Source organism: Streptomyces glaucus, from assembly GCF_039533365.1.
Lineage (GTDB): Bacteria > Actinomycetota > Actinomycetes > Streptomycetales > Streptomycetaceae > Streptomyces > Streptomyces glaucus.
The window spans coordinates 12,438-66,581 of the sequence record NZ_BAAATK010000035.1 but is presented as its reverse complement, the minus strand read 5'-3'; the positions used below and the strand labels follow the sequence as shown (position 1 = coordinate 66,581).

Genomic DNA, 54,144 nt, shown 5'->3' with positions numbered 1-54,144 from the left:
TGCCCGGGTTCTGGGTGAGTTCGCGCCGCGCCACCCGTACCTTGTTGCGCAGTTCCTGCACCCGGCGCGGCACCCGCAGGGCCCACATGCGGTCGCGGAAGTGCCGCTTGATCTCGCCGGTGATGGTCGGCACGGCGTAGCTCTCGAAGGCGCCCCGCTCCGGGTCGAAGCGGTCGATGGCCTTCACCAGGCCGAGGGCCGCCACCTGGCGCAGGTCCTCGACGGACTCTCCGCGGTCGCGGAACCGGCCGGCGATCCGATGGGCCATGGGCAGCCAGGCCGTGACGAGTTCGTCGCGCACGGCGTCACGTTCGGGCCCCTCCTCCAGGGTCGCCAGCTTGGCGAAGAGGGCCGCGGTGTCGGGTGCGTCCTCGTGACGTCGGCGGGCGGACGGGGTCGGCGTCTCGGACGTGCCGGAATCTGTCGGCGTTTCGATCAGCATGCGGAATCGCTCCTGAACGGTCGTTTCAGGGACTACCGCGGGAAGGTCGCTGTCCGGTGCACCGAAAGGGGCCCGGAGCAGCCGTACCGCTCCCGCTGGGCGCGCCTCCGGTCCGAAGCACGAAACTGCGTCTGCCCTGGCCCTCGGGGAGCAAACTCCGCTTTCGCGAAATCCGTCAGGACAGGGGCACTACGACCGTGATGCACTTGCCGCCCGACGGCAAGTCCGACACCCTGACGTCACGCGCGAGCCGGCACACGATGGGCCAGCCGCGTCCGCCGACCCGCCGGCGCCCCTGCGGATCGGTCGGCGGCACCACCACGGGCAGTTCGTCGCTGCGGTCGCTCACCGAGACGCGCAGGCCCGGGCCGACGAGGTCGACCTGGAAGTCCGTGACGCCGCCGCCGTGCAGCATCGCGTTGGTGGTCAGCTCCGAGGCGACGAGCAGGGCGTCCGACAGGGCGTCGGCGTCACAGGAGGTGTGGGTGGCCCGGCAGCGTTCGGCGACCGCGCGTTCCACCGCCTGGCGCGCCTCGGCGGGCTTGCACGGTCGCGGCTGCCGGGCCCGGTCGGCACTGGTCCGTCCGGTGGCGAGGTCCGTCGTGTGCTTGTCGCACATCCGTCAGCTCCCTGGGTGCAGAAGTGATGCGGATCCGTGCCGCGTCCGCGGCGGTCTCGTGCTCGCCTTCGTCCGCCGGGGCACGGTGGGGGCCGCCGTCGCAAAGCGGATTTCGCGGGTCCCTTCTTCCGGCTCACCTCTCCCCGGGGGGCCAAACCTCCCGCCCTTCCCGCGGCGCGGGTCGTCGGACGCGGCGGTGTGGATATGCGCAGTGCATGACCGATGTGGTGGACTCCGACGAACTGCTGCGGCGGATGCGGCGCGCCAGGGACCGTGCGATGCGGGAGGAGCGGGCGTGGCGGGCACGCGGCGAGGAACTGAGGCGGACGGATCCGGACGCGGCCCGCGAGGCCGCGGTGCGCACGACGGCGTACGAGGTGGTCCTGCGGGTGCTGGACGAGGTCCTGACCCCGGGACGGCACCCGGACGCCGACGGAACCTGACGGGCCGGGCCGCGGGCGAGAGGAAGCTCGCGGGCGGTGCCGAGCGGGAACCGCCGGGGAGGCGCCGTGGCCCGGGCCACCGGGCCACAGGATCACCGGGGCCGGGCCGGGCCGCCGGGGCCGGGCCGCCGGGGCCGGGCCGCCGGGGCCGGGCCGATCGGCCGGGTGGCCGATCGGCGTTGATTGGCGGGGCCGGGGCCGGGCATCCGGATCCCCATGGCAGCCGATCACACGCAAGCACCGGTTCTCCAGGCTCTGGCCGAGTACCGCGGCAAGGGGCGATTGTCCTTCACGCCGCCCGGGCACAAGCAGGCCCGCGGCGCCGACCCGGCGGTGCGGGAGGTGCTCGGCGACGCCGTGTTCCTGGGCGACGTACTGGCCTCGGGCGGGCTCGACGACCGGCTCAAGCGCGGCCGGGTGCTGGAACGCGCCCAGGAGCTGATGGCCGACGCCGTGCACGCCGACCACACCTTCTTCTCCACGTGCGGCAGCTCCCTGTCCGTGAAGGCGGCGATGCTGGCCGTCGCCGGGCCGCACGAGAAACTGCTGATCGGCCGGGACGCCCACAAGTCCGTCGTGTCCGGCCTGATCCTGTCCGGCATCGAACCCGTCTGGGTCGAGCCGCGGTGGGACGCCGAGCGGCACCTCGCCCACCCCCCGTCCGCCGCGGAGTACGAGGCGGCGTTCGCCGCGCACCCCGACGCCAGGGGCGCCCTGATCACCAGCCCCACCCCGTACGGCACCTGCGCGGACCTGCGGGCCGTCGCCGAGGTCTGCCACCGGCGCTCGGTACCGCTGATCGTGGACGAGGCGTGGGGCGCCCACCTGCCCTTCCATCCCGATCTGCCGTCCTGGGCGATGGACGCGGGCGCCGACATCTGCGTCACCAGCATCCACAAGATGGGCAGCGGACTGGAGCAGGGCTCCGTCTTCCACCTCCAGGGCGATCTGGTCCCGCCGGAGCTGCTGGGCATGCGCGCGGACCTGCTGAGCACCACCAGCCCGTCGGTGCTGATCTACGCCGGCCTCGACGGCTGGCGCCGGCAGATGGCCCTGCGGGGCGAGGAGCTCCTCGGCGCCACGCTGGAGCTCGCGGCCGGCGTGCGCGCGGCCGTCGAGCAGATCGACGGCATGCACGTCAACGACCGCGCCGACTTCTGCGGGCCGCACCTGGCCGACGACTTCGACCCGCTGCCCGTCGTGATCGACATCACCGGGCTCGGCATCACCGGCTTCCAGGCCTCGGACTGGCTGCGCGAGCACCGGGGCATCGACGCCCACCTGACCGACCACCGCCGCATCGGCGCGCAGATCACCTACGGCGACGACGAGGAGACCACCGGCGAGCTGCTCGCCGCCCTCAAGGGCCTCGCGGGGGCCGCCGCCGATCTGGGACCGGCTCCGCGCGTGGCGGTGCCGTCCCCGGACGAGCTGAGGACGGAGCAGGTGCGGCTGCCGCGGGACGCGTTCTTCGGGCCGACCGAGAACGTGCCGGTGAGCCGGGCGGCCGGCCGGATCGCGGCCGAGATGATCACGCCGTACCCGCCCGGCATCCCGGCCGTCCTGCCCGGGGAGCTGCTCACCCGGCCCGTCGTGGAGTACCTGCGCACCGGGCTCGCCGCCGGCATGTACCTGCCCGATCCCAGCGACCCGGAGCTGAACACGATCCGGGTCCTGGCCGAGGGCGCCTGACGGCGAAACGTGAAACAGGTCACTTAACCTGCTTTCCGGTTCGCGGAACTCCCCCGAGTGGTTTACCGTTCATCCACGTGGTGACGGGGCCGACCGGTCCGGCCCCCGTACCCCCCTTTGCCGCCCTGGCTGGTTTCCCCCGTCCAGCCAGGGCTTTCTCCTGTCCGGCGGTGTGCCGCGTGCGCCCGGCCGTGCCCCGGTGCCCGGCCGGGCGCGGGACCCGGCGCGGATGCGCCGTCCGCCGAGGTGCTCGCGGCGTCGGCAGCGGCTGAAATGGGCGTAGGGAAAGCACCCGGAACCCAGTCGCCGGCGAGGAGCCGCGCCATGACCAAAGCGATCAAGCTGCTGACCGCCCTTCCGCCGCCGCAGCGCGCACGTCTGATGGAGCTCGCCCGGGAGGTCTCCTTCCCCGAGGACACCCGGATCTTCGAGACGGGAGGCACGGCCGACCGCTTCTGGGTCATCCGCTCCGGCGCGGTCTCCCTCGACCAGCGGGTGTCCTCGCTGCAGCGGATCACGGTCGCCGGCCTCGGCGCGGGCGATCTGCTCGGCTGGTCCTGGCTGTTCCCGCCATACCGGTGGGACTTCGGCGCCGAGGCGTTCAGCCCGGTGCGCGCCTACGAGTTCGACGCGGCGGCGGTGCTCGCGCTGTGCGAGGAGGACCCGCGGCTGGGCCTGACACTGGTGCGCTCGGTCGCCGAGATCCTCGCGCACCGGCTGGAGACGACCCGGGGCCAGCTGCTGGAGCAGTACACGCTCCCCCGGCGGGGCGCGCTGTAGGCCGTCAGACGCGGTAGCGGCGCAGCGCCGGCACCGCGAGGGCCAGGACCAGCATCACGGCGACGACGAGCAGGCCGCCGCCCGCGGTGGCCGTCCGGGCGCCGAAGGCGGAGCCCGCGGTGCCGTGCAGCACGTCGGCCAGGCGCGGGCCGCCCGCGACGACGACCGTGAAGACGCCCTGCATACGGCCGCGCATCTCGTCGGTCGCGGCGGACAGCAGGATCGCCCCGCGGAAGACCATCGAGACCATGTCGGCGACCCCGGCGACGGCCAGGAACGCCACCGCGAGCCACAGGCTGCCGCTCAGCCCGAAGCCGGCGATGGCGGCGCCCCAGACGACGACCGCGCCGATGACCATCCAGCCGTGCCGGCGGGCCCGGGAGAACGTGCCGGAGAACAGGCCGCCGACCACCGCGCCGAGGGGGATCGCCGCGAACAGCAGGCCGAGCGCGAGCCCCTCGCCGTACGACCCGTAGGTCTCCGCGGCGAGCTGCGGGAACAGGGCCCGGGGCATGCCGAGGACCATGGCGACGATGTCGGCGAGGAAGGACAGCAGCAGCACCGTGTGCCCGGCGATGTAGCGGAACCCGGCCACGATCTCGCGTATCCCGGCGCGGCGCGCCGCCGTGTCGGCCAGGGGCGGCAGGGCGGGCAGCCGGTGGACCGCCCAGACGGTGACGCACAGGGCGAGGGCGTCGATGAGGTACAGCTCGGGCAGGCCGACGACCGGGATGAGGGCGCCCGCGAGCAGCGGGCCGGCGACCTGGCCGGTCTGCATGACGGTGGAGCCGAGGGCGTTCGCGGCGGGCAGCTCGTCCTCGGGCACCAGCCGGGCGACGGAGGCGCTGCGGGCGGGCGCGTTCAGTCCCCAGAAGGCCTGCTGCAGCGCGAGCAGGACCATCAGCGCGGCCACCGACTCCAGCCCGGTCACGGCCTGCAGCCAGAACAGCAGCGAGGTGACGGCGATGCCGCTGTTGGTGATCAGCAGCAGCTTGCGGCGGTCCATGCTGTCGGCGACCGCCCCGCCCCACAGCGCGAACACGATCAGGGGCAGCAGGCCGGCGAGGCCGGCGGCGCCGACCCACGCGGAGGAGCCCGTGATGTCGTAGATCTGCTTGGGCACGGCGACGGCGGTCAGCTGGCTGCCGACGGCCGTGACGACGGTCGACGCCCACAGCCGCCGGTAGGCCGGGCGGCGCAGGGGGCGGGTGTCCATCGCCCACCGGCGCCATCCGCGGCGGGCCGGTCGGGGCTCGTCCGCACGCGTCGGCCCCGGTTCCGGGGCCGACGCGTGCGGTTCGGTGCTGCTCTCGCTGGTGTTCACGGATTTCCTGGTTGGTCGGTACATCTTTCGGGCCGGGGTTCACTATCGCAGCACCGGCCGGGCGCCCCGGACCCGCAGGCGCCGTTGCGCGGGCGCCGGCGGGGCGGGGCCCGCCGGCGCCCGCGCTCAGCTCCCGGCGATGAGCGTGACGCCGAGGACGACCATGGTGGCGGCGACCAGGCCGTCCAGGACCCGCCAGGCCGCGGGCCTGGCCAGGAAACGGCCGAGGAAGCGGGCGCCGAAGCCGAGCGCGGCGAACCAGCACAGGCTGGCGAGCGTGGCGCCCAGGCCGAACGTCCAGCGCAGCGGGCCGCGGTCGGCGGCGACGGAGCCCAGCAGGAACACGGTGTCGAGGTAGACGTGCGGGTTGAGCCACGTCAGCGCCAGGCAGGTGAGCACCGCCCGCCGGCGCGAACCCACGGCCTCGCCGTCGGTCCGCAGGGCGCCGCCGTCCGGCCGCGCCGCCCGCCGGGCGGCGAGGGCTCCGTAACCGAGCAGGAACGCGCCGCCGATCCAGCCGACCACCGTCAGCGCGTCCGGCCAGGCGGCCACCACGGCGCCGACCCCGGCGACGCCGAGGGCGATCAGGACGACGTCGGACAGGGCGCAGATGCCGACGACGGCGAGGACCGCGTCGCGGCGGATCCCCTGGCGCAGGACGAAGGCGTTCTGGGCGCCGATGGCGACGATGAGCGAGAGGCCGGTGCCGAACCCGGCGGCCGCGGCGGACAGGGCGCTGGTCATGCCTTCGACGCTAGGCGGCCGATCACCACGCGTACAGCTAAAGATTCTTACGTATCCTCAGTGTTCGTGAAGAACAGGACGGCGGGCGGGGCGGGCGGCTCCGCGGACGGGCCGGCGGATCTCCCCCTGGACCAGGTGCGGACCCTGCTGGCCGTGGTGGACGAGGGCACGTTCGACGCGGCCGCCGCCGCGCTGCATCTGACCCCGTCGGCGGTCAGCCAGCGGGTGAAGGCGCTGGAGCAGCGCACGGGCCGGGTGCTGCTGCTGCGCACCAAACCGGTGCGGGCGACGGAGTCGGGCGAGGTGCTGGTGCGGCTCGCCCGCCAGGTGGCGCAGCTGGAACGGGACGCGTACACCGAGCTGGGACTGACCGCGGCCGGGGAGGCGACCCGGGTGCCGGTGGCGGTGAACGCGGACTCGCTGGCGACCTGGTTCCTCGCCGCGCTCACCCGGGTGCCCGAGGAACTGCGGCTCTTCTTCGAACTGCGCTGCGAGGACGAGGACCACACGGCGGCGCTGCTGCGGGGCGGCCTGGTGACGGCCGCGGTGACCTCGTCGTCCGATCCCGTGCCGGGCTGCTCCGTGCGGGCCCTCGGACGGATGCGGTACCTGCCGGTGGCGAGCGGGGCGTTCGTCGCGCGGCATCTGACCGGCGACCTGCGGGACGCGCTCGCCACGGCGCCCGTGGTGACCTTCGACCGGCGGGACGACCTCCAGGACGGGTTCGTCCGCGGTCTCGGGAACGAGGCCGGCGCCTCGCGGACCGGGCGGCACTTCGTGCCGTCGTCGGAGGCGTTCGCCGAGGCCGTGGCCGCCGGCCTGGGATGGGGCCTGGTGCCCGAGGTGCAGGCCGGTCCCCTGCTGCGGGCCGGCCGGCTCGTGCACCTCGCCCCGGGGCGCGCGGTCGACGTACCGCTGTACTGGCAGCAGTGGCGGCTGGACTTCCCCGCGCTGGCGACGGTGACCGAGGCCGTGCTGGCGGCTGCCGCCGGGGCGCTGCGGAGCTGAGGCCCCTGCGGCGGATCTCCGCGGCGGCACGGCGCCCGGCGGGCACGCTCGCCCCCGGCGGGCGGCCCCCGCACGCCGGGACGCGTCGTCCCGGTCCGTCACGGAATCCTCGCATCAGCGCTGTTTCACCCCGCACCGGCCGGTGACCCGGAGACGAGCAACGCATCGACGAGGGCACGAACGACTTCGATCGCAGGTGACTTTGATGGACAACTGGCGAAACCATGCCGCGTGCCGCCACGAGGATCCCGACCTCTTCTTCCCGATCGGCACCTCCGGCCCGGCCCTGTTGCAGACCGAGCAGGCGAAAGCGATCTGCCGGCGCTGTCCTGTCCGGGAGCCGTGCCTGCAGTGGGCACTCGACACGGACCAGTCCATCGGCGTCTGGGGAGGGACGAGCGAGACGGAGCGCCGGGCGATCAAGCGGCGCGCGGCCGCGCGCAGGCGGGCCGGATGAGGCCGGCGCGGGAGCCCCGGGTCCCCCTCGCGGGGCCCGGGGCTCCGTCGTGCGGGCGCCGGGGGCTTCAGCGGCCGGTGCGGCGCAGCGGGCCCCAGGGGCGCTCCTGCCGTTCCACCTCGGTTCGCGCCTCCTCGATGACCCCGGAGTCGATCCAGCACAGCGGCCGGGCGTCGGCGACCAGCGGCTCGTTGTCGGGGCCGCGGCCCGTCTCCCGGCCGGACAGGACCCAGGGCCGTACGCCGGGGCCCTTCTCGTGCGGCAGGTGCGCGTAGTCGTGCAGCCGGCGGGCCACCCACACCTCCACGGGCCGGTCCCGCCACCAGTTCTCCACGTCGAGCGGGTTGGCGGACAGTCCCGGCATCGGCGCGCCCGTGAGGTCGTCGGTGCTGGACACGTCGGCGAGGTCGGTCCCGGGGCCGCGCGACCAGCGGACGTACAGCCCCCGGTGCTCCTCGACCAGGGCGGTGAGTTCCGCGAGTGTCCGCACGACCGGCAGGTCGTCCGATGCGCTCATGTCTGGCCTCCCTCGTCGCCGTCAGGCGGACGGAGTACCCGCACGGACGGGGAGAGAACCGGACGCCCGGCTTCCCCTTCCGTCGTCTCCCCGGCCGTGACGCCGGTGCCGCGGGCTCCGCGGACGGCGGCGTCGCCGGCCCGGCGGTACGCTCGCGGCACCGTCCACCGCCCCGGGAGGCCCGGCCGTGAGCGTGCGCGTCCGCCGTGTGTACGAACCGCCCCAGCCGGACGACGGCGTGCGCGTCCTGGTGGACCGGCTGTGGCCGCGCGGTCTCGCCAAGGACGCGGCCCACGTCGACGAGTGGCTCAAGGCGCTCGCCCCGTCGACCGGGCTGCGCCGCTGGTACCACGCGGGCGAGGGCTCGTACGAGGAGTTCCGCGCCCGGTACGAGGCGGAGCTCACCGCTCCCGAGGCGGCCGGCCTTCTCGACCGCGTGCGGGAGGCGGCGGGCCGGGGGCCGGTGACGCTGCTGACCGCCGCCAGGGAGCCCGGGCGGAGCCACGCCGCGGTGCTGGCCCGCCTCCTCCGGCCGTGAGGCGGCCGGTGCGGGGACGGGCCGCTGCGCGCGCTCAGGCGGTCTGCCGGGCCGCGGCCCGGCCCGCCGCCCGGCCCGAGAAGAGACAGCCGCCGAGGAAGGTGCCCTCCAGCGCGTTGTAGCCGTGGACACCGCCGCCGCCGAACCCGGCGACCTCCCCGGCCGCGTACAGGCCGTCGACGGGCCCGCCGTCGACGCCCAGGGCGCGGGAGTCCAGGTCGGTCTGGATGCCGCCGAGGGTCTTGCGGGTGAGGATGTGCAGCTTGACGCCGATCAGCGGCCCGGCGTCCGGGTCCAGGAGGCGGTGCGGGGCGGCGACGCGGCCGAGGCGGTCGCCGAGGTAGCGGCGGGCGTTGCGGATGCCCTGTACCTGGGCGTCCTTGCTGTACGCGTGGGCGATCTGCAGGTCGCGGGCCTCCACCTGGCGGCGGATCACGGCGGCGTCCAGCAGCGGCTCGTCCGTCAGCCGGTTCATCCTGTCGACGAGCCGTTCCAGGTCGGGGGCGGTCACGAAGTCCGCGCCCTTGCGCAGGAAGGCGTTCACGGGCCCCGGCGCCCCCTTGCCGAGCACCCGCTCGCGCAGGAACGCGGCCCGGTCCCCGGCGGTGATGTCGGGGTTCTGCTCGGAGCCGGACAGCGCGAACTCCTTCTCGACGATCTTCCGGGTGAGGACGAACCACGAGTGGTCGTACCCGGCGATGTCCTCGGTGGTGCGCAGGTGCCGCAGGGTGGCGAGGGTGTCGTAGCCGGGCAGGCAGGGCTCGGGCAGGCGGCGGCCGAGGGCGTCGAGCCACAGGGAGGACGGGCCGGGCAGGACGCGGATGCCGTGGCCGGGCCAGACCGGGTCCCAGTTGTGCAGGCCCTCGGTGTAGTGCCACATGCGGTCGCGGTTGACCAGCCGTACGCCCGCCTCGGCGCTGATGCCGAGCATCCGCCCGTCGACGTAGGCGGGCACGCCCGTCACCATCCGGGCCGGCGGCGTGCCGAGGCGTTCGGGCCAGTGGCGGCGCACCAGGTCGTGGTCGCCCCCGATGCCGCCGGTGGTGAGGACGACGGCCTGCGCGGTGAGTTCGAAGTCGCCGACGCGGTCGCGGCTGGAGGCGACGCCGCGCGGCGCGTGGTCCTCGGCGAGGACCGTGCCGCGCACGCCCCGTGCGGCCCCCCGCTCGACGACCAGCTCGTCGACCCGGTGCCGGTGGTGGAAGGTGAGCAGCCCGTCCCGGGCGGCCTGCTCGGCGTAGCGGGCGAACGGCTCCACCACCCCCGTGCCCGACCCCCAGGCGATGTGGAAGCGGGGCACGGAGTTGCCGTGCCCGTGGGCGGTGAGGTCGCCGCGCTCGGCCCAGCCGACGGTCGGCAGCAGCTCGATGCCGTGGCCGCCCAGCCAGGACCGCTTCTCCCCCGCCGCGAACTCCACGTAGGCGCGCGCCCAGCGCACGGCCCAGGAGTCCTCGTCGTCGAGCCGGTCGAACTGCGCGCTGCCCTGCCAGTCGCTCCAGGCCAGGTCGAAGGAGTCCCGGACGCCCAGCCGCCGCTGCTCCGGGGTGCCCACCAGGAACAGCCCGCCGAGGGACCAGAAGGCCTGGCCGCCGAGGTTGGCGGCGTTCTCCTGGTCGACGAGGGCGACCCGGCGGCCCCGGCTGGTCAGTTCGTGCGCCGCGACCAGGCCGGCGAGGCCCGCTCCGACGACGATGACGTCGGCGTCCATGACGACCGTTCCCTTCTCTCGTGCGGGGTGCCGCCGCCGTCGGCGGGCAGCGCGGTGCGCGACCCGCCCGGGCCGGCCGCCGCGCGGGCCTCCTCCGCCGGCACGGGGCCGGACCCCCTGGCCGCGGGCGCCGTGCACGCGGCCCCCGGCAGGGGGCGGGCGGGACCGGCGCCCGGCCGCACGTCCGGCCGTGCCCCGCGCCCGCCTGTGCCGCCCTCCGTTCGCCAGGCGAATGTATCCGGTGCACCGGCGCATCCGAAGGCCCCGGGCACGACGGGCCCGCACGGGACCGGGAACCGGCGCCCGGATCGCGCGGACGCCGGCCCGACGCCGGACGCCCCGGGCCCGCGCCCCGGCGGGCGGGACCGGCCGGGCGGCGGGGCCCGGTTCGGGAAGCGGCGCACCGGGCGCCGGGGCGCGGCCCGCCGGAACCCGGGTGCGTGCCCCGCGCAGTGCCCTCCCCGGCCGGGGCGGGCGCCCTTTAAGGTGGTCCCGATCATCGGCGACCCGAGGACACCTGGCCCATGGCTCTGCAGATCAGCGCGACCAACCCGGAGCACCCGGCGCTCCTGCTCGAACTGCCGTGGCAGGTGCCCCTGGAGGAGTGGCCCGAGGAGTACCTGGTGCCGCTGCCGCGCGGCATCTCCCGGCACGTCGTGCGCTACGCCCGCGCCGGCACCGAGGTGATCGCCGTCAAGGAGCTCGCCGAGCGGCCCGCCCTGCGCGAGTACGAGCTGCTGCGCGACCTCGACCGGCTCGGCATCCCCGCGGTGGACCCGCTCGCCGTGGTCACCGGACGCACCGACGCGCACGGCGCGCCGCTGGAGAGCGTCCTGGTCACCCGGCACCTGCGCGGCTCGATGCCGTACCGCTCGATGTTCGAGACGACGATGCGTCCCGCGACCATGCACCGTCTGATGGACGCGCTGGCCGTGCTGCTGGTGCGCCTGCACCTGACCGGGTTCGCGTGGGGCGACTGCTCGCTGTCCAACACGCTCTTCCGGCGCGACGCGGGCGCGTACGCCGCGTACCTGGTGGACGCCGAGACCGGCGAGCTGCACCCGCGGCTGAGCACCGGACAGCGCGAGTACGACCTCGACCTCGCCCGCGTCAACATCAGCGGCGAGCTGCTGGACCTGGAGGCGTCCGGGGCGCTGCACCCGTCGGTGGACCCGGTCGACTTCGGCAGGGAGATCTGCGCCCGCTACCGCGGCCTGTGGGAGGAGCTGACCCGCACCTCCGTCTACCCGGCGGGCAAGTACCACTACATAGAGCGCCGGATACGCCGTCTGAACGACCTCGGCTTCGACGTGGCCGAGATGCAGATCGAGCGCGCCTCCAACGGCGACACCGTCACCTTCGTGCCCAAGGTCGTCGACGCGGGCCACCACCAGCGCCAGCTGCTGCGCCTGACCGGGCTGGACACCGAGGAGAACCAGGCCAGGCGGCTGCTGAACGACCTGGAGAGCTGGATGGCCACCCAGGAGGACCACGCCCCCGGCGACCCCCGCGGCGCCCGCCCCGAGGTGCTCGCCCACCGCTGGGTGCGGGAGGTGTTCCGGCCGACCGTGCGCGCGGTGCCGCCCGAGCTGCGCGGCGACATGGACCCGGCCGAGCTGTACCACCAGGTGCTGGAGCACCGCTGGTACCTGTCCGAGCGGGCCCAGCACGACATCGGGCTGGACACGGCGATCGAGGACTACGTCGAGAACATCCTGCCCGGGGTCCGCCGGACGCCTCAGGCCCCGGCGGAGTGAGCCGCCGCGCCCCTCACTTCGGGGGGATCACCGCCACCGGGCACCTCGCGTGGTGCAGCACGCCGTGCGCGACCGAGCCGATGCGCGCGCCGACGGCCGTACGGCGGGCACGGCGGCCGACGACCATCAGCTGGGCCCGGCCGGCCACCGACAGCAGCACCTGCCCCGCGCTGCCGATCTCCACGTGTTCGACCACCGGGACGTCCGGGAAGCGCTCCCGCCACGGCCGCAGCGCCTCCGCCAGCGCCTTCTTCTCGTACGGCTCCAGGCCCCCGGCCTCGTCGAGGAGCCTGAGGGAGCCCGGGCTGTAGGCGAACACCGGCGGCAGGGTCCAGGCCCGCACGGCCCGCACGGTGGCGCCCCGGGCCGCGGCCGTCTCGAACGCGAACCGCAGCGCGGCGGCGCTGTCCTCCGGCCCGCCGTGCTGGCCGACGACGATCTCCCGGCCGGCGGCCTCGGCGGCGGGCTCGTCCCCGGCGCGCACCAGGACGACGGGCCGCGCCGCCTCGGCGATCACCTGCTGGCCGACGGAGCCGAGCAGGAAGCCGACGACCGGCCCGTGGCCGCGGGAACCGAGGACCAGCATCTCGGAGCCGGCCGCCGCGTCGGCCAGCGTGCCGACGGTGTCGCCCTCCGGCGCCTCGGTGGACACCTCCAGCCCGGGATGGAGGCCGGTGACGGTCCGGGCGGCCCCGGTGACGGCGTCGCGCACCCAGCGCGCCTGGGTGTCCCGGTCGCCCGCGTCGACGCCCTCCTGCGGCTCGTACCGCCACGCCTGCACCACGCGCAGCGCGAGCCCGCGGCGGACCGCCTCCCGCGCCGCCCAGGCCAGCCCGGCCAGGCTCTCCTGCGAACCGTCCACCCCTGCCGTGATCGGGCGCGTCATGCGGGTGCCTCCTCGTGTCGCGGTCGTGTCCGTCGAGGCCAGTCTTCACCACTCCCCTTCCCCGGCCGCGGACGCGGGCCGCGCCGGCGGCCCCGGGGGGCGACGGGCGCCGCGCGCCGGGGCCGGGCACGGCGGTTCACCCGGACGGACGAGCGCACCGGAGTGATCGACCCTACGATGGGCGGAGGTCGGTGCGGTGACGACGAGCGACGCCGTGCCGTGGATCCGACCGCCCGAGTGGGGGACGCATGACACAGCCCGACGAGGCGGTACGCACCGTCATCATGACCGTCGACGACGACCCCGGGGTCTCCCGGGCGGTCGCCCGGGACCTCAGACGGCGCTACGGCGCGTCGTACCGGATCGTGCGCGCGGAGTCCGGCGAGTCGGCGCTCCAGGCGCTGCGCGAGCTGAAGCTGCGCGGCGACCTCGTGGCCGTGATCCTGGCCGACTACCGGATGCCGCGGATGAACGGCATCGAGTTCCTCGAGCAGGCCCTGGACGTGTACCCGGGTGCGCGGCGGGTGCTGCTGACGGCGTACGCGGACACCGACGCGGCGATCGACGCGATCAACGTGGTCGACCTGGACCACTACCTGCTCAAGCCCTGGGACCCGCCGGAGGAGAAGCTCTACCCCGTCCTGGACGACCTGCTGCGGGCGTGGCGGAGCAGTGACCACCGGCCGGTCCCCAGCACCAAGGTCGTCGGGCACCGCTGGTCGGCGCGCTCGTCGGAGGTACGGGAGTTCCTGGCCCGCAACCAGGTGCCCTACCGCTGGTACTCCTCCGACGAGCCCGAGGGGCGGCGGCTGCTGGCCGCGGCGGGCGCGGACGGGCGGCGGCTGCCGCTGGTGATCGCCCCGGACGGCACGCCGCTGGTCGAGCCGGAGGCGCCCGAGCTGGCCGCCCGCGTGGGCCTGGCGACCACACCGGCGGCCGACTTCTACGACCTGGTGGTGGTCGGCGGCGGCCCGGCCGGGCTCGGCGCGGCCGTGTACGGGGCCTCCGAGGGGCTGCGCACGGTGCTCGTGGAGCGGTCGGCGACCGGCGGGCAGGCCGGGCAGAGCTCCCGGATCGAGAACTACCTCGGTTTCCCCGACGGCGTCTCGGGCGCGCAGCTGACCGACCGGGCCCGGCGGCAGGCGGCGAAGTTCGGCGCCGAGATCCTCACCGCGCGCGAGGTGACCGGCCTGGAGGTCAACGGCGCCGCGCGGACCGTGCGGTTCTCCGACGGCTCCGCGGTCTCCGCGCACAGCGTGATCCTCGCGACCGGCGTGTCCTACCGGCAGCTCGGCGCGCCGGGCGCGGACGGGCTGACCGGCTGCGGGGTGTTCTACGGCTCGGCGCTGACCGAGGCGTCCGCCTGCCAGGGCCACGACGTGTACATCGTCGGCGGCGCCAACTCCGCCGGGCAGGCGGCGATGCACCTCGCGCGGGGCGCGAAGTCGGTCACGCTGCTGGTGCGCGGGCCGTCCCTGACGGCGTCGATGTCGCACTACCTGATCCAGCAGGTCGAGGAGGCCCCCAACATCTCGGTGCGCTGCGGCACGGTCGTCGAGGCCGTGCACGGCGACGGCCACCTGGAGCAGCTGACGCTGCGCGACGCCGGGAGCGGGCACACCGAACGCGTCGACGCGCAGTGGCTGTTCGTGTTCATCGGCGCGGCCCCGCGCACCGACTGGCTGGACGGCACGGTGCTGCGCGACCGGGGCGGCTTCATCCTCGCCGGCCCCGACCTCACCCCCGACGGGCGGCCGCCGGCGGGCTGGGAGCTGGACCGGCCGCCGTACCACCTGGAGACCAGCGTGCCGGGCGTGTTCGTGGCGGGCGACGCGCGCGCCGAGTCCGCCAAGCGGGTCGCGTCCGCCGTCGGAGAGGGAGCCATGGCCGTGATGCTCGTCCACCGGTATCTGGAGCAGTCGTGAGCGGCCGGCCGATGCCGTGCAGCCCGGCGGAGATCGGGTCGCTGTTCCTGTTCGAGAAGCTGACGCCCGGGCAGCGGGACCGGCTGTGCCGCGAGGGCCGGGTGGAGCGGTTCGACCCCGGTCCGGTGTACGCCGAGGGCGAGCCCGCCACCTGCTTCTACGTGATGCTCGACGGCACGGTCGTGCTGTCCCGCCGGGTCGGCGGGGACGACGTGGAGGTGAGCCGGACCTCCCAGCGCGGGGTGTACGCCGGCGCCATGCAGGCCTACCTCGGGGACCGGGTGCCGCAGGTCTACACCAACTCCCTGCGCGTGACGGAGCCGACGCGGTTCTTCGTGCTGCCCGCGGACACCTTCGCGGACATCATGCAGGAGTGGTTCCCCATGGCGGTCCACCTGCTGGAGGGGCTGTTCTTCGGGTCCAAGAACACCCAGCGGGCCATCGGGCAGCGCGAACGGCTCCTCGCGCTCGGCTCGCTGTCCGCCGGTCTCACGCACGAGCTGAACAACCCCGCGGCGGCGGCCGTGCGGGCCACGGCGACGCTGCGGGAGCGGGTCGGGAAGATGCGGCACAAGCTGCGCGTGATCTCGTCGGGCCCCTACTCGCGGGAGGCGCTGGCGAACCTGATCGAGATCCAGGAACGCACCGCCGAGCGCGTCGCGAAGGCGCCCTCGCTCAGTCCGCTGGAGGCGGCGGACCGGGAGGACGCCCTCGCCGACTGGCTCGACGACCACGGCGTCGCGGAGGGCTGGAGTCTCGCCCCGACGTTCGTGCAGGCGGGACTGGACACCGACTGGCTGGACCAGGTCGCCGCGGCCGTGGACGAGGAGATCCTGCCCGGGGCGATCGGGTGGCTCAACTACACGGTCGAGACCGAGCTGCTGATGGACGAGATCGAGGACTCCACCGCCCGCATCTCCCACCTCGTCGACGCGGCCAAGCAGTACGCGCAGCTCGACCGCGCCCCCTACCGGGTGGCCGACGTCCACGAACTCCTCGACAGCACCCTGCTGATGCTGTCGGGCAAGATCGGCCCGCGGATCAAGGTCGTCAAGGAGTACGACCCCGCGGTGCCGCGGATCCCGGCGTATCCGGCGGAACTCAACCAGGTGTGGACCAACCTGATCGACAACGCGGTCGCCGCCATCGGCGACGCGGGCGGGGAGGGCACGCTGACCGTGCGCACGGCCCTCCACCACGACCGGCTGCTGGTGGAGTTCCGCGACACGGGCGTCGGCATCCCGCCGGAGATCCGGGAGCGCATCTTCGACCCGTTCTTCACCACCAAGCCGGTGGGCGAGGGCACCGGCCTCGGTCTGGACATCTCCTGGCGGATCGTGGTGAACAAGCACCACGGCGGCATCCAGGTCGAGTCCGAGCCGGGCGACACCCGTTTCCAGGTCTTTCTTCCGCTGACCGCGGACCCCGACGTCTTCGAGGAGCCGGCATGAGCAACGACACCGTGATCGACCCGAGCGTGCCGCCGAGCGGCGCCGGGTGCGTCGAGTGCGACGCGGCGGGCGGATGGTGGTTCCACCTGCGCAGGTGCGCGCTGTGCGGGCACGTGGGGTGCTGCGACAGTTCGCCCTCGCAGCACGCCACCGCCCACTACCGGGCCACCGGCCATCCCGTGGTGCGCAGTTTCGAGCCGGGCGAGGAGTGGTTCTGGAACTACGAGACCGACGAGCTGTACGAGTCGGGGCCCGAACTGGCGCCCCCGGCCGGCCATCCCGCGGACCAGCCGGTCCCGGGACCGGCGGGGCGGGTGCCGGCGGACTGGGCCCGGGCGCTGAACCGTTGAGCGCGCCGCCCGGCCGCCGGCGGCGGCCGGGCGGGCACGTACCGGGCCGGGACCGGCTCCTCGGCGGCTGACCGCGCCGCGCTCCGCCCGGCCGTGCGCCGCCCGCACGTGATCTTGGCGGAACACGCCCCTCCGGGTGAGGATGCCCGCATGAAGGGTGACCTCTTTTCCAGCCAGCACGTCGTGCAGCCGGCCCAGGCGCCGGGCATGACGGTCGAGAACGCCAAATGCATCCGGTACGCCGTCGACGGCGAGATGCTCGCCCGGCAGGGCGCGATGGTCGCCTACCGCGGCAATCTCCAGTTCGAGCGCAAGGGCCAGGGCGTGGGCGGCATGCTCAAGCGCGCGGTCACCGGTGAGGGGCTGCCGCTGATGGCGGTGCGCGGGCAGGGCGAGGCCTGGTTCGCGCACGAGGCGCAGAACGTCTTCGTCGTCGAGGTCGACCCGGGTGACGAGTTCACCGTCAACGGCCGCAACGTCCTGTGCTTCGACGCCACGCTGTCGTACCGCATCGCCACCGTGAAGGGCGCCGGGATCACCGGCGGCGGCCTGTTCAACAGCGTCTTCAGCGGGCACGGCCGGCTGGGTCTGGTGTGCGACGGCAGTCCGCTGGTCATCCCGGTCTCCCCGCAGTACCCGGTGTACGTCGACACGGACGCGGTCGTCGGCTGGACCGCGCACCTGCAGACCTCGCTGCACCGTTCCCAGTCGCTCGGCTCGATGCTGCGCGGCGGCTCCGGGGAGGCCGTGCAGCTGATGCTCCAGGGCGAGGGGTACGTCGTCGTACGGCCGAGCGAGGTGACGCCGCAGAAGGGGCAGCAGCACTGACGCCCCGTCATGTGATCCGCGTCGCACGGGCCGCCCGGCCCGCTCCCCCGGCATCTTGACCAGCGGCAGGCGGCGCCCTGCCCGCGGCCGGGCCGTCCGCCGCGCGGCACGCCCCGGAACCGTCCGGCACACGGCTCGCGGCCGGGCCGCGCGGCCCGGTCGCCGGGGCCCCTCCCGAGGGCCTGCCGCAGGCCTTCCGCGCGTTCTCCGTGACCGGGTTGACCTGTACCGCTCCGGGACGTCAGGGTTCGAAGGCGTGCGGCTCCCGCCCCGCGCCGGAAGGATGACTGCCTTGATCGAGATCACGGAGATCGAAGCCGCGGCCGAGCGGATCTCCTCCTACGTCGTGCGCACCCCGACCGTGCCGAGCCCCGGCCTGTCCGCGCTGCTCGGGGCCCCGGTCACCGCGAAGCTGGAGCTGTTGCAGCGCACCGGCTCGTTCAAGGCGCGCGGGGCGGCGCTGAAGCTGCTGTCGTTGAGCGAGGCCGAGCGGGCCGCCGGGGTCGCGGCGGTCAGCGGCGGCAACCACGGCATATCGGTCGCGGTGATGGCCGCCGCCCTCGAGGTGAAGGCCACGGTGGTCATGCCGCGCTCGGCGCCCGCCCGTGCCGTGGAGACCGCCCGGGAAGCCGGCGCGTCGGTGCAGCTCACCGACGACATGAGCAGCGCGTTCGCACTGGTGACGCGGCTGCGGGAGGAAGGGCTGACCCTGGTCCATCCCTTCGACGACCCGGTGGTGATCGCCGGGCAGGGCACCGTGGGGCTGGAGTTCGCCGAGGACGCCGGCGACCTCACCGACGTCCTCGTCAGCGTCGGGGGCGGCGGGCTGATCGCCGGCGTCGCGGCGGCGCTGCGGGCCCGCCGCCCGGGCGTGCGGATCTGGGGCGTGGAGACCGAGGGCGCCCAGGCCATGTCCGAGGCGCTGGCGGCGGGCGGCCCGGTGCCGGTCGCGCTGTCGTCGATCGTGTCCACGCTCAGCGCCCCGGCCGTGTCGCAGCTGACGTACGACCATGTGTCCGCCCTGGTCCACGAGGTGATCGTGGTGCCGGACCGGGAGGCGGTGCGCGGCACGCTCGACCTCGCCGACCACGCGAAGGTGTGGGCCGAGCCCGCCGCCGGCTGTCTGCTGCCCGCGGCCCGGCAGGTGCTGGAGCGGGTGGGTGACGGGGCCCGGCTCGGGCTGGTGGTGTGCGGGGGCAACGCGACCACGGCCGACGTCATGGCCTGGTCGGCCCGCTTCGGTCTGCGCTGACGGGCCGTCGGCGGCGGGGACGGCCCCGCCGCCGAGCGGGCGCCCGGCGCCTTCCCGCGGCTTTCCCGGGCCGGCCCCCGGGGCGCGCCGTGGCCGGGGCGAGCCGGCTCGAGGACCCCGGCGTGACCGTCCCGGCCGGCGCCGTCGGTGCCGCCCTGTGCCGTGTCCTTTCGGCGGGTATCCGGGCCCGCACCGTTTTCGGCTCCCGCGAGCCGGGGACCCGGCGGTCATGGTGCAGATCGGATACACGATGATGACCGAGCAGGCCGGTCCCCGTGACCTCGTGGACCATCTGGTGCGGGCCGAGGAGGTGGGCTTCGACTTCTCGGTGACCTCGGACCACTACTTCCCGTGGCTGCGCTCGCAGGGGCACGCGCCGTACGCGTGGAGTGTGCTGGGCGCCGCGGCCCGGGCCACGTCACGGATTCCGCTGATGACGTACGTGACGTGCCCCACGTTCCGCTACCACCCGGCGGTCGTGGCCCAGAAGGCGGCGACGATGCAGTTGCTGTCCGGGGGCCGGTTCCGGCTGGGGCTCGGCTCGGGCGAGAACCTCAACGAGCACGTGGTGGGCGGCGGCTGGCCGTCGGTGGACGTGCGGCACGAGATGCTGGAGGAGGCCGTCGAGATCATCCGGGCGCTGTTCCGGGGCGGCCACGTGAACCACCGCGGCACCCACTTCGAGGTGGAGTCGGCCCGGCTGTGGGACCTGCCGGACAGCCCGCCGCCCATCGGCATCGCCGTCTCCGGCGAGCGCTCCTGCGCCCTCGCGGGCGAGCACGCCGACCTGGTGATCGCCACCGAGCCCAAGCCGGGACTCCTGGAGGCGTTCGACCGGCACGGCGGCGCGGGCAAGCCGCGCGTGGGCCAGCTGCCGGTGTGCTACGACCCCGACCGGGACGCGGCGGTCGAGCGCGCCCACGCGCAGTTCCGCTGGTTCGGCAGCGGCTGGAAGGTCAACTCCGAGCTGCCCCACCCGGACTCGTTCGAGGCCGCCACGCAGTTCGTCACGCCCGACGACGTGGCCGGGTCGATCCCGTGCGGCGACGACCCGGAGGTCTTCGTCGAGGCCGTGCGTCCGTACGCCGAGGCCGGGTTCACCGAGATCGCCCTCGTGCAGATCGGCGGCGACTCCCAGCCCGCGTTCCTGGACTGGTCGGAGAAGACCCTGCTGCCCGCGCTGCGCGAGGCCCTGGGCTGACCCGCCCCGGATCCGGGTCCCACCCGGATCCGGGCCCCGCCCGCGGCGGCTTCTTCGAAGATCATTCGGCCGACCGGGCATCTTGTGCGCGCACGGGGTACTAGAGGGCTCTACGTCCGTACTCCCCGGAGGCTTTTTCGTGAACCCCTCCTTCGTGCACAAGACCCTGGTGGTGCAGCTCCAGGCGGGCGACACGGACCGGTTCCCCGTGCTCGCCCACCTGAGCTACGACGCCGCGGACCCGTTCGCCGTCACCGTCGTCTTCAGCCACGACGGCCGTGTGCTCGCCCGGTGGCGGCTGGACCGGGAGATGCTCGCCGCCGGGCTCACGGGCCCGGTCGGCGTGGGCGACGTCCGGCTGCGTCCCGTCTCGCAGGGCGTGTGGGGGGAACTGCGGATCGAGCTGTTCGGCGACGTCCGGCCCGACGGCGGCCGTCACCACGCCGTGGTGTTCGCGTGGGCTCCGGCGATCGCGGCCTTCCTGCGGGAGACCCACGCGGTCGTCGAGCCGGGCCGGGAGGAGGTCGGGGTCGACGACTTCCTGGCCGAGATCCTCGCCAGCGGCTGATCCGGGCGGCCCGGGAGGTGTCTCACCGCGAGGTGTACCGGTGCCGGGTCCACAGCGGGAGCGCGAACCAGCACAGCAGGTACCAGCCGACCACGCCGACGACCAGCCAGGGCACGAAGCCGTCGTCGCTCGCGACCCGGAGGATCAGCAGCAGCGAGGCGGTGGTGGTGGCGAGCAGCAGCACCAGGCCGAGCAGGGTCAGCCGGGAGGCCCACCGCACCGCCTGCGGTTTGACCCGCCGCCCGGAGACCAGCCGGTGCAGGGAGACCGGCCCGATCAGCGCGCCGGTCGCGGCGGCGCCCAGGACGACCGTCGCGAGGTAGATCGTCCGGTCCGTGTCCGTCAGGTCGTCGTACTTCGGTGTGAACACCACGGTCAGCAGGAAACCGAACAGGATCTGCACGCCCATCTGAGCGACCCGGACCTCCTGGATCAGCTCCTGCCACATCCGGTCCGCTCTCTCCTCCTCCGTCTCGTTGCGCCCTCTGCGCCTCATCGTCCCGTCCGCCGTGTTCGGCACGGTGCCTCCCGGTGGCTGCGGCTGTCCCCCGCGCGGCGGGTTCCCCCTCGCGGGTCGTCCTGTCAGACCGGGTGCTGTTTGAGCGATCAGCGGCCGGTTACACGGACCGCGTTGACCCAGAGGACGAGGAGGTCGCCCAGGATGTCCGACACGCAGCTCACCGTGACCCTCAGCGGTGGTGGCATCGACGACGTGCGGACGGTCGTCCGCACACTGGAGGGCGTGTTCGGCGCGCCGGAGGAGGTGCCGTCCAACGAGCACGCCACGGTGCGCACGGCCGTCTTCAACTCTCCGTCGCAGCCGACGGCGGCGACGGAGCCCGGGACGGGCGCGGACCGGCTGTCCGAACCGGTGACGGTCACCGTCCAGGGCACCCCGCAGGCCGTCGCGGCGGCGAGCGAGACGCTGGCGCACGCCTTCACGACCCGCGACGAGGGGTCCGTCTCCGGCGACCAGGAGCAGGAGCGGCAGCTGCGCCTGGTGCCGTGACGGTGGAGCGCGACGCTACCAGCGGTGTTCCACCTGGTCCTTGATCCGCCGGTCGTACAGGTCGCGGATCGCGGTGAGCGTCCGCTCGGACAGCTCGGGCAGCCGGGCGGCGGCCGCGTTGGCGCGGGCCTGCTCGGGCGAGCGGGCGCCCGGGATCACGGTGGTCACACCCGGCTGCTGGACGATCCAGCGCAGCGCCAGCTGGGCCGGCGTGTACCCCTCGGGCGCGAGGGCCGCGAACTCGGCGGCGGCCTCGACGCCCGTGTCGTAGTCGACGCCGGAGAAGGTCTCGCCCTGGTCGAAGGACTCGCCGTGCCGGTTGAAGGTGCGGTGGTCGTTCGCGGCGAAGACCGTGTCCTTGGTGTACCTGCCGGACAGCAGGCCGGAGGCGAGCGGCACCCGGGCGATGATGCCGACGCCGGCCTCCCGGGCGGCCGGGAGGACCTCGCGCAGCGGCTTCATGCGGAACGGGTTGAGGATGATCTGCACGCTCGCCACGTTCGGCCGGGCGATCGCGGTCAGCGCCTCCTGGCAGGTCTCCACGCTGACGCCGTAGGCGGCGATGCGCTCCTCCTCGACCAGGGTGTCGAGGGCGTCGAACACCTCGTCCGCGGAGTAGACGGGCGTCGGCGGGCAGTGCAGCTGCACCAGGTCGATGCGGTCCACGCCGAGGTTGCGGCGGGAACGGTCGTTCCAGGCCCGGAAGTTGTCCAGGACGTAGTTCTCGGGGATCTGGTCGACGCGGCGGCCCATCTTGGTGGCGACCAGCACGTTCAGATCGGGCCGGCCGCGCAGGAACGCGGCGATGGTCTGCTCGCTGCGTCCGTCGCCGTAGACGTCCGCCGTGTCGAAGAAGGTCACCCCCGACTCGGCCGCCGCCTCCAGCACCGCCAGGGCGTCCTTGTCGTCGACGTCTCCCCAGTCGGCACCCAGTTGCCATGTGCCCAGGCCGATCACGGACGCGGACCGGCCCCATCTGTCGAATGCGCGTTCTTCCATGGCGTCAGTCTGTCATCCCGCTCCGGCGGCTCCCCTCCGGGAGGGTTCCGCGGCGCGCGGCGTGCCGGTCCGGCGGGCCGGTCGGCGGGAACACCGCCGGAAAGGGGCCGTCCCGGGGAGGGCGTTCCCCCTTCCGCCCGCGGTCGTCCGCCGGGGCGGCGGCACGGCCGCGGGCGGCGCCCGGGCGGGGCGGTGGAGCCGTGACCGGCACGGCCCCGAAGGCTCCGATCGGCCATGCCGCCTCGTGCCTCCGACACCGGGCGGCGGCCGGGAAGGTGACGGTTCGCCGGGAAGATGACGGTTCGCCGGGCGCGTCGGGGGTACTCGCGCGACGAACCCGAAGACGGAAGACCGAAGGAGATCCACGTGTCGCAGATAGAGGAATCCATCGAGGTCGGCGTCCCGGTGCACACCGCCTACAACCAGTGGACGCAGTTCGAGACGTTCCCGGAGTTCATGGGCGGCGTGGAGCGCATCGAGCAGCGCACGGACACCCTCACCCACTGGGTGACGAACGTGGACGGCGTCCGCCGGGAGTTCGACGCGGAGATCACCGAGCAGATCCCGGACGAGCGGGTCGCCTGGACCACCATCGGCGGCGAGTCCCGGCAGGCCGGTGTCGTCACCTTCCACCGGCTGGACGACCAGCACACCAAGGTGATGCTGCAGATGGACTACAGCCCCGAGGGCATCACCGAGACCGTCGGCGACAAGCTGGGGGTGGTGAAGCGCCAGACCAAGGGCGACCTCAAGCGCTTCAAGGAGTTCATCGAGGAGCGCGGCCAGGAGACCGGTGGCTGGCGCGGCGCGGTCGTGTGACCGGCGCGCCCCGGGCGGTCACGTGACCGCGGCGCTTCCGACGGCCGGCCGACCGGCGGGGCTCCGGCCCCCGGTCAGCCGGCCGTCGCCGTGCGGCACTCCGGGTGGCCCCAGCCCTGGTCGTTCCTGGCGATGGGCTCTCCGGCGGCGTAGGAGCGTCCGCACCGGCAGCGGCCGGGGAACTTCGCCTTGAGGGTGCGCGCGGAGCCGCCGCCCCGCGGCCGGGACGCACCGGTCCGGCGGCGCGGGGCCCTGGCCTGCGGGGCGTCCGGTGCGGGCGGCGGCTCCGGCGAACCCAGGTCGCTGCCCGCGGGCTGCTGGACGGTGGCCGCCTGGCTGGCGGCGCGGTCGGCGAAGTCGTTGAGCCGGTCGCCGTCGACCTGGTGGGCGGGCACGTAGCGGAACTCCACCGTGCGGCCGTCGAGCAGTTCGTCGATGCGCACGACCAGGTCCTGGTTGGCGACCGGCTTGCCGGCGGCCGTCTTCCAGCCGTTGCGCTTCCAGCCGGGCAGCCAGGTGGTGACCGCCTTCATGGCGTACTGCGAGTCCATGCGGATCTCCAGCGGTACGTCCGGGTCGGTCGCCGCCAGCAGGCGCTCCAGCGCGGTGAGCTCGGCGACGTTGTTGGTGGCTCGGCCGAGCGGCCCCGCCTCCCAGCGGGCCGGCGTCTCCGTCCCGTCGGCGACCACCCAGGCCCAGCCCGCCGGGCCGGGGTTTCCCTTCGAAGCCCCGTCGCACGCGGCCACAACACGTTCACGCATGGATCCGATCATGCCACGGCCGGACGGGGCGCCCGTCGCGGAGCCCGCCGGGAACCGTCCGCCGCGGGCCGCCCGGCCCGACCGGTGCCTCGCCCGCCCGCCGTCACGGTCCCGCGCCGGGGCGGCCGAGCGCGGAGCCCGGCCGCCCGGGTGCGGCGGGGCCCCGTCGGACGGGTCAGCGGAACGCGCGCGGATCCGCGTGCAGGCGGGAGCCCAGCCGGATGGTGATGAACTCGTTGTCGTCGGCCTCGCCCGGCGTGCGGCCCGACGAGAAGGGGAAGTTGTTGTCGTTCAGGACGGCCAGGGTGCGGTCGTCCAGGAGGACCACGTCCTCGATCGTCTGGAACGGGAAGCGGAAGGTCTCGCCGAAACCGCCGACGCCCTTGGGGTCGGCGATGTCCAGCAGGTCGGCCACCAGGGTCTTGTCCATCAGCCCGTCGCCGTCGCGGTCGCGCGTGTCGGCGAGGTAGATCCGCTTGAACCTGGCCGTGTCGCCCTGCCCGCCGTCGCGTTCGATGACCAGGAAGCGGTGGCGGTCGACGGCGACGGCGTCGCCGATGGCGTGGGAGGGCGACTCCAGGCGGTAGACGTACCGCTTGCCGGTGTAGGCGCGCTTGCGCAGGTCGAACTCGCTGAACCGCAGGTCGCCGGGCGTGTCACCGGTGACCGTGCCCTCCAGCAGCGGGTAGAGGCGGCGGCCGTCGACGGAGCGTGCCAGCCCTTCGAAGCCCTTGCTGCTGCCGATGGTCGGCTGGGCGCCGTCCAGGTGGGGGTTCTCCGGCGCCCGCACGCCGTCCAGCGCGACCGGGGCTTCGAGGAGCCGCCCCTCGGCGTCGAAGTGCAGCAGGAACGGTCCGAACTCGTCGCCCGCCCAGTAGGTGCCGTCGGCCGCCCGCACGATCGACTCGACGTCGAAGTCGGCGCCGGTCAGCACCCGGTCGGCGCGGGTGAGCGCGAAGGGGACCTCGTGGCGGGGGTCACTGAGGTGGAAGCCGCCCAGCACCTCGATCTTCCCCGTCCTCGTGTCCGGCTTGATGCGGTGGACGCGCAGCAGGTAGTCGGCGCTGTTGGCCTTGTTGCCGTATCCGTTGTCGGACAGCACGTCGAAGGTGCCGTCGTGCCGGTCGACGATGCCGCTGAAGCCCTGCACGGGCTGGTCGGCGAAGGGCGCGGCGATGCCGTTGAACGGTCCGGCGCCGATGAGCGCGCCGGACGGCTCGCTGTCCGGGACGAAGGTCTCGGCCGGGAGCGAGGCGAACCCGGTGAGGGTGGCGCGCCCGAAGCCGCCGCCCTCGTGGCCGCCGTGGGCCGCCGCGGGGAGGGCCAGCGCGACGGTGAGGACGGCGGCGCCGAGCATGATCGAAGTTCTTCTCATGGCGCGTACCGTAGGGACACCGGATGACCGCTGTCCGAACACCGGTCGACGAGCCCGCGCCGGCGGATGACGCCCGCCGTACACCCGGCGGCGGAGAACCGTTCGGCGCACCGCGCGCGGGCGGCCGGGACGGGACGGAGGTGTGAGCCGGGGAAGACGCACGCGGACGAGGTGGCCGTCGCCGAGCCGGCGGGCGGATCGACACCGCGGCGATGACGGCCCTGCGGGAGGCGGCGCAGGACGGGCCGGGGCGGGGCGGGGCGGGGTCACTCGCCCGCGTAGGCCTTCTCCAGGGCGGCGATGTCGAGCCTGCCCATCGACAGCATCGCCCGGGTGGCGCGCCCCGCCTTCTCCTGGTCCGGGTCGGTGGTCATCTCGACGAGCCGCTCCGGGACGACCTGCCAGGACACCCCGTACCTGTCCTTGAGCCAGCCGCAGGGGCCCTCCTCGCCGCCGCCCTCGGTGAGCCTGGTCCAGTAGTGGTCGACCTCCGCCTGGTCCGCGCAGAGGATCTGGAAGGAGATCGCCTCGTTGAACGTGAACTCCGGGCCGCCGTTCAGCGCGACGAACTTCTGCCCGTTGGCCGTGAACTCGACGGTCAGGACGGAGCCCGCGGGGCCGGGACCGGCCTCGGTGCAACGGCCGATCCGTCCGATGCGGGAGTTCTCGAAGACCGAGACGTAGTGGTGGGCGGCCTCCTCGGCCCGGCCGTCGAACCAGAGACACGTGGTGAATCCGTCGGTGGTCATGGCTGCCTCCTGGGCGTGGAACGCGGTCACCACTGTCGACCGGCCCGCGCCGCGGAACTCATCGGTAGGGGCCGGATCGTTCCGCAGGACCCCTTCCCGTCCCCGGCGTCCGGTCATGACGTCCCCGCCCGCCGACGCCGTCCGGCCCGTCCGCGTCGACGTCCCGCGGCGCGGCCTCGACGGCCTCCGCGGTCCGCCCGGGCCGCGCCCGCCGGCCGGACCGGCTGCCCGGCGGCGTACGGGCGTTCCTCCGGCAGGTGCGCGAGCAGCGGGCCGGGGGACCGCTCTGCCCGTGGCGAATCTGCTGTGAGCCGGGAAATCCCCCACGGCCCCGGTGCCCGGCCGACAGTGGAGACCGCGGCGGCCCGCGCCGCACCGGCGACGACGCACGCGTCGACGGACGACACGACCACAGGGAGCGCCGATGTCCCCATTCACCGCCGGTCCGGGGCCGGCCCTGCTGCCACGCGCCGAGGAGGGCGACACCCCTCCCACCCGGTTCGACGACCACCTGGCCGCCCAGCTGCTCGCGCAGCGGATCGTGCTGCTGGGCACCCAGGTCGACGAGGTCTCCGCGAACCGGGTCTGCGCCCAGCTGCTGATCCTGTCCGCGGAGGACCCGCGCACCGACATCGGCCTGTACATCAACAGCCCCGGCGGCTCGGTGCACGCGGGCCTGGCCATCTACGACACGATGCGGCTGATCCCCAACGACGTCTCCACGCTCGCCATGGGATTCGCCGCCAGCATGGGGCAGTTCCTGCTCAGCGTCGGCACGCCCGGCAAGCGCTACGCCCTGCCCCACGCGCGGATCATGATGCACCAGCCGTCGGCGGGCATCGGCGGCACCACCGCGGACATCGAGATCCAGGCGGAGAACCTGGAGTTCACCAAGCGGACCATCGAGCGGATCACGGCCGAGCACACCGGGCAGAGTCCGGAGACCATCTCCCGCGACGGCGACCGCGACCGCTGGTTCACGGCCGAACAGGCCAGGGAGTACGGCATGGTGGACCGGGTCGTGGAGTCCTTCGCGGACGTCCGCCCGGCCGCGACCCGGCGACGGATGGGACTGTAGGCATGGGCACGTACACGATTCCGAACGTCATCGAACGCACCCCGCGGGGCGAGCGGTCCTTCGACGTGTTCAGCCGGCTGCTGAACGAACGGGTCGTCTTTCTCGGCACCGAGATCGACGACGGCGTCGCCAACGTCGTCATCGCGCAACTGCTCCATCTGGAGTCGGTGGCGCCGGAGAGCGAGATCGCCATCTACATCAACTCCCCCGGCGGCTCGTTCACCTCGCTGATGGCGATCTACGACACGATGACGTTCGTGCAGGCCCCGATCTCGACGTTCTGCGTCGGACAGGCGGCGTCCACGGCGGCCGTGCTGCTGGCCGGCGGGGACCCCGGGCGGCGGTTCGTGCTGGAGCACGCGCGGGTGCTGCTGGGGCAGCCGGCCACCGGCGGCGCCCGGGGCACGGTCTCCGACCTGACGCTCCAGGCCAAGGAGATGGTGCGGATCCGCTCCCAGGTCGAGGAGGTGCTGGCGCGGCACACGCACCACGATGTCGCCACGCTGCGCGCGGACATGGACCGCGACAAGGTGTTCACCGCCGGGGAGGCCGTGGCGTACGGCCTGGCCGACGAGGTGCTCACCCGGCGCCTCGTCGGGGTCTGAGGCGCCGGCCGGCCGCCGTCAGGCCACCAGGCACAGTCCGTCGTACGACGACGTCGAGGCGCCCCGGCCGCGGCCCGTGTGCCGTGCGGTGACGCGGACGAGTTCGTCCTGGGCCCGCGACAGCAGGTCGCCCAGGCCCAGGCCGAGGGCGTGGGCGGCGGCCGCGAGGACCTCCGAGGAGGCCTCCTTGCGGCCGCGCTCCACCTCCGACAGGTACGGCATGGAGATCCGGGCCGCCTCCGCCACGTCCTTCAGCGTGCGTTCCTGGGCGAGACGCTCACGGCGCAGGACGTCGCCGACCAGGTCGCGCCACAGGGGCTCCCTGGGGGCGGGGGCGGGCCGGGGCCCCGAACCGGGCCGCGGACGCGTGGCCGGCGGGCGCAGGGGGATGACGCGGGCTTCGTTCGGCGCTTGGTTGGTCACGGCCCTCAGCCTAGAAGTCCCGGGCTCCAGGGGAAGGGACAAGTGTTCTGCCCTGAGGAGAATCCCGGCGGGGCCGGCGGGACCGCCGCCGCTGCGCGGGCCCGCCGCTCCGGACCGCCGTACCTCTCCCGCCAGCGGAAACGCCACTCGGGCCAGGTGGGCTCCGCCTCCTGGGCAGCCGTCGTCGCGGGAAGCGTCCGCGGCCGCGGACGGGGCCGCCGCCGGTTTTCCGCCTCCCGCGAAAACGGCAGGAATGCACGGCCGCTCCCCGGGTAAGCGCGACTGGGAAGGACATCAGGGAGGACGTCGAGTACCGTGACTTTCGTGGGAGAGGTAATGGACACCGCCGTGATCCGGTCGGAGGCACAGGTCGTCGAGGAGACCGCCGGCACCCGGACGGCAGACGGGCCACTGCCGGGAGTCGTGGACCCGCGGAGCGTGGCCCCGCGTGACGCACGGGAGCTGTCCCGCCAGTTCTTCCAGCGCCTGACGGAGCTCGAGGAAGGCACCCACGAGTACCAGTACGCGCGCAACACCCTGATCGAGATGAACATGTCGCTCGTGCGGTTCGCGGCCGGACGGTTCCGGGGCCGCGGCGACGACATGGAGGACATCGTCCAGACCGGCATGATCGGCCTGATCAAGGCCATCGACCGGTTCGAGCTGTCCCGCGAGGTCGAGTTCACCTCCTTCGCGCTGCCGTACATCGTCGGTGAGATCAAGCGTTTCTTCCGTGACACCACCTGGGCGGTGCACGTGCCGCGGCGGCTGCAGGAGCTGCGCGTGGAGCTGGCCAAGGCCCGCGAGGAGCTGGCGAGCCGACTGGACCGGGAGCCGACGGTCGCCGAGCTCGCCACGCTGATGAACATCAGCGAGAGCGAGGTGGTCGAGGCGCAGATCGCCGCCAACGGGTACAACTCCTCGTCGCTGGACGCCGCGCTCACCGGTGACGGGCCGGAGAACGGCGAGGCCGTGCTCGCCGACTTCATCGGCGTGGAGGAGGAAGGGCTGCGGCTCGTCGAGGACTTCCACTCGCTCGCCCCGCTCATGGCCGAACTCAGCGAACGCGACCGGCGGATCATCCACATGCGGTTCGTGGAGGAGGCCACCCAGGCGGAGATCGGCGAACAGCTCGGCTGCTCGCAGATGCACGTGTCCCGTCTGATCAAGAAGATCATCACTCGGCTGCGCGAGGGGATGCTGGGCGAGCTGGGCTGCGCCTGAGCGGCCCGGCGGCGCCGGCCGCCCCCGCCCGCACCGGGACGCTGATGCCGCCCCACCGCGTACGTGGGGCGGCATCAGCGTCCCGGTGGCCCGACGTCCTGCCCCGGTGCCCTCGAAGAACCGGGCGGGCGGCTCATCCGCCGTTCAGCGGTACCACGGCGCACACCCGCTTGCCGACCGGCACCCGCTCGACGGTGACCTCCCGCGCCAGCGCCTTGACGATCTCCAGGCCGTGCCGGCCGATGCGCTCGGGGTCGCGGGGAAACGCCCGGGGCAGGGCGGCGCTGCTGTCGTAGACGGAGACCTTCACGGAGGCGCCCGTGCCCTCCAGCTCCAGGATGTACGGCCCGTCGCTGTGCCGGTCGGCGTTGGTGACCAGCTCGCTGACGACCAGCAGGACCGCGCCGTCGGCCCGGTCGTCGACCGGGGCGCACCACTCGGTCCTGAGCTGCTCCAGGAACTGCGCGGCGAAGGACCGTGCCTCGGCGATGCATCCCGGCTCGCCGGTGTAGTGCGCCGTCCGCCGCAGCGGTTCCACGGGCACGTCGAAACCAGTCGGTATCACTGCCCCGTCCAGGTGCTCGATCATGCTTTTCTCTCTCGGGCGCCGGACCGGCCGGACGCTGCCGCACCAGTCCTGGTACCCCGAGCCGGGCCCGGCAGTCCCCCGGAGCCCGCACTGTGGGCATCGTCGCAGCCCGGCGGGGCACCCGGAAGGTGTGCGACCGGCTGAGCGGCCCGGCCCGGGCTTCCGCCGGTCCGGCGGAAGGGCGGCGTGCGATGAACGAGCCGATGTCCGCGCGGAGCCTGACGACCCTGCCCGTGGTCACGCTGGGCGGCGACGCCGTCGCCCACGTCAAGGACACCGTCTTCGACGCGCGGGCCGGGCGCATCACCGGTTTCACCCTCAGTGGCCCGGGCCTGCTGTCGGGCCCGCTGGACCGGAGCCTGCCCTGGCCGGGGGTGCATGCGCTGGGGCACGACGCGGTCATGGTACGCGACCGGCGGGCCCTGGCCGGCACGGCCGTGGTGGCCGCGCGTCAGGAGGCCCGGCGGGGCCGGGTGCTGGGGGCACGGGTCGTGACGGAGGCGGGCGCCGAGGTCGGCACGGTGCTGGACGTCGTGGTGGAGGGCGGCACCAGCGGCCGGGTCGTCGGCTTCCGGATCGCCGCGAGCAGGGGGATCGTGTCCGGCTCGAGACACCACCGGCGCAGGGTGTACCTGCCGCGCGGCGCGGACCTCGACCTCTCCGGCCGGGATCTGGTCGCCCCCGCGGACGCCCTGCGGTACGTCACCGACGACGTCCCGGCCTTCGCGGTCCGGGCCGGCGCCTTCCGCACCCCCTGGAGGGGCCGGCTGCCGTGATGCTGTTCTCCCGGCTGACGGGCCTGCCGGTGGTCACCTCGGCCGGGGCCGCCCGGATCGGCGTGCTGTCGTCCCTGGCCGTCGACGTCGCGTCCGGCACGGTCACGCACATCCGGGTCCGTGGCCGGCGTCTGCGCCGGCGGACCGTGCTGGCCTGGGAGGCCGTGCACGCGGTCGGTCCGGACGCCGTCGTGGTCGGCCCGGCCGCCGCCCCGGCCGCGCCGCCGCCCCGCCACGACGTGCTGGGCCGCAGGGTCCTCACCGAGGCGGGCGACGAGCGCGGAACGGTCCTGGACGTCGTCTTCGATCCGGCCAGCGGGCGGATCGCCACGGTCCGCACGACGCTGGGCGATCTGCCGGCCGAGCGGCTGCTGGGGCTCGGCGACCACGCCCTGGTGGTCCGGGCGGGCTGACTCACCCCTCCGGCGAGGGCGCGGGGGACCCGGGCGGCTCGGGCGGACCCGGCGACCCGGGCGACCCGGGTGTGCCGGGCGCGGGCTCCGACCGGGGCGGCGTGTCCGAGCCGCCCGGCGCGGATCCGGACGGCGGCTCGGGCGACGGGGACCCGGAGGGCGACTCCGGCGACGGGGGCCGGCCCGTCGGGGAGCCGGGGGACGGCGAACCGGTGTCCGGAGCCGGCGAGTCCGGCTCCGCCGGAGGGGAGACGCTCACCGACGGGGAGGGCCGGTCGGCCGGGGGCCGGGTCTCGCGGTCCCCGGCGCCCGTGTCGCCCCGGGGACGGGAGATCCACTCGCGTCGGTCGGGGTCGTAGAGGACGAAGTGGTGGACGGCCCGTGGCGCCGGGACGACCACGACGACGTTCGCGGGGTGGTAGGACGGCCAGGAGTCGCCGGTCCGCCTCAGCCCGGCCTGCTGGGCGACCGGCGGGGTCAGCGGATTGCCGCAGGCGCAGCGCACACGGGGGACGCCGCGGTCGTCGACGAGCACCGCCGTGCCCGCCTGCAGGACGGCCTGGTAGGCGTAGGCGCGGCGGTCGCGGTAGCCGTGGTTGGTGACGCGGGTGTCCATGCGCAGTTGCACGGGGGTGAGCGAGCGCAGGTAACCGGGGACGTCGGTGGCGTCGACGCGGGCCACCGAGGCGAACGCGCGGTTCTTCTCCGGGTCCGCCCGCAGGTACCGGATCTGCTGCTCCACGTCGCAGCTGGCGGCGTTGCGAGTGCCGCCGTACAGGCCGGGCGATCCGCCGTCCACGCCGCGCACCGCGTTCTCCGGGGCCCCGGTGGACGGGGAGGGGGACACGGGCGGCAGGGAGCTGTCCTTCGCGGTGGACTCGGTGAACGGGTCGGGCCCCGCCTTGTCCGCCGCCTGCAGGAACACCTCGCCGCTCCCCGCGACCCGGCCGTCCTCGCCGGAACCGCCGCCAAAGCGGGAGAGGACCAGCGCGACGGCCACGGCGACGGCCACGACGGCGGCGAGCACCGCGACCCGGGGCACGGACTTCCACCACGGCCGGCGCGGCCGCGGGGCGCCCGCGTCCCCGTCCGGTGCCGGCGGCTGCGACGGCGGGCCCGAGGGCGGCCGGGGCGGGCCCGACAGCGGGCCCGAGGGCGGTCCTGTGGGGTGGCCGGAGGACGGCGGTTCGGCGCTCACGGACTCTTCTTCCCGCGGGAGTTGGCACGGCTTTCCGCATACTGTGTGCCGCTCTGTCCCCCCTCAGCTCATTGTGCGCCCCGGCCCCGCGGCGTGCGCAACCCGGCCCGGACGACCCTCCCGGCGGACGCGGACGGCCCTCCGGCGGGCGCACCGTCGGGACGCTGCTTAGCGTGGCAGCGTGAGCGCGCGCACCCCTTCCGGCCGGGCCGCCGCCCGCCACGGCTGGGTGCAGGCCCTCGTCGCGGTGCTGGCGGGACTGGCCGCCATGGGCGTGGTGGCGGCGTTCGGCCTGTGGGCGGCCGGTGCCGCCGGCCTGCCCGGCGGCGCCTTCCCGCGGATCGTCGCGGCGACCGTCGTCACCGCGGTCGGCGGCGTGGTCGAGCCGGCCGACGACACCGGCGGGCTCGTCGCCGCCCGGGCGGAGCTGACCGTGATCCCCCTGTCGGTGACGCTCACCGGGGCCCTGGTGACCGCCTGGGGCTTCCTGCGGCCGCTGCGGTACCGGGCGGTCGCCGGGGCCGGGGAGCTGGCCGGCTGGGCGGGGCGGATCGCCGTCCTGTGGCTGCTCGCCCTCCTCGGCCTCGCCCTCGCCGCCCGTCAGACCTTCAGCGTCCCCCTCGGCGACGACACCCTGGGGGACCTCGTCGACCTGTTCGGCCTCTCACCGCGGATCGGCTTCACCACCGCGGTGTGGCCGACCCTGCTCTTCGGCCTGCTGTGGCTGGCGGGCGTCCTGGTGCTGGCCCTGCTGGTGGCGCGCGGCGCCCCGCTGCCGGGGCGGCTGCTGCGCTTCCGGACGGCGGTGCGGCCGGCGGCGTACGCCATGGTCGTCCTGCTGCTCGCGTACGTCGTCGTGGGGCTCGTCGTCGCCCTCGTCGTCGCCGCGACCCGGGGCCACCCGGCGGGGACGTCCGCGGTGATCCTGCTCGGCCTGCCGAACCTGGCGTGGCCGGCGCTCACCATCGGCCTGGGCGCCACCTGGCACGGCCGGGTGGAGGGGGCGTTCGGGCCGCCGATGCCGCGCCCGCTGGAGCAGGTGCTGCGCGCCCCGGACGTCTCCGCCGTGAACCTGCGCACCCTGGCGGAGCACGACGGCCGGGTGTGGTGGCTCGTCGCCGTGGACGCGGTGCTGCTGCTGGGCGCGGCCTTCGTGATGGCGGCGCGGTCACCGGCCCGGACCCGGGCCTGGCGGCACGCCGTGCGCATGGCGGTCGCGCTCGCGCTGACGGTGCTGATGATCTGCCTGGTCGGCCGGGCCTCCGCGTCCTACGGCCTGTCGGTGCCCGGCATCGGCGACCTGGGCGGGGCGCTGTCCGGGGAGCTGTTCCTGAGACCGCGGGTGTGGACCGCGCTCGGCCTGGCGCTGCTGTGGGGGCTGGTCGCCGGCTTCCTCGGCGCGCTGCTGGCACGGCCGGCGGGCCGCCGGGGCGCGACCGGAGAGGAAGGGAAACGATGACGTCGGACAGGGATGTGCGCACCGGGTCGCGGCAGGGGCTCGACGGGGCGTTGTCCGTGGCGGACCGGCTGGCCGTCCTCGAACTGATCGCCCTGCACGGGCACCTGGTCGACGAGGGGCGGCTGGACCGCTGCCCGGAGGTGTTCACCCCGGACGTGGTCTACGACCTGTCCGACTTCGGGCAGGGCCGGCTCACCGGGCTCGCCGCGCTCAAAGAAGCGGCGGTGGCGCTGGGCGCGGCGAACCCGGTGGCGCACCACGTGACCAACGTGGTGATCGAGGAGGTGGCCGACGGCCGGGTCCTGGCCCGCTCCAAAGGGCTGGGCGTGCTGGCGGACGGCTCGTGCGGGTCCGTGACGTACGAGGACACCGTGGTGCGCGGCGCGGAGGGCTGGCGCATCTGCCACCGCAGGGTCCGCGCGCGCCGCGCGCCGCTGGGCGGCCTGGTCCGGGAGTGACGGCGGCGCCCGGCGATCCGGGCCGGACGGCGCCGGCCGGTTCCCGCCGGGCGCCCACCGCGCCGGCGGCGGCCGGAGGGGCTGGGGCGGCGGCGCGCGCGGGCACCGCCGGACCCGGCGGACGAACCGCGGCCGGCGCTCCGCGGGGCTTCTCCCGGATCACCGGGCCGGCGGGGTGAGGACCGGCGCGGCCCAGCGCGGCGGCGACGGGGGCCGCTCCCCCGCTAGGGGTGCGGCCCCCGGGTCCACCCGTGTCGGCGGGTGCGTCCTCGCCGGCGCGCCGCGCACGGCCGCGCGGAGGGCGGCGACGAAGGCGAGGCAGGTGTCGTACCGGTCGTCGGGGCTCTTGGCCAGGGCCCGGGCGAGCACGGCGTCGGCCTGCGGGGGGAGGTCGGGGCGGGCCTCGGTCAGGGGCGGCGGTTCGTCGTACTGGTGGGCCCACAGCAGGGCCATGTCGTCGTCCCGGAGGAAGGGCGGGCGGCCGGTGAGGATCTCGTGGACGACGCAGGCGAAGCCGTAGACGTCGCAGCGCGCGTCGACCGGGCGGCCGGAGATCTGCTCGGGGGCCACGTAGTCGAGGGTGCCGACGAACTGGCCGACCGTGGTGAAGCCGGTCAGCGACAGCGACTTCTTCGTCAGGCCGAAGTCGGTGAGGTAGACGTGCTCCGGGTGGTCGCTGTCGGTGCCGCGGTCCACCAGGATGTTGCCGGGTTTCACGTCCCGGTGGACCAGGCCGTGCTCGTGGGCCGCGTCGAGCGCGGAGGCCACCTGGGCGGCGATGCGCAGGGCCGGGGCGGGCGGCAGCGGGCCCGCGCGGTCCAGGAGGCGGCGCAGGTCGCTGCCGGCGACGTACCGCATGGCGATGTACAGGACGCCGTCCGTCTCGCCCGCCTCGAAGACCGGCACGATGTGCGGGTGGTCGATGGCGGCGGCCACCCGGGACTCGTGGGTGAAGCGGCGGCGGAAGGTGTCGTTGCGAGCGAGTTCGGGGGCGAGCAGCTTCAGCGCCACGGTGCGTTCCAGGCGCAGGTCGCGGGCGCGGTAGACGACGGCCATGCCGCCCCGGCCGAGCTCGGCCTCGATGCGGTAGCCCGCCACCGTACGGCCGGTCAGGTCGCCGGCGGTGCCGGAGAACGGGCTGCTCTCGCGCGGCATCAGCGGTCACCGTCGGGGGTGACGACCCGGGTGGGGGCGCAGCCCGGGTCCGCGGCGGTGGGCGTCACCGTGCGCGCGGGGGCGCGGCCGGGCTTCCCGGCGGGCGCGTCGTCGACGGCGTACGTGCTCAGCCGTGTCCCGTCCCCGTACACCCATCGCCCCTGCCCGGGGTCGTAGAGCCACACGGACTCCCCGTCGACGACGACGCCGACGCGCAGTCCGCGGGTGCGGGCGCGGAAGGACTCGCCGTCCAGGCCGCCGCCCATCAGTTCCTCGACCGCGTCCCGGTAGCGCGCCAGGGCCCGCTCGGCGCGGGCGAGCAGGGGGCGCGGGTCGGCGGCGCGGCCCTCGGGGCCGTCGGCGGCGGGCGGGTCCTGGGGCACGGCGACCAGGAGCCGGCCGTCGACCCAGGCCGACCAGCCGTTGGAGCACAGCACGTGTCCCCAGTCGCCGCGCCGCTCGACGAGCCGGACCGGCAGCAGCGGGTCGAGGGGCACGGTGGGCCGGGTGGGGTCGGGGCCTTCCCAGGCGGGCAGCCCGTGCCGCGGGACGACGTGGGTGGGGCGGAAGCCGGAGGTGGTCATCGCGGGCGCCTACTTCCGCATCACGGCGGGTTCGTGCCGGCGCAGCAGCCGGGAGACCAGGAGGCCGAAGAGCGCCGACAGCGCCACCAGCAGACCGGTGTCGAGCAGCCAGACGCCCGGCGTGTGCGCGAACAAGGGGTCATCGGTGAGCTTCCCGGGCACGGTCCGGGCCAGCCCGACGGTGCCGGCCATGGCGGCGAGCGCCCAGCGGGCGGGCACCAGCCAGGACAGCTGCTCCAGGCCGGGCACGCCGTGGAGCTGGAGCAGGGCGCCGCAGAAGACCACCTGGACGAGGGCGAGCAGCACCAGCAGCGGCATCGTCGCCTCCTCCTTGCGGACCAGCGCGGAGACCAGCAGGCCGAGCATCGTCGCCGTGAACGCCAGCAGCGCCACGGCGACCGTGATCTCGGCCAGGGGCGGCATCAGCACGCCTTCGCCGCCCGGGGCGCCGAGGTCCACGCCCGCCAGGGCGATCAGGGTGAGCACCACCGCCTGCAGCACGGTGACCGTGCCCAGCACGACGACCTTGGACATCAGGTACGCCGCTCTGGACAGGCCCACCGCCCGCTCCCGCTGGTAGATCGCCCGCTCCTTGACGAGTTCCCGCACGGCGTTGGCGGCGCCGGTGAGCACGGCGCCGACGCACAGGACGAGCAGCGTGTTCAGCGCCGTCTCCGACGTCAGCCGGCCGGCGGCCAGGGCCCGCGCCATCACCCCCATCACGAACGGCAGCGCGATCGTGATGACGAGGAAGGTGCGGTCGGCGCTCAGCGCGGCGGTGTACCGGCGCGCCAGCGTGCCGAGCTGGGCGGTCCGGCTGCGCGGGCGGGGCGGCGGGGCGATGACGACCGGGCCGGAGCGGGGCCGGCGGGGCTGGGCGGTGGCGTCGGCGATGTGGCGCCGGTGGAGGGGCGAGGCGCGGTACTCCCCCGCCCAGTCCCGGTCCTGGTCGCGTTCGAAGGCCTCGAAGGCCTCCGGCCACTGGGTGAAGCCGAGGAACGGCAGGGCGTCCTCGGGCGGCCCGTAGTAGGCGGTCCTCCCGCCGGGCGCGAGGACGAGGAGCCGGTCGCACACGTCCAGGCTGAGCACGCTGTGGGTGACCACGACGACCGTGCGGCCGTCGTCGGCGAGGCCGCGCAGCATGTGCATCACCGAGCGTTCCATGCCCGGGTCGAGGCCGGAGGTCGGCTCGTCGAGGAAGAGCAGCGACGGTCTGGTCAGCAGTTCCAGGGCCACGCTGACCCGTTTGCGCTGTCCGCCCGACAGGCTGTGCACGGGCTGGTCGGCCCGCTCCTGAAGGCCCAGTTCCCGGATCACCTCCTCGACCCTGGCCCGCCGTTCGGCCTGCACGGTGTCCTGCGGGAAGCGCAGCTCGGCCGCGTAGGACAGGGCGGCGCGGACGGTCAGCTGGGCGTGCAGGACGTCGTCCTGCGGGACGAGGCCGATGCGCTGGCGCAGTTCGGCGTAGTCGCGGTACAGGTCGCGGCCGTCGTAGAGCACCGCGCCGTGGCCGGCGGGCCGCTGCCCGGTGAGGGCGCCCAGCAGGGTCGACTTTCCGGCGCCGCTCGGGCCGACGACCGCGAGCAGGCACTTCTCCCCCACCGGGAACGACACGTGGTCCAGCAGCGTCCTGCGTCCGTGGTCGACGGTGACCGTGAGGTCCTGCACCTCCAGGGAGATCTCGCCGGTGTCGACGTATTCCTGGAGCTGGTCGCCGACGAGACGGAACGCCGAGTGGCCGATGCCGACGACGTCCTCCCGGCCGACCGGGGCGCGGGTGACCGGCCGGCCGTTGAGGTAGGTGCCGTTGTGGCTGCCGAGGTCGGCGATCTCGTAGGCGCCGTCGGGCAGGACGCGCAGTTCGGCGTGGTGGCGGGAGACGACCAGGTCGTCGAGGACGAGGTCGTTGTCGGCGGCGCGGCCGATGCGGACGGTGCGGCTGGGCAGCGGCCGTACGGTCGTGGGCTGCCGGCGGGTGCCCGTCCGGCCCGGTGCCGGGACCGCGGTGGCGGCCGGCGGGCGCTGCGGGGCCGGGGCGGGAGGGGCGGCCAGTACGGCGCGGGGGCCGTCGGAGGGGTTGCCGAAGCGGATCACGGTGCCGGGGCCCACGTCCCAGGCGTGGACGCGGTGGCCGTCGGCGTAGGTGCCGTTGGTGCTGTCGGCGTCCTCGATCGTCCAGTGACCGTCCTCGGGCCGGAGCACCGCGTGGTGCCACGAGACCCGGGCATCGTCGAGGACGATGTCGCTCAACGGGTCGCGCCCGACGTGGTAGTCGCGGTTCGGACTCATCACCGTGGAGCCGGTGTCGGTCTCCAGGAGGAGTTCGGGCGCGGGGGGCGCGACCGGCCGTTCCGCCATGCCAGGATTCTAGCGATTCGCCCAGATGTGCGCCTGGTGTGGGGCCGGGGCCTCAGGCGACGGGCACGATCAGCGCGGGGAGGGTGCGCTGCATGCGCAGGGCGTCCACCGACTCGGCGAGCAGTTCGTACTCGGTGGTGTCGTCGTTGACGGCGACGCGCACCAGCCGTCCGGCGGCCAGTTCGTCGGCGACCTGTTCCTGCCGGGTGACGTCGCCGCACCAGGCCCGCAGCACGGCGGGCACGTCGGGCACGGTGCCGGCGACCGGGACGAGCGCTCCCGGGGGCACGCGCCCGGCGCCGGGCTGCGGGTCGAGGCGCTGGGCGATCCAGGAGGCGCGGTCCCGCAGCCACCACAGGGCGAGGGCGAGCGTGGGCGCCCGGTAGGTTCCCAGGGGGACGCCGACGCGCCGGCCGCCGCAGACCCCGTACGCGGTGACATGGCACAGGAACTCGTCGTGCACCTCGACCTCCCCCGCTGCATGGCTCGTCCGCCGGCCCGGCCCGGCTTCCCGCGCGGCTCGTGTGCTGTGCGTGAGGGCGCCATCGCGTGACGTGAAGCGCTCTCGCTGTCGAGTATGTTGACTACTGAAACACTGTCACCACATTTTTCCGGCCAGTCTCCTGGCATATTCGTCCCGATTCCTGGCCGAAACGCGACGGCTCCGGTGACGGGTTCCCGGCCCCGGGGCCCGCCGGGCGAGGGGCCGCGCGCCGTCACCGCCTCCGCCCGGCGGAGCGGGCCGGGCGGTGACGGAGGCGGGCGGCCGCCTCCGTCACCGCGGGCGCGCTACGGCTGGACGACCGCGTCGATCCGGGCCAGTTCCTCGGCGTCGAAATCGAGGTTGCGGATGGCCGCGACGCTGTCCTCCAGCTGCCGCGGGCTGCTCGCGCCCACCAGGGCCGAGGTCACGCGCCCGCCGCGCAGCACCCAGGACAGGGCCATCTGGGCCAGGGACTGGCCGCGGGAGCCGGCGATGTCGTTCAGCTCGCGCAGCCGGGCCACCAGGTCCTCGGTGAGCGCGTCGGAGTTCAGGAAGGGGCTGTCGCTCGCGGCCCGCGAGTCCTCGGGGATGCCGTCGAGGTAGCGGGCGGTCAGCACGCCCTGCTCCAGCGGCGAGTAGGCGATGGAGCCGACCTGGAGGTCGTCGAGGGTGTCCAGCAGGCCCTCCGTCTCCGGGCGGCGGTCCAGCATCGAGTAGCGCGGCTGGTGGATGAGGAGCGGGGTGCCCAGCTCGCGCAGGATGCGGGCGGCCTCGCGGGTCTGCTCCGCGGTGTAGTTGGAGACGCCGACGTACAGCGCCTTGCCCTGCTGGACCGCCGAGTGCAGGGCGCCCATCGTCTCCTCCAGCGGAGTGTCCGGGTCCGGGCGGTGCGAGTAGAAGATGTCGACGTGGTCCAGGCCCATCCGCTTCAGGCTCTGGTCGAGCGAGGACAGCAGGTACTTGCGCGAACCCCACTCGCCGTACGGGCCGGGCCACATCAGGTAGCCGGCCTTGGTGGAGATGACCAGCTCGTCGCGGTACGGCGCGAAGTCCGCCCGCAGCGCCTCGCCGAACGCCGACTCGGCGGCGCCGGGCGGCGGACCGTAGTTGTTGGCCAGGTCGAAGTGGGTGACGCCGAGGTCGAAGGCGCGGCGCAGGATGGCCCGCTGGGTCTCGACGGGGCGGTCCGGGCCGAAGTTGTGCCACAGGCCGAGCGAGAGCGCGGGAAGTTTCAGGCCGCTGCGTCCGGTGCGCCGGTAGGGCATCTCCGCGTAGCGGTCGGGGTGTGCGGTGTACAACGCGACTCCAGGAGGTCGGCACGGGCGGCACCGGTGTACGGGACCGGCGCCGGAGGAACCGGGGTCCACTCTGGCGCGACCTGCGGGCATGGGTCCAACAGAAGAATCCGATGAGATTCAGCGGATACGCTTCTCAGTCATGGAACTGCGCCACCTCCAGCACTTCGTCGCGGTCGCCGAGGACCGGCACTTCACCCGGGCGGCGGAACGGCTGATGGTGTCCCAGTCGGGCCTGTCCGCCTCGATCCGGGCGCTGGAACGGGAGCTGCAGACCCCGCTGTTCGTGCGGACCACCCGCCGGGTGACGCTCACCCCGGCCGGGCGGGCGCTGCTGGGCGAGGCGGAGCGGATCCTCGCACAGGTGCGGGCCGCGCACGAGGCGGTGGCCGCGGTGCAGGGCGTGCTGCGCGGCATGCTCGCCCTCGGCAGCGAGCAGTGCATCGCGGGGGTGAACGTGGCGGGGCTGCTCGCCGCGTTCCGGCGGCGCCACCCGGACGTGGAGATCTCCCTCAGGCAGGCGGGCTCGGGCGCGCTCGCCGAGGAGGTCGCCGCCGGGCGCCTGGACCTGGCGTTCGCGGTCCGCACCCGGGAGGACAGCGACCAGCTGCGGTCGGTGCCGCTGGCCGGGGAGCCGATGACGGTGCTGTGCCATCCCAGCCACCGGCTCGCCGCCGCCGGCGCCGCCGTCACGCCGGAGGACCTGGGCGGCGAGGTGTTCGTCGACTTCCACCCGGACTGGGGGCCGCGCCGCACCACCGACGCCGTGTTCGCCGCCGCGGGCGTGCGGCGCAGCGTCGCGCTGGAGGTGAACGACGTGCACAGCCTGCTCGACCTGGTGGACGAGGGCCTCGGCATCGCCGTCGTGCCCCGCCACTTCCGGCTCAAGCGGGCCTCGCTGACCGCCCTGCCCGTGCAGGGCACCGGCGAGACGGTGTACGAGACCGTCGCCCTGCTGCCGCCCCCGCAGGCCATCAGCCCGGCGGCGCGGGCGCTGCTGGAGCTGCTGGAAACGGGGGGCGGATGAGCGGGGAGTGCGCCATGGTGGTCCCATGCACGCGAAGGACATCCTCATCGACGGCTACGGCCGCATCCGGGAAGAGGTCCACGCCGCCGTCGGGGGCCTCGGCCCCGACGGCCTGAACGCCCGCCCGGCCGCGGACGCCAACTCGATCGCCTGGCTGGTCTGGCACCTGACCCGCGTCCAGGACGACCACGTGGCGGACGCCTTCGGACTGGAGCAGGTGTGGCTGGCGCAGGGCTGGGAGGAACGCTTCGGCCTCGGACTGCCGCGCCACGACACCGGGTACGGCCACAGCTCCGCGAAGGTCGGCAAGGTGCGGGTCGACTCCGCCGACCTGCTGACCGGCTACTACGAGGCCGTGCACGAGCAGACCCTCGGGGCGCTGCGGGAGCTGACCGCGAAGGACCTGGAGCGCGTCGTGGACGAGAACTGGGACCCGCCGGTCACCCTGGGCGTGCGGCTGGTCAGCGTCCTGTCCGACGATCTGCAGCACGTCGGACAGGCCGCCTATGTGCGGGGGCTCCTTCAGAGCACGGCCGCGTAGCCCGGCAGGACGACGTCCTCGATGAGGGCCCTGCGCTCGTCGAAGGGGAGGAAGGCGCTCTTGAGGGCGTTCACGGTGACCGTGCGCAGGTCCTGGAGCGTCCAGCCCGCCTGCTCCACCAGCAGGGACATCTCGCGGGTCATCGTGGTGCCCGAGACCAGGCGGTTGTCGGTGTTGAGGGTGACGCGGAAACCGAGGTCCTTCAGAGCCGTGATCGGGTGCTCGGCGATCGAGGCGGCGGCGCCGGTCTGCAGGTTGGAGGTCGGGCACATCTCCAGGGCGATCCGGCGGTCGCGCACCCAGCCGGCGAGGCGGCCGAGCTTGCCGGCCGCGAGGTCGGGGATGTCGTCGACGATGCGCACCCCGTGTCCGATGCGCTGGGCGCCGCACACCTGGAGCGCCTGGTGGATGCTGGGCAGGCCGTGCGCCTCGCCGGCGTGGATGGTGAACGGCACGTTCTCGCGGCGCAGGTGCTCGAAGGCGGCGAGGTGGTCGGCGGGCGGGAAACCGTCCTCGGCGCCGGCGATGTCGAAGCCGACGACACCGGCGTCCCGGAAGGCGACGACGAGGTCGGCGATCTCCCGGCTGCGGTCGAACATCCGCATCCCGCACAGCAGGGTGCCGACCCGGACCGGGGTGCCCGCGGCCGCCGCCTTCGCCATGCCCGCCGCCAGGCCCTCCTGCACGGTCTCCACGACCTCGGGCAGGGTCAGCCCGCCCTTCAGCATCAGCTCGGGGGCGTAGCGCACCTCGCCGTAGACGACGCCGTCCGCGGCGAGGTCGAGGACGTACTCCTCGGCGGCGCGCAGCAGGCCCTCGCGGGTCTGCAGGACGGCGAGGGTGTGCTCGAAGGTGGCGATGTAGCGGACCAGGTCGCCGGAGTTGGCGGCCGCGAAGTACCAGGCGGCGAGCCCGTCGGGGTCGGCGGCGGGCAGGGGGTGGCCGACCGCGTCCGCGAGCTCCACCACGGTGGCGGGGCGCAGGCCGCCGTCGAGGTGGTCGTGCAGCACGGCCTTGGGCAGCCGGCGGAGGGTGTCGGTGTCGATGCGGGGCGCGGTCATGCGTGGGGCGTCTTTCGTCGGTCGGGAAGGCGTCGGTCGGGGCCGTCGCCCGGAAAGGCGTCGGCCGAAGTCGCCGGCGGGGCGTGGGCCGGGGTCAGCCGGCGGCGGGCTGGAGCAGGTCCCAGCGGTTGCCGTACAGGTCCTGGAAGACGGCGACCGAGCCGTACGGCTCGTGCCGCGGCTCCTCCAGGAACCGCACGCCGGCGGCGCGCATCCGGGCGTGGTCGCGGGCGAAGTCGTCGGTGTGCAGGAAGAAGCCGACGCGCCCGCCGGTCTGGTCGCCGATCCGGGAGCGCTCAGCCTCGTTCTTGGCGCGGGCCAGCAGCAGCGCGGCCCCCGCTACCGGACCGTCCGGCTCCACGACGACCCAGCGGGAGCCGTCGGGGCGGGGCGTGTCCTCGGCGAGCCGGAAGCCGAGGGCCCCGGTGTAGAAGCGGATCGCCTCGCCGTAGTCGTCGACGACGAGGGTGACCAGGGCGATGCGTGACATCGGCGCCTTTCGGGACGGGTGGTTGACGGGAGAGGTTATACGTAAAACCCGCAGGGCGCCAGTCGGTCCGGAACGGCCTTCGGTCAGCCGGCCGCGGGCATCCCCGGTCGATGGCCTCCCGGGCCGGCGGACGTCGCTCCGGTGGTGCGCCGCTCCCGATCACGCGGAGGAAGGGAGCTGTCCGCGCACCCATTCGGGATCGGGGTTGGTGTGCGGCCGGCCCTTCACGACGACAGTCGGCACGGTCTCATCGCCGCCGTTGGCCGCCCTCACCGTCGCCGCTCCAGCCGGGTCACGCCAGATGTCGACCCAGTGCAGCCGGCGGGCGCTGCGGCCCAGCCGGATGCGCAGGCGCAGACAGTACTTGCAGCCCGGCCGCCAGTAGACGACCGGCCGGCCGTCGGCCGCGCTGCGGCGTTCCGCCTCCAGCGCACCGATCGACCTCGGGAAGACCAAGGGCGAGTTCACCCCTGCGAGCAGCACGAACACCGGCAGGACCGCCGCGGCCTCGCCGGGGCTGCCGCCGAGGACCAGTCCGGCCGCGACGGCCGAGCCGCAGAGCACGAGCAGCGTCGGCAGGATCCAAGCGCGCATCATGACCACGCAGACTATTCGGTGAGGGGAGGTGCCGCTCGGGGCGGGCCGCTCACCCGGGCGTCCGCCGGACGGGCGGGCAGCCCGCGCATGAGCATGCGCTCCGTCTCCTCGTCGTGCGGTCGCCTCCCGGCCCGTGACCGGGGCCGGAAGACGGGTTCGGCGGACGGCCCGCTCCGCGGATCGCCGCCCCGGCCGGCGTGGGCACTCCGAGAGCCGGCCGGACCGCCCTTCGGCCTGCGACTTCGAGTCGGCGGGGCGCCGGCGGCCGTGCCGCGTACGCCTCCTTCCGGGTACGCCCGCGGGCGGTCCGGGCGTGGCGCGGGGAGCGCGAACCGCCCGGCCGGCCCCTCGTGCGGGACGGGATCCGGGCAGCGCGGGGGCGGGAGGGCCGGAGGACGGCGCCGCCCGCCCGCCGGGCCCGGCCGGCGCGGCCGGCGGGCGGGTACGCGGTCCGGTCCGGGTCAGCAGTAGAGGTTGCCGCCCGGCGGGACGCCGAGGATCTGGGCGAACTGCTGGTACTTCGTCACCCGGCTCTGCACCTGGGCCGGGTTCTTCCCGTCGCACTCCAGGGAGCCGTTGATGGAGCGGATCGTCTGGCCGAAGCCGGCGCCGTTCACCATGGCGTTGTGCGGGGTCATGGTGCCGGGACCGCTCTGGGTGTTCCAGTACCACAGGGCCGTCTTCCAGGCCACGGCGGCGTCGTTCTGCACCAGCCACGGGTTGTTCAGCAGGTCGATGCCGAGCGCGTCGCCCGCGGCCTTGTAGTTGAAGTTCCAGCTGAGCTGGATCGGGCCGCGCCCGTAGTAGGCCGCCTGGCCGGCCGGGCAGCCGTAGGGCCGGCTCCAGTCGCAGTAGTGCGGGTAGTTGGCGGTGTTCTGCTCGACCACGTGCACCAGTCCGCCGGTCTCGTGGCTGACGTTGGCGAGGAAGGCCGCGGCCTCCTGCTTCCTGGTGGTGTCGCTGCCGGTGTTGGCGAAGCCGGGGTAGGCGCCGAGCGCGGCGGTGAGGCCGCTGTAGGTGTAGAAGGGGTTCCGGTTCGGGAACATCTGGTTGAACTGGGCCTCGCTGACGACGAACGAGCCGACGGGCGTGCCGGAGCCGCCGCTGTCGCAGGCGTACGGCTCCCAGTACCAGGTGCTGATGGTCGGGTCGTAACCCGGGTTGTCGTGCTCGGCGATGTACGCCTTGCCGTCGGTGTAGCGGACGATGTCGCCGGCGACGTACGGCTTGCCGGCCACCCAGCTCGGATAGCTGGAACACGCGGCGGCGGAGGCCTCCGCGGCCGGCAGCAGCACCGGCACGGCGGCCGAGAGGGCGAGCGCGGTCACGACGGCGGACAGGCGGCGTCTCGACACAGGGATCAACTCCTTCGTGCGACACGACCGCCCCCGGCGGGGCAGGGTGAGGCAAGGCCTGCTGCGGGGGCGCGGCCGTGGTGGGGGGTGTGGGAGCACACTCAACCGTATTGGTATGTACCAGTCAAGGGTGTAGACCAATCTCGGTCATCCGGCCCGCCCTCTCCCCCGAGCCGCGCCCGACGGCCCGTCAAATCCGGCCGCACCCCGGCCCGCCACGGGGCGAAGCCCCTCCCGGGGGGCCTGCCGGAGTACGTCACTCGACCCCGTGCACGTGAACACCCCGATGCTCCAGGACGTCCCCGCGGACAGTGATGCGGCCGATCGCGTCCGCCTGGTTGAGGGTGAACCACAGGGCTCCGTCGGGTCCGGCCGCGATGCCGTAAGGCCCGGCGTCCTTGTCCGCCACGGAGATCTCTCGGATGGTCGGGGCGTCAAAACGGTGCACGGCGACTCCTCGTGGAGCGGTGGGGCGAGGATCAACCGGCGTTCCCGGCCGGTGTCGCGGCTCGGTCCCGCACCAGGTCGAGAATGATCGCAGCGAGATCGGCAGGCCGGGTCATGGGGACGTTGTGATGGGAGCTGATGTCGATCAGCCGGCGGCCGGGGGCGGCGTCGACGACGGCGCGCACCTCGTCGCGCCGTGAGGCGTAGAAGCCGTCCTCGGCCAGCACGATCGTCATCGGACAGGTGAGGCGGTCGTACACATCGACGGCCGGGAAGACTTCCGCATCGGGCTCCACGGCGGTGACGGTCACGACCTCCTCGACGGCCGGCCGCCGTACCCACCGGTGACCGCAGCGCGTGAAGGAGCGCCGCGTGACCTCCTCGACGAGCCCGGGTCGTGCTCCGGCGTTGAGCCAGTCCTCTCCGGCCTCCCGCACGCACTGCTCGACATAGGCACGCATCCGGTCGTCGTCGGCTTTCCAGCCGTAGCGGAACATCGTCCGCAAGCGGTCCGCCGCCTCGGTGGTCCGCAGGGCGGCATGCTCGGCGAGTGACGCGTCACGGTCGTCGAGTACCACGCCGTCCACGACGCAGAGGGCGGCCGGTTCCACAAGTCCAGCGGCAGCGGCGGCCGTCACCGCGTACCCGCCGGTGGAATGGCCCACCAGCACGGGGCGGTCCCAGGCCAGCGCGGTGACGACGCCACCGATGTCTCGCCAGTACTGCTCGGGGCCGGTGGAGTCGAGCCGGGTCTGCCCATGGCCACGCAGGTCGAGGGCGACCGGACGGCACTCGCTCACCAGACGGGACGCCACGTCCGCCCAGACCGCGGCGTTGTGTCCGCTGCCGTGGACGAGCAGCACGCCCGCACCGTGACCGCCGAAGTCCACACCGGACAGGACCCCGTCCACGACGGGGAGTTCGATCTCTGCTCCGATCACCACCGCACCCTGTCCGCGAGAGGACAACCGGTGCAACTGCTTTTCTCACAGGAAGCCAGAAGGGGGGCGGGGGTTCGTCGAGGCCGTGCCGGGGAGCGGACACGCGGTGGGAGCGAGGAACATGCGGCCCCGGCGGATCGCGGCCGCGTCGCCGATCGCGTACCCCTCGGGGTGGGACACCGACCGCAGCGCGGCGTCGGTGACGATGCGTCCGCGCTCGTCGACGGCCGGCCCGGCGGCGGACGGGTCCGCCGCCGACGCCCTGCCGCGTTCCCGGCCCCCCTGCTCGCGAACGGCTAACTCGCGAACGGCACCTGGGCCGAGGGGGCGGGCTCCGTGGCGAACGGGTGCCGCCACAGCCCCTGCGCGGCCAGCCGCGGCAGCACGCCCTCGCCGAACCAGTACGCCTCCTCCAGGTGCGGATAGCCGGACAGGACGAACTCCTCGATGCCCAGGGCGTGGTACTCCTTGATCCGCTCGGCGACCTCGTCGTGGCTGCCGACCAGCGCGGTGCCCGCGCCGCCGCGCACCAGGCCGATGCCGGCCCACAGGTTGGGGTGGATCTCCAGGCGCTCGCGGCTGCCGCCGTGCAGGGCGAGCATGCGCCGCTGCCCCTCGGACTCGCTGCGGGCGAGCCCGGCCTGCACGGACCGCACGGTCTGCGGGTCGAAGCCGTCCAGGAGGCGGTTCGCCTCGGCCCAGGCCTGCTCGGCGGTGTCGCGGGTGATGACGTGCAGCCGGATGCCGAAGCGGAGCGTGCGGCCCTGCTCCGCCGCCAGCGACCGGATCCAGGCGATCTTCTCGGCGACCTGCGCGGGCGGCTCGCCCCAGGTGAGGTACACGTCGACGTGGCGGGCGGCGACCTCGCCCGCGAGGGGCGAGGAGCCGCCGAAGTACACCTCGGGGACCGGGTCGGGGACCCGGGCCAGCGCGGCGTCCTCGACCCGCAGGTGCTCCCCGGCCAGGTCGACGGTCTTGCCCTCCCACAGGCCCCGCACGATCTCCAGGAACTCGCCGGTGCGGCGGTAGCGGGCGTCCTTGTCGAGGAAGTCGCCGTAGGCGCGCTGCTCGTGGCTCTCGCCGCCCGTGACGACGTTGAGCAGCAGCCGTCCGCCGGTCTGCCGCTGGAAGGTGGCGGCCATCTGCGCGGCGAGCGTGGGCGAGACGAAGCCGGGGCGGAAGGCGACCAGGAACTTCAGGCGTTCGGTGTGCCGGCTCACCATCGCGGTGGTCAGCCACGCGTCCTCGCACCAGGCTCCGGTCGGTGTGAGCGCGCCGACGAAGCCCAGGTCCTCGGCGGCGCGGGCGATCTGGCTCAGGTAGGCGACCGTGGGCGGCCGGTCCCGTCCGGAGGCGGTGGCCGGGGTGCCGTGGCCGCCGCCGACGACATGGCGGCTGTCGCCGTTGGTGGGCAGGAACCAGTGGAAGGTGAGGGACACGGGGTTCTCCGATCGGGGGCGTCCGTTACAGCAGGCCGTGCCGGGGTGGCCGGGTGCCGTGCAGCACGTGGCGGCCGAGGTGCTGGATCTTCCAGCGGGCCGGGTCGTGCAGGGTGTGGGTGCGGGCGTCGCGCCAGTGGCGGTGCAGGTTGAGCGAGGCGAGGGCCGAGCGGGTGCCGGAGACCTCGAAGAGGGCGCCGGCGACCTCGACGGCGGCCGCCGCGGCGTGCGCCTTCGCGGCGGCGACCGCGAGGGAGGCCTCGGCGGCCGAGTCGTCGGTGAGGCGGGCCGCGGCGGCGTCCACCGTGCGGGCGGCCTCGCGCAGCAGCGCCTCGGACGCGCGCACGCTCAGGTCCAGTTCGCCGAACCGCTGGATCAGCAGCGGGTCCTCCCCGGCCGTCTCGAACCCGCTCTCGAACCAGGGCCGGCTCCTGGTCCGGACGAACTCGGCGGCCTCGGCCAGCGCCCCCCGGGCGATCCCGGTGTCGATGGCGGCGTGCAGCAGCTGGGCGACCGCGCCGTGCAGCTGCGGGCCCTCGAAGGTGAGGTGGTGCGGGAACACCCGGTCGGCGGGGACCGGTACGGCCTCCAGGCGGACGGTGCCGCTGGCGGTGGTGCGCTGGCCCATGCCGTCCCAGTCGTCGATCACGGTGAGGCCGGGGGCGTCGCGCGGCACCAGGGCGACGTGCAGCAGATCGTCCCCGGCGCGGGCGAGGACGGGGATCCAGTCGGCGAACAGGGCGCCCGTGGCGTAGTGCTTGACGCCGTCGAGGAGGTACGAGCCGTCCGGCCGGCGCTCCAGACGGGTGCGGATGTCCTGCACGTGCTTCGTGCCCGCCTCCGACTGGGCGTTGCCGAAGCGGCGCCCGGCGAGCAGTTCCGCGTAGAAGAACTTCCGCTGCTCCTCGGTGCCCTGGCGGCGGATCACGTTCACGTACACGAAGTGGCTCTGCGGGATCTGGGCGATGCTGGCGTCGGCGGTGGCCAGCAGCCGGAAGATCTCCGCGAGGGTCTCGTGGCGGACGTCCGCCCCGCCGTGCTCGGCGGGCACGGTGACGGCGAGCAGGCCGGAGGCGGAGAGCCTGGCCACCTCCTCGTGCGGCAGTCTGCGTTCGGCGTCGCGCGCGGAGGCGCCCGCGCGGAACTCCTCGGCGAGGGCGGCGGCGACGGCGAGCGCCTCGGCGTCGTCGGCGATCAGGTGCGCGGTCATGCCGCCCGGCCCGCCGCCGCCAGCGCCGGGACGGGCCCCAGCGCCGCCGAGAACTGGTCGACCACCTGCGCCAGGGCCTCGAAGGCGGCCTGGGCGACGGTGAGGGAGCCGTCCTCGTGCACGGTGATGTCCTTGTCGAGGGTGAACCAGCCCTGCACGATGTGGGCCGCGCCCATGGAGTTCAGCACCGGGCGGAGCGCGTAGTCGATGGCCAGGACATGGGCGGTGGTGCCGCCGGTGGCCAGCGGCAGCACCGTCTTGCCGGTGAGGGCGTACTGCGGGAGCAGGTCGAGCAGCGCCTTGAGGACGCCGGAGTAGGACGCCTTGTAGACGGGGGTGCCGACGACGACCCCGTCGGCGCGGGCGACCAGCTCGGTGGCCTCGACGATCGCCGGGTGGCGGAAGTCGGCGCCGAGCAGCGCCTCGGCGGGCAGGGTGCGGACGTCGAGCGGGATCACCTCGTGGCCGTGTGCGACCAGCCGGTTGTCCAGGTGGCGCAGCAGTCGGTCGGTGCGGGAGGAGGCGGAGGGGCTGCCGGAGACGGACAGGACGGTGGCCATGGGGTCCTCTTCTCGGAAGGCGTTCGTGGCGGGCGCCGGGCCCGGGGCGCCCGCGTGCGGCGGGCGCCCCGGGCGGGATCGGTCAGGAGTACCAGGTGGGTTCGGGCAGTTCGCCCTCGAGGACCCAGCGGCCGACCTCGCGGCGCTTGTAGGCGACCGGGTCGTGCAGGGTGTGGGTGCGGACGTTGCGCCAGAACCGGTCGAGGCCCTCGGCGGTGGTCGTGGAGCGGGCGCCGGTGACCTCGAAGATGCGGTTGGTGACCTCCAGGGCGACGTCGGTGGCCCGGGCCTTGACCGCGGCCACCCGCACCTCGAACTCGCCGCGCGCCTGCTCGGTCACCGCGTCCGGGTCGTCGTGCAGCTTCTGCCCCTCGGCGGCGACCGCGTCGGCGAACGCCTCGACGGCCCACAGCTTGGCGGTGAGGTCGCCGTAGGTGTCGATGACGTACGGCTCGTCGACCGCGCGCTCGTACCCGCCGTGCAGCCAGGACCGCGCCTTGGTGCGGGTGTAGGCGGCGGCCGTCTCCAGCGCGCCGGCGGCGATGCCGAGGTAGAAGTTGACGAAGACCAGCTGGATGGTGGGGACGTTGAGGGTGTTGTAGACGCGCGGCTGGAACTCCTTGCCGACGTAGCCGGCCGCCGAGGACCACGGGGTGCGGACGCCGTCGATGGTGACGCTGCCGCTCTCGGTGAGCCGCTGGCCGATGTTGTCCCAGTCGTCGTGGAAGGTCAGGCCCTCGCTGTCGGAGGGCACGATGGCGAAGACGTGCTTGTCGGTGCCCTCGAAGACGCCTTCCAGGACGGTGACGTCGGAGACCTTGCCGCCGGTGGAGAAGGACTTGCGGCCGGTGAAGACCAGGTCGTCGCCGTCCTCGGTGACGACCACGTCCTTGTCGCGCGGGTTGACCGCGCCGCCGAAGAACCAGCGGTTGCGGGCGGCCTCGGCCTCGACGTGCTCCCACTGCTCGCGGGTGCCGACCAGGCGGGCGGCCCAGTTCCACAGGTAGTGGTAGCCGAGGAGCTGCCCGATGGAGCCGTCGGCCTTGGCGACCTCGCGCACGACGCGGTAGGCGGTGGGCCAGTCCTGGCCCGCGCCGCCGTGCTCGACGGGGCCGAGCAGGGTGACGAGCCCGGAGTCCTTCAGCAGCCGGACCTCGGCGTACGGGGTGGCGCCGGCCCGGTCGCGTTCGACGGCGTCGGTGGCGAGGACGGCGGCGACCTCGGCGGCGCGGGCGATCCACTCCTCGGCGGTCTTCGGGGTGGGGCGGGTCCGCCAGTCGGCGGGCGTGGCGGTGCTCATGGGCGTCGGCCTCTCTTGTGGTGCGGTGCGGTCAGGCGTGGGCGGGGACGGAATCGGCGACGGGGGCGGCGGGCGGGCCGGCCTCCAGCTCGCGGACGAGCGGCAGGACGCGGCGGCCGAAGTACTCGACCTCTTCGTGATAGTGGAGGAAGCCGAGGAGGAAAAGGTCGACACCGAGCCTCTTGTAGGCGACGATCCGCTCGGCGATCTGCTCCGGGGTGCCGATCAGGCCGGTGCGGAAGCCGTCGTTGTACTGCACCAGGTCCTCGAAGGTGGAGTCCTGCCACATGCCCTTGCCGTCGGCGGTGGATGGGCCGGCCTGCCGGACGGCCGCGCCGAAGCCCTCCACGGCCTCGGTGTCGGCCCGGGCGACGATCTCCCGGAGCGTCTCGCGGGCCTCGGCCTCGGTGTCGCGGGCGATGAGGAAGGCGTTGAGGCCGAACTTCGGGGGGGTGCGGCCGGCCCGGGCGGCGGAGGCGCGGACGTCGGCGAGCTGCTCGACGACCCCGTCGAAGTCCCTGCCGTTGGAGAAGTACCAGTCGGAGACGCGGCCGGCCATGGCGCGGGCGGCGGTGGAGTTGCCGCCCTGGAAGATCTCCGGGTGCGGCCGTTCGGGGGTGTTGAGGGGCTTGGGCTTGAGGGAGAAGTCCCGCAGCCGGTAGAAGTCTCCGGCGAGTTCGGCGTGGTCCTCGGTCCAGATCGCGCGCAGGGCGCGGATGAACTCCTCGGACCGGCGGTAGCGTTCGTCGTGCTCCAGCCAGGGCTCGCCGAGGGCGGTGAACTCGCCCTTGAACCAGCCGCTGACGACGTTGACGGCGAAGCGGCCGTTCGACAGGTGGTCGGCGGTGGCGCCGAACTTGGCGAGGACGCCCGGGTGCCACAGGCCCGGGTGGACGGCGGCGATGACCTTCAGCCGCTGGGTGGCGAGCAGCAGCGCGAGGCTGAAGCCGGTCGACTCGTGCTGGTACTCGGCGCCGTAGCTGGCCATGTAGCGGACCTGGCTGAGCGCGTACTCGAAACCGTTGTGCTCGGCGAGGACGGCGAGCTCGCGGTTGTACTCGTATCCCCAGTCGGTGCGTTGCTCGATCCTGCTGGTGACCAGGCCGCCGCTGACGTTGGGGACCCAGTAGGCGAATTTCACGGGCTGCGCGGACATGCGGAACTCCTGTTGCGTGACTGCCGGGAAAAGACAGGAAGAAGGCAGGAAAAGAGCCGGTACGCCGAATTCACCGGGCGCGACGGCGCACGGAATTCAGGCGATGCGGTGGAAGAGCGACGCACGGCTTCCCGGGGGAAGGCGGGTGCGACGGTGCGGGGAAGCGGCGGATCGGCGGGGATCAGGCCGCGTGGCAACAGGAGGCGCTGGAGACGCGCGCGAGGTCGACATGGCGTCGCCGCGTGAGGTCCAGTCGCATCTTCATGCCGTCGATCGTGACAGCCGCCGGTGAGGACAGTCAAGGAAAACCCGACCGTTCTCGTATCCCGGACCATTGAATTTCACGAACGCGTGACAGGGAAACCCTTGCACGCGCCGGGAATCCGCCCGCATTCTGCTGGCGTGCGGACCGAGCAACTGGAATACATCGCCGCGGTGACCCGGCTGGGCTCCCTGCGCCGCGCGGCCGAGGAACTGCGCCTGTCGCAGCCCGCGTTGAGCGAGACGGTGCGGAACCTGGAGCGGGAGCTGGGAGTCGACCTGCTGGAGCGCAAGCGTTCCGGGGCGACGATGAGCGCGGCGGGCCGGGAGCTGCTGCCGCACATCGTCGACGTCCTGGACGCGGTGGACCGGCTGCGGGCGGCGGCGGGCGAGCAGCACCGCATCAGCCGCATGGTGCGCGTCGGCACCGTGAACGCGGCGACCGTGCCGCTGCTCATCCCGGCCGTGCGGGAGTTCCGCGTCGCGCATCCGCTCACCCAGGTCGAGGTGGTCGCCGCGCAGCAGACGGACATCCACCGGGCGCTGCTGGAGGGCGGTTTCGACCTCGGGCTGGTCAACCACCTGGAGGGCGACGACATGCCCGCGGAGTTCGAGTCCACCGAACTGGTGCGCGGCCGGCCGGTGGTGTGCATGCGGCCGGACAGCCCGCTCGCGGCCCGGGCCGCGGTGTCGGTGGACGAGTTGCTGGCCGAGCCGCTGGTCGCCATGCGGTCCGGCTATGTGATGCACCGCTATGTGCACCGTCTGCTGGACGGGCGCCTGCCGTCCTTCGCCTACTCGACGGACGGCGCCGAGATGGGCAAGCTGATGGTCGCCGAGGGGCTGGGGGCGACGGTGCTGCCCGACTTCAGCGTCGTCGGCGACCCCTTGGAGCGGTGCGGGGCGATCACGTACCGGCCGCTCGCCGGTGACACCCCCCGGATCCTGCTGATGCTGCGGCGCCGCCGGGCGGAGTCCGTGCCGCGGGCGGCGCGCGATCTGCACGAGGTGTTCGTGCGCAGGGCGCGGCGGCTGGAGGACGCACCGCCCCGGTCGGGGTGACCCCGTCCGGCGGCCCGTTCCGCGGCTACTTCTCGCCGTGGTCCGGGACCACCACGAGGAAGGCGTCCGACTTCAGGTCCATCACGACCGTCGCGGGCTCGCCCTCCGCGCGGCGCGCCGCCGCGTATTCCTCCGCCGGCCACGATCCGCGCGGGGATCCCGCGGGGAACCGCTCCAACACCTTCGCGCCCATCGCGGCAGACACGTGACACCTCCGGATCGACCATCGACTCGAACCGACATTTCCCGTGCCATCCGCGTGCCCTCGATCGGGGCGGACATGTACGGCCTGCCGGAATTGCGAGCGGCGACCGGGCGGGCACCCGCCCGGCGCGTCCGGCCGGCACCCGACGCGCGGCCGGCCGAAGTCGGATCGTAGCCATGTCGTTCTGTGAG

Annotated in this window: 58 protein-coding genes and 1 pseudogene (1 of these 59 cut by a window edge); 26 read left to right on the top strand and 33 right to left on the bottom strand. The window is 74.3% G+C overall.

The features are described 5' to 3' along the window. Positions 1 to 442, bottom strand: partial view of a SigB/SigF/SigG family RNA polymerase sigma factor gene (locus tag ABD363_RS23360; protein WP_344606745.1) — the 5' portion only. It extends 416 nt beyond the left edge of the window; only the first 442 of its 858 coding nucleotides appear in the window; its start codon is at positions 440 to 442; its stop codon lies off the left edge, out of view. 175 nt (positions 443 to 617) lie between these two features. Continuing rightward, a complete protein-coding gene (locus ABD363_RS23355; protein WP_344606743.1) occupies positions 618 to 1,061 on the bottom strand; it encodes an ATP-binding protein in 444 nt (147 codons plus the stop codon). Positions 1,062 to 1,276: 215 nt separating this feature from the next. On the opposite strand from ABD363_RS23355, the gene ABD363_RS23350 reads away from it, so the two are divergent. The 3 genes from ABD363_RS23350 to ABD363_RS23340 all read left to right on the top strand — a co-directional run bounded on the left by ABD363_RS23350 (position 1,277) and on the right by ABD363_RS23340 (position 3,976). After that, a complete protein-coding gene (locus tag ABD363_RS23350; protein ID WP_344606741.1) occupies positions 1,277 to 1,504 on the top strand; it encodes a hypothetical protein in 228 nt (75 codons plus the stop codon). A gap of 216 nt (positions 1,505 to 1,720) precedes the next feature. Next, entirely contained in the window at positions 1,721 to 3,196 is a 1,476-nt protein-coding gene (locus ABD363_RS23345; protein WP_344606739.1) for an aminotransferase class I/II-fold pyridoxal phosphate-dependent enzyme, read from the top strand. 324 nt (positions 3,197 to 3,520) lie between these two features. After that, complete coding sequence (locus ABD363_RS23340; protein ID WP_344606737.1) at positions 3,521 to 3,976, top strand: cyclic nucleotide-binding domain-containing protein; 456 nt, start codon at positions 3,521 to 3,523, stop codon at positions 3,974 to 3,976. Between the two features lie 4 nt (positions 3,977 to 3,980). Here ABD363_RS23340 and ABD363_RS23335 read toward each other — a convergent pair whose 3' ends face one another. Next, a complete protein-coding gene (locus ABD363_RS23335) occupies positions 3,981 to 5,324 on the bottom strand; it encodes an MFS transporter (protein WP_344606735.1) in 1,344 nt (447 codons plus the stop codon). A gap of 102 nt (positions 5,325 to 5,426) precedes the next feature. Then, complete coding sequence (locus ABD363_RS23330) at positions 5,427 to 6,044, bottom strand: LysE/ArgO family amino acid transporter (protein ID WP_344606733.1); 618 nt, start codon at positions 6,042 to 6,044, stop codon at positions 5,427 to 5,429. Positions 6,045 to 6,110: 66 nt separating this feature from the next. Here ABD363_RS23330 and ABD363_RS23325 point away from each other — a divergent pair, with 66 nt between their 5' ends. After that, on the top strand, positions 6,111 to 7,052 hold the full coding sequence (locus tag ABD363_RS23325; RefSeq protein WP_344606731.1) for a LysR family transcriptional regulator ArgP: 942 nt from the start codon (positions 6,111 to 6,113) through the stop codon (positions 7,050 to 7,052). A gap of 205 nt (positions 7,053 to 7,257) precedes the next feature. Continuing rightward, on the top strand, positions 7,258 to 7,509 hold the full coding sequence (locus ABD363_RS23320; protein WP_344606729.1) for a WhiB family transcriptional regulator: 252 nt from the start codon (positions 7,258 to 7,260) through the stop codon (positions 7,507 to 7,509). A gap of 67 nt (positions 7,510 to 7,576) precedes the next feature. On the opposite strand, the gene ABD363_RS23315 is transcribed toward ABD363_RS23320, so the two are convergent. Continuing rightward, on the bottom strand, positions 7,577 to 8,026 hold the full coding sequence (locus tag ABD363_RS23315; RefSeq protein ID WP_344606727.1) for a DUF6098 family protein: 450 nt from the start codon (positions 8,024 to 8,026) through the stop codon (positions 7,577 to 7,579). 187 nt (positions 8,027 to 8,213) lie between these two features. Here ABD363_RS23315 and ABD363_RS23310 point away from each other — a divergent pair, with 187 nt between their 5' ends. After that, complete coding sequence (locus tag ABD363_RS23310) at positions 8,214 to 8,564, top strand: DUF488 domain-containing protein (protein ID WP_344606725.1); 351 nt, start codon at positions 8,214 to 8,216, stop codon at positions 8,562 to 8,564. A gap of 34 nt (positions 8,565 to 8,598) precedes the next feature. Here the strand turns inward: ABD363_RS23310 and ABD363_RS23305 are convergent, their stop codons facing one another. Continuing rightward, complete coding sequence (locus ABD363_RS23305) at positions 8,599 to 10,272, bottom strand: FAD-binding dehydrogenase (RefSeq protein ID WP_344606723.1); 1,674 nt, start codon at positions 10,270 to 10,272, stop codon at positions 8,599 to 8,601. A gap of 524 nt (positions 10,273 to 10,796) precedes the next feature. On the opposite strand from ABD363_RS23305, the gene ABD363_RS23300 reads away from it, so the two are divergent. After that, entirely contained in the window at positions 10,797 to 12,029 is a 1,233-nt protein-coding gene (locus ABD363_RS23300; RefSeq protein WP_344606721.1) for a DUF4032 domain-containing protein, read from the top strand. 13 nt (positions 12,030 to 12,042) lie between these two features. Here the strand turns inward: ABD363_RS23300 and ABD363_RS23295 are convergent, their stop codons facing one another. After that, positions 12,043 to 12,915 (bottom strand): universal stress protein, encoded by an 873-nt coding sequence (locus tag ABD363_RS23295; RefSeq protein WP_344606719.1) that lies wholly within the window; start codon positions 12,913 to 12,915, stop codon positions 12,043 to 12,045. Between the two features lie 248 nt (positions 12,916 to 13,163). Here ABD363_RS23295 and ABD363_RS23290 point away from each other — a divergent pair, with 248 nt between their 5' ends. From ABD363_RS23290 to ABD363_RS23260, 7 genes are all read left to right on the top strand, one after another. Then, positions 13,164 to 14,840: an NAD(P)/FAD-dependent oxidoreductase gene (locus ABD363_RS23290; RefSeq protein ID WP_344606717.1), complete on the top strand. Its 1,677-nt coding sequence runs from the start codon at positions 13,164 to 13,166 to the stop codon at positions 14,838 to 14,840. Then, positions 14,837 to 16,291: an ATP-binding protein gene (locus ABD363_RS23285; protein WP_344606715.1), complete on the top strand. Its 1,455-nt coding sequence runs from the start codon at positions 14,837 to 14,839 to the stop codon at positions 16,289 to 16,291. Before ABD363_RS23290 ends, ABD363_RS23285 begins: the two co-directional genes overlap by 4 nt. Beyond that, complete coding sequence (locus ABD363_RS23280) at positions 16,288 to 16,641, top strand: UBP-type zinc finger domain-containing protein (RefSeq protein ID WP_344606713.1); 354 nt, start codon at positions 16,288 to 16,290, stop codon at positions 16,639 to 16,641. The genes ABD363_RS23285 and ABD363_RS23280 overlap by 4 nt, the downstream gene beginning before the upstream one ends. 150 nt (positions 16,642 to 16,791) lie before the next feature. Beyond that, positions 16,792 to 17,469 (top strand): AIM24 family protein, encoded by a 678-nt coding sequence (locus tag ABD363_RS23275; RefSeq protein WP_344606711.1) that lies wholly within the window; start codon positions 16,792 to 16,794, stop codon positions 17,467 to 17,469. 292 nt (positions 17,470 to 17,761) lie between these two features. After that, on the top strand, positions 17,762 to 18,721 hold the full coding sequence (locus ABD363_RS23270; protein ID WP_344606709.1) for a threonine/serine dehydratase family protein: 960 nt from the start codon (positions 17,762 to 17,764) through the stop codon (positions 18,719 to 18,721). A gap of 229 nt (positions 18,722 to 18,950) precedes the next feature. After that, positions 18,951 to 19,922, top strand: coding sequence for an LLM class F420-dependent oxidoreductase (locus tag ABD363_RS23265; protein ID WP_344606707.1), 972 nt, complete (start codon positions 18,951 to 18,953; stop codon positions 19,920 to 19,922). Between the two features lie 139 nt (positions 19,923 to 20,061). Then, complete coding sequence (locus tag ABD363_RS23260) at positions 20,062 to 20,490, top strand: SsgA family sporulation/cell division regulator (protein WP_344606705.1); 429 nt, start codon at positions 20,062 to 20,064, stop codon at positions 20,488 to 20,490. A 22-nt stretch (positions 20,491 to 20,512) separates the two neighbouring features. Here the strand turns inward: ABD363_RS23260 and ABD363_RS23255 are convergent, their stop codons facing one another. Continuing rightward, positions 20,513 to 20,986, bottom strand: coding sequence for a DUF6328 family protein (locus ABD363_RS23255; RefSeq protein ID WP_344606703.1), 474 nt, complete (start codon positions 20,984 to 20,986; stop codon positions 20,513 to 20,515). A 165-nt stretch (positions 20,987 to 21,151) separates the two neighbouring features. On the opposite strand from ABD363_RS23255, the gene ABD363_RS23250 reads away from it, so the two are divergent. Next, a complete protein-coding gene (locus ABD363_RS23250) occupies positions 21,152 to 21,499 on the top strand; it encodes a hypothetical protein (protein WP_344606701.1) in 348 nt (115 codons plus the stop codon). A gap of 15 nt (positions 21,500 to 21,514) precedes the next feature. Here ABD363_RS23250 and ABD363_RS23245 read toward each other — a convergent pair whose 3' ends face one another. Next, a complete protein-coding gene (locus ABD363_RS23245; protein WP_344606699.1) occupies positions 21,515 to 22,498 on the bottom strand; it encodes an aldo/keto reductase in 984 nt (327 codons plus the stop codon). Between the two features lie 366 nt (positions 22,499 to 22,864). Here ABD363_RS23245 and ABD363_RS23240 point away from each other — a divergent pair, with 366 nt between their 5' ends. Further along, positions 22,865 to 23,317: an SRPBCC family protein gene (locus ABD363_RS23240; RefSeq protein ID WP_344606697.1), complete on the top strand. Its 453-nt coding sequence runs from the start codon at positions 22,865 to 22,867 to the stop codon at positions 23,315 to 23,317. A gap of 74 nt (positions 23,318 to 23,391) precedes the next feature. On the opposite strand, the gene ABD363_RS23235 is transcribed toward ABD363_RS23240, so the two are convergent. The 3 genes from ABD363_RS23235 to ABD363_RS23225 all read right to left on the bottom strand — a co-directional run bounded on the left by ABD363_RS23235 (position 23,392) and on the right by ABD363_RS23225 (position 26,202). After that, positions 23,392 to 24,090, bottom strand: a complete 699-nt coding sequence (locus ABD363_RS23235) for a ribonuclease H family protein (RefSeq protein WP_344606695.1) — start codon at positions 24,088 to 24,090, stop codon at positions 23,392 to 23,394. 163 nt (positions 24,091 to 24,253) lie between these two features. Further along, entirely contained in the window at positions 24,254 to 25,453 is a 1,200-nt protein-coding gene (locus tag ABD363_RS23230) for an esterase-like activity of phytase family protein (protein WP_344606693.1), read from the bottom strand. A gap of 266 nt (positions 25,454 to 25,719) precedes the next feature. Beyond that, complete coding sequence (locus ABD363_RS23225; protein ID WP_344606691.1) at positions 25,720 to 26,202, bottom strand: VOC family protein; 483 nt, start codon at positions 26,200 to 26,202, stop codon at positions 25,720 to 25,722. 424 nt (positions 26,203 to 26,626) lie between these two features. Here ABD363_RS23225 and ABD363_RS23220 point away from each other — a divergent pair, with 424 nt between their 5' ends. Together ABD363_RS23220 and ABD363_RS23215 are read left to right on the top strand one after the other, a co-directional pair. Next, entirely contained in the window at positions 26,627 to 27,280 is a 654-nt protein-coding gene (locus tag ABD363_RS23220) for an ATP-dependent Clp protease proteolytic subunit (protein ID WP_344606689.1), read from the top strand. A gap of 2 nt (positions 27,281 to 27,282) precedes the next feature. Continuing rightward, positions 27,283 to 27,885 (top strand): ClpP family protease, encoded by a 603-nt coding sequence (locus ABD363_RS23215; protein ID WP_344606687.1) that lies wholly within the window; start codon positions 27,283 to 27,285, stop codon positions 27,883 to 27,885. A gap of 18 nt (positions 27,886 to 27,903) precedes the next feature. Here the strand turns inward: ABD363_RS23215 and ABD363_RS23210 are convergent, their stop codons facing one another. After that, the gene (locus tag ABD363_RS23210) at positions 27,904 to 28,308 is read right to left on the bottom strand and encodes a helix-turn-helix domain-containing protein (RefSeq protein ID WP_344606685.1); all 405 of its coding nucleotides are present in this window, start codon (positions 28,306 to 28,308) and stop codon (positions 27,904 to 27,906) included. Between the two features lie 336 nt (positions 28,309 to 28,644). On the opposite strand from ABD363_RS23210, the gene ABD363_RS23205 reads away from it, so the two are divergent. Next, the gene (locus ABD363_RS23205; RefSeq protein WP_344606749.1) at positions 28,645 to 29,532 is read left to right on the top strand and encodes an RNA polymerase sigma factor SigF; all 888 of its coding nucleotides are present in this window, start codon (positions 28,645 to 28,647) and stop codon (positions 29,530 to 29,532) included. Positions 29,533 to 29,665: 133 nt separating this feature from the next. Here ABD363_RS23205 and ABD363_RS23200 read toward each other — a convergent pair whose 3' ends face one another. Beyond that, entirely contained in the window at positions 29,666 to 30,121 is a 456-nt protein-coding gene (locus ABD363_RS23200; protein WP_344606683.1) for an ATP-binding protein, read from the bottom strand. A gap of 191 nt (positions 30,122 to 30,312) precedes the next feature. Here ABD363_RS23200 and ABD363_RS23195 point away from each other — a divergent pair, with 191 nt between their 5' ends. Together ABD363_RS23195 and ABD363_RS23190 are read left to right on the top strand one after the other, a co-directional pair. Beyond that, entirely contained in the window at positions 30,313 to 30,897 is a 585-nt protein-coding gene (locus tag ABD363_RS23195; protein ID WP_344606681.1) for a PRC-barrel domain-containing protein, read from the top strand. Further along, a complete protein-coding gene (locus ABD363_RS23190) occupies positions 30,894 to 31,310 on the top strand; it encodes a PRC-barrel domain-containing protein (protein WP_344606679.1) in 417 nt (138 codons plus the stop codon). Before ABD363_RS23195 ends, ABD363_RS23190 begins: the two co-directional genes overlap by 4 nt. A gap of 1 nt (position 31,311) precedes the next feature. Here the strand turns inward: ABD363_RS23190 and ABD363_RS23185 are convergent, their stop codons facing one another. Then, on the bottom strand, positions 31,312 to 32,508 hold the full coding sequence (locus ABD363_RS23185) for a DUF6777 domain-containing protein (protein WP_344606677.1): 1,197 nt from the start codon (positions 32,506 to 32,508) through the stop codon (positions 31,312 to 31,314). 181 nt (positions 32,509 to 32,689) lie between these two features. Here ABD363_RS23185 and ABD363_RS23180 point away from each other — a divergent pair, with 181 nt between their 5' ends. Both ABD363_RS23180 and ABD363_RS23175 read left to right on the top strand, forming a co-directional pair. Further along, positions 32,690 to 33,967, top strand: coding sequence for a streptophobe family protein (locus ABD363_RS23180; RefSeq protein WP_344606675.1), 1,278 nt, complete (start codon positions 32,690 to 32,692; stop codon positions 33,965 to 33,967). Beyond that, on the top strand, positions 33,964 to 34,425 hold the full coding sequence (locus ABD363_RS23175; RefSeq protein WP_344606673.1) for a nuclear transport factor 2 family protein: 462 nt from the start codon (positions 33,964 to 33,966) through the stop codon (positions 34,423 to 34,425). Before ABD363_RS23180 ends, ABD363_RS23175 begins: the two co-directional genes overlap by 4 nt. A gap of 159 nt (positions 34,426 to 34,584) precedes the next feature. Here the strand turns inward: ABD363_RS23175 and ABD363_RS23170 are convergent, their stop codons facing one another. The 5 genes from ABD363_RS23170 to mgrA all read right to left on the bottom strand — a co-directional run bounded on the left by ABD363_RS23170 (position 34,585) and on the right by mgrA (position 40,304). Further along, on the bottom strand, positions 34,585 to 35,580 hold the full coding sequence (locus ABD363_RS23170) for a serine/threonine-protein kinase (protein WP_344606671.1): 996 nt from the start codon (positions 35,578 to 35,580) through the stop codon (positions 34,585 to 34,587). Then, positions 35,580 to 36,164 (bottom strand): hypothetical protein, encoded by a 585-nt coding sequence (locus ABD363_RS23165; RefSeq protein WP_344606669.1) that lies wholly within the window; start codon positions 36,162 to 36,164, stop codon positions 35,580 to 35,582. Before ABD363_RS23165 ends, ABD363_RS23170 begins: the two co-directional genes overlap by 1 nt. A gap of 9 nt (positions 36,165 to 36,173) precedes the next feature. Continuing rightward, positions 36,174 to 38,522, bottom strand: coding sequence for an FHA domain-containing protein (locus tag ABD363_RS23160; RefSeq protein ID WP_344606668.1), 2,349 nt, complete (start codon positions 38,520 to 38,522; stop codon positions 36,174 to 36,176). A gap of 52 nt (positions 38,523 to 38,574) precedes the next feature. Then, positions 38,575 to 38,985, bottom strand: coding sequence for a hypothetical protein (locus ABD363_RS23155; RefSeq protein ID WP_344606667.1), 411 nt, complete (start codon positions 38,983 to 38,985; stop codon positions 38,575 to 38,577). A 326-nt stretch (positions 38,986 to 39,311) separates the two neighbouring features. Then, positions 39,312 to 40,304, bottom strand: a complete 993-nt coding sequence (gene mgrA, locus ABD363_RS23150) for an L-glyceraldehyde 3-phosphate reductase (RefSeq protein WP_344606666.1) — start codon at positions 40,302 to 40,304, stop codon at positions 39,312 to 39,314. A gap of 139 nt (positions 40,305 to 40,443) precedes the next feature. Between mgrA and ABD363_RS23145 the strand changes: the two genes are divergently transcribed. Both ABD363_RS23145 and ABD363_RS23140 read left to right on the top strand, forming a co-directional pair. Then, positions 40,444 to 41,328 (top strand): LysR family transcriptional regulator, encoded by an 885-nt coding sequence (locus tag ABD363_RS23145; RefSeq protein WP_344606664.1) that lies wholly within the window; start codon positions 40,444 to 40,446, stop codon positions 41,326 to 41,328. A gap of 25 nt (positions 41,329 to 41,353) precedes the next feature. Beyond that, positions 41,354 to 41,869: a mycothiol transferase gene (locus ABD363_RS23140; RefSeq protein WP_344606662.1), complete on the top strand. Its 516-nt coding sequence runs from the start codon at positions 41,354 to 41,356 to the stop codon at positions 41,867 to 41,869. Here ABD363_RS23140 and ABD363_RS23135 read toward each other — a convergent pair. The 12 genes and pseudogenes from ABD363_RS23135 to ABD363_RS32700 all read right to left on the bottom strand — a co-directional run bounded on the left by ABD363_RS23135 (position 41,851) and on the right by ABD363_RS32700 (position 52,684). Next, complete coding sequence (locus ABD363_RS23135; RefSeq protein WP_344606660.1) at positions 41,851 to 42,930, bottom strand: adenosine deaminase; 1,080 nt, start codon at positions 42,928 to 42,930, stop codon at positions 41,851 to 41,853. The two genes, ABD363_RS23140 and ABD363_RS23135, sit on opposite strands and share 19 nt — an antisense overlap. Before the next feature lie 94 nt (positions 42,931 to 43,024). After that, positions 43,025 to 43,420 carry a VOC family protein gene (locus ABD363_RS23130; RefSeq protein ID WP_344606658.1) on the bottom strand — a complete coding sequence of 132 codons (396 nt, stop codon included), beginning with the start codon at positions 43,418 to 43,420 and terminating at the stop codon, positions 43,025 to 43,027. A gap of 159 nt (positions 43,421 to 43,579) precedes the next feature. Beyond that, on the bottom strand, positions 43,580 to 44,017 hold the full coding sequence (locus tag ABD363_RS23125) for a glutaredoxin domain-containing protein (RefSeq protein WP_344606656.1): 438 nt from the start codon (positions 44,015 to 44,017) through the stop codon (positions 43,580 to 43,582). A 461-nt stretch (positions 44,018 to 44,478) separates the two neighbouring features. Further along, positions 44,479 to 45,372, bottom strand: coding sequence for a glycoside hydrolase family 19 protein (locus tag ABD363_RS23120; protein WP_344606654.1), 894 nt, complete (start codon positions 45,370 to 45,372; stop codon positions 44,479 to 44,481). A gap of 286 nt (positions 45,373 to 45,658) precedes the next feature. After that, positions 45,659 to 45,796 (bottom strand): annotated as a pseudogene (locus ABD363_RS23115) (virginiamycin B lyase family protein); the annotation flags it as partial. A 55-nt stretch (positions 45,797 to 45,851) separates the two neighbouring features. Further along, a complete protein-coding gene (locus ABD363_RS23110; RefSeq protein ID WP_344606650.1) occupies positions 45,852 to 46,760 on the bottom strand; it encodes an alpha/beta fold hydrolase in 909 nt (302 codons plus the stop codon). Between the two features lie 296 nt (positions 46,761 to 47,056). After that, complete coding sequence (locus ABD363_RS23105) at positions 47,057 to 48,199, bottom strand: LLM class flavin-dependent oxidoreductase (protein ID WP_344606648.1); 1,143 nt, start codon at positions 48,197 to 48,199, stop codon at positions 47,057 to 47,059. A gap of 25 nt (positions 48,200 to 48,224) precedes the next feature. Then, positions 48,225 to 49,409, bottom strand: a complete 1,185-nt coding sequence (locus ABD363_RS23100) for an SfnB family sulfur acquisition oxidoreductase (protein ID WP_344606647.1) — start codon at positions 49,407 to 49,409, stop codon at positions 48,225 to 48,227. Then, complete coding sequence (ssuE, locus tag ABD363_RS23095; protein WP_344606645.1) at positions 49,406 to 49,969, bottom strand: NADPH-dependent FMN reductase; 564 nt, start codon at positions 49,967 to 49,969, stop codon at positions 49,406 to 49,408. Before ssuE ends, ABD363_RS23100 begins: the two co-directional genes overlap by 4 nt. Positions 49,970 to 50,051: 82 nt before the next feature. Next, positions 50,052 to 51,269 carry an acyl-CoA dehydrogenase family protein gene (locus tag ABD363_RS23090; protein WP_344606643.1) on the bottom strand — a complete coding sequence of 406 codons (1,218 nt, stop codon included), beginning with the start codon at positions 51,267 to 51,269 and terminating at the stop codon, positions 50,052 to 50,054. A 31-nt stretch (positions 51,270 to 51,300) separates the two neighbouring features. Next, a complete protein-coding gene (sfnG, locus tag ABD363_RS23085; RefSeq protein WP_344606641.1) occupies positions 51,301 to 52,425 on the bottom strand; it encodes a dimethylsulfone monooxygenase SfnG in 1,125 nt (374 codons plus the stop codon). Positions 52,426 to 52,606: 181 nt separating this feature from the next. After that, entirely contained in the window at positions 52,607 to 52,684 is a 78-nt protein-coding gene (locus ABD363_RS32700; RefSeq protein ID WP_384264940.1) for a putative leader peptide, read from the bottom strand. A 143-nt stretch (positions 52,685 to 52,827) separates the two neighbouring features. Here ABD363_RS32700 and ABD363_RS23080 point away from each other — a divergent pair, with 143 nt between their 5' ends. Continuing rightward, the gene (locus tag ABD363_RS23080; RefSeq protein ID WP_344606639.1) at positions 52,828 to 53,748 is read left to right on the top strand and encodes a LysR family transcriptional regulator; all 921 of its coding nucleotides are present in this window, start codon (positions 52,828 to 52,830) and stop codon (positions 53,746 to 53,748) included. 25 nt (positions 53,749 to 53,773) lie between these two features. Here ABD363_RS23080 and ABD363_RS23075 read toward each other — a convergent pair whose 3' ends face one another. Then, positions 53,774 to 53,953: a hypothetical protein gene (locus ABD363_RS23075; protein WP_344606751.1), complete on the bottom strand. Its 180-nt coding sequence runs from the start codon at positions 53,951 to 53,953 to the stop codon at positions 53,774 to 53,776. Positions 53,954 to 54,144: the final 191 nt, after the last annotated feature.

Excerpts from the sequence above, each read along its gene's own strand:
- ABD363_RS23355 (WP_344606743.1), bottom strand. The coding sequence starts at position 1,061 with ATGTGCGACAAGCACACGACGGACCTCGCCACCGGACGGACCAGTGCC.
- ABD363_RS23350 (WP_344606741.1), top strand. The coding sequence starts at position 1,277 with ATGACCGATGTGGTGGACTCCGACGAACTGCTGCGGCGGATGCGGCGC.
- ABD363_RS23345 (WP_344606739.1), top strand. The coding sequence starts at position 1,721 with ATGGCAGCCGATCACACGCAAGCACCGGTTCTCCAGGCTCTGGCCGAG.
- ABD363_RS23340 (WP_344606737.1), top strand. The coding sequence starts at position 3,521 with ATGACCAAAGCGATCAAGCTGCTGACCGCCCTTCCGCCGCCGCAGCGC.
- ABD363_RS23335 (WP_344606735.1), bottom strand. The coding sequence starts at position 5,324 with ATGTACCGACCAACCAGGAAATCCGTGAACACCAGCGAGAGCAGCACC.
- ABD363_RS23330 (WP_344606733.1), bottom strand. The coding sequence starts at position 6,044 with ATGACCAGCGCCCTGTCCGCCGCGGCCGCCGGGTTCGGCACCGGCCTC.
- ABD363_RS23320 (WP_344606729.1), top strand. The coding sequence starts at position 7,258 with ATGGACAACTGGCGAAACCATGCCGCGTGCCGCCACGAGGATCCCGAC.
- ABD363_RS23315 (WP_344606727.1), bottom strand. The coding sequence starts at position 8,026 with ATGAGCGCATCGGACGACCTGCCGGTCGTGCGGACACTCGCGGAACTC.
- ABD363_RS23305 (WP_344606723.1), bottom strand. The coding sequence starts at position 10,272 with ATGGACGCCGACGTCATCGTCGTCGGAGCGGGCCTCGCCGGCCTGGTC.
- ABD363_RS23300 (WP_344606721.1), top strand. The coding sequence starts at position 10,797 with ATGGCTCTGCAGATCAGCGCGACCAACCCGGAGCACCCGGCGCTCCTG.
- ABD363_RS23295 (WP_344606719.1), bottom strand. The coding sequence starts at position 12,915 with ATGACGCGCCCGATCACGGCAGGGGTGGACGGTTCGCAGGAGAGCCTG.
- ABD363_RS23290 (WP_344606717.1), top strand. The coding sequence starts at position 13,164 with ATGACACAGCCCGACGAGGCGGTACGCACCGTCATCATGACCGTCGAC.
- ABD363_RS23280 (WP_344606713.1), top strand. The coding sequence starts at position 16,288 with ATGAGCAACGACACCGTGATCGACCCGAGCGTGCCGCCGAGCGGCGCC.
- ABD363_RS23275 (WP_344606711.1), top strand. The coding sequence starts at position 16,792 with ATGAAGGGTGACCTCTTTTCCAGCCAGCACGTCGTGCAGCCGGCCCAG.
- ABD363_RS23265 (WP_344606707.1), top strand. The coding sequence starts at position 18,951 with ATGGTGCAGATCGGATACACGATGATGACCGAGCAGGCCGGTCCCCGT.
- ABD363_RS23255 (WP_344606703.1), bottom strand. The coding sequence starts at position 20,986 with ATGAGGCGCAGAGGGCGCAACGAGACGGAGGAGGAGAGAGCGGACCGG.
- ABD363_RS23250 (WP_344606701.1), top strand. The coding sequence starts at position 21,152 with ATGTCCGACACGCAGCTCACCGTGACCCTCAGCGGTGGTGGCATCGAC.
- ABD363_RS23245 (WP_344606699.1), bottom strand. The coding sequence starts at position 22,498 with ATGGAAGAACGCGCATTCGACAGATGGGGCCGGTCCGCGTCCGTGATC.
- ABD363_RS23235 (WP_344606695.1), bottom strand. The coding sequence starts at position 24,090 with ATGATCGGATCCATGCGTGAACGTGTTGTGGCCGCGTGCGACGGGGCT.
- ABD363_RS23230 (WP_344606693.1), bottom strand. The coding sequence starts at position 25,453 with ATGAGAAGAACTTCGATCATGCTCGGCGCCGCCGTCCTCACCGTCGCG.
- ABD363_RS23225 (WP_344606691.1), bottom strand. The coding sequence starts at position 26,202 with ATGACCACCGACGGATTCACCACGTGTCTCTGGTTCGACGGCCGGGCC.
- ABD363_RS23220 (WP_344606689.1), top strand. The coding sequence starts at position 26,627 with ATGTCCCCATTCACCGCCGGTCCGGGGCCGGCCCTGCTGCCACGCGCC.
- ABD363_RS23215 (WP_344606687.1), top strand. The coding sequence starts at position 27,283 with ATGGGCACGTACACGATTCCGAACGTCATCGAACGCACCCCGCGGGGC.
- ABD363_RS23205 (WP_344606749.1), top strand. The coding sequence starts at position 28,645 with ATGGACACCGCCGTGATCCGGTCGGAGGCACAGGTCGTCGAGGAGACC.
- ABD363_RS23200 (WP_344606683.1), bottom strand. The coding sequence starts at position 30,121 with ATGATCGAGCACCTGGACGGGGCAGTGATACCGACTGGTTTCGACGTG.
- ABD363_RS23195 (WP_344606681.1), top strand. The coding sequence starts at position 30,313 with ATGAACGAGCCGATGTCCGCGCGGAGCCTGACGACCCTGCCCGTGGTC.
- ABD363_RS23175 (WP_344606673.1), top strand. The coding sequence starts at position 33,964 with ATGACGTCGGACAGGGATGTGCGCACCGGGTCGCGGCAGGGGCTCGAC.
- ABD363_RS23170 (WP_344606671.1), bottom strand. The coding sequence starts at position 35,580 with ATGCCGCGCGAGAGCAGCCCGTTCTCCGGCACCGCCGGCGACCTGACC.
- ABD363_RS23165 (WP_344606669.1), bottom strand. The coding sequence starts at position 36,164 with ATGACCACCTCCGGCTTCCGCCCCACCCACGTCGTCCCGCGGCACGGG.
- ABD363_RS23160 (WP_344606668.1), bottom strand. The coding sequence starts at position 38,522 with ATGGCGGAACGGCCGGTCGCGCCCCCCGCGCCCGAACTCCTCCTGGAG.
- ABD363_RS23145 (WP_344606664.1), top strand. The coding sequence starts at position 40,444 with ATGGAACTGCGCCACCTCCAGCACTTCGTCGCGGTCGCCGAGGACCGG.
- ABD363_RS23140 (WP_344606662.1), top strand. The coding sequence starts at position 41,354 with ATGCACGCGAAGGACATCCTCATCGACGGCTACGGCCGCATCCGGGAA.
- ABD363_RS23135 (WP_344606660.1), bottom strand. The coding sequence starts at position 42,930 with ATGACCGCGCCCCGCATCGACACCGACACCCTCCGCCGGCTGCCCAAG.
- ABD363_RS23130 (WP_344606658.1), bottom strand. The coding sequence starts at position 43,420 with ATGTCACGCATCGCCCTGGTCACCCTCGTCGTCGACGACTACGGCGAG.
- ABD363_RS23125 (WP_344606656.1), bottom strand. The coding sequence starts at position 44,017 with ATGATGCGCGCTTGGATCCTGCCGACGCTGCTCGTGCTCTGCGGCTCG.
- ABD363_RS23100 (WP_344606647.1), bottom strand. The coding sequence starts at position 49,409 with ATGACCGCGCACCTGATCGCCGACGACGCCGAGGCGCTCGCCGTCGCC.
- ssuE (WP_344606645.1), bottom strand. The coding sequence starts at position 49,969 with ATGGCCACCGTCCTGTCCGTCTCCGGCAGCCCCTCCGCCTCCTCCCGC.
- ABD363_RS23090 (WP_344606643.1), bottom strand. The coding sequence starts at position 51,269 with ATGAGCACCGCCACGCCCGCCGACTGGCGGACCCGCCCCACCCCGAAG.
- sfnG (WP_344606641.1), bottom strand. The coding sequence starts at position 52,425 with ATGTCCGCGCAGCCCGTGAAATTCGCCTACTGGGTCCCCAACGTCAGC.
- ABD363_RS32700 (WP_384264940.1), bottom strand. The coding sequence starts at position 52,684 with ATGCGACTGGACCTCACGCGGCGACGCCATGTCGACCTCGCGCGCGTC.